The 57,671-nt window shown below is 70.5% G+C and carries 45 protein-coding genes and 1 pseudogene (1 of these 46 running past the window's edge); 18 read left to right on the forward strand and 28 right to left on the reverse strand.

The genetic code is table 11. The annotated features are described in order from the left end of the window. The first annotated feature begins 379 nt into the window (after positions 1-379). Positions 380-2,005 carry an alpha/beta hydrolase gene (locus ACPT94_RS23650; RefSeq protein WP_425246765.1) on the forward strand — a complete coding sequence of 542 codons (1,626 nt, stop codon included), beginning with the start codon at positions 380-382 and terminating at the stop codon, positions 2,003-2,005. Between the two features lie 68 nt (positions 2,006-2,073). Here the strand turns inward: ACPT94_RS23650 and hemQ are convergent, their stop codons facing one another. Next, positions 2,074-2,805: a hydrogen peroxide-dependent heme synthase gene (gene hemQ / locus ACPT94_RS23655; protein ID WP_360337803.1), complete on the reverse strand. Its 732-nt coding sequence runs from the start codon at positions 2,803-2,805 to the stop codon at positions 2,074-2,076. Positions 2,806-2,810: 5 nt separating this feature from the next. Continuing rightward, a complete protein-coding gene (gene hemG / locus ACPT94_RS23660) occupies positions 2,811-4,352 on the reverse strand; it encodes a protoporphyrinogen oxidase (protein ID WP_425246766.1) in 1,542 nt (513 codons plus the stop codon). 183 nt (positions 4,353-4,535) lie between these two features. Here hemG and ACPT94_RS23665 point away from each other — a divergent pair, with 183 nt between their 5' ends. Then, positions 4,536-5,504, forward strand: a complete 969-nt coding sequence (locus ACPT94_RS23665; protein WP_425246767.1) for a DUF4349 domain-containing protein — start codon at positions 4,536-4,538, stop codon at positions 5,502-5,504. 33 nt (positions 5,505-5,537) lie between these two features. Continuing rightward, a pseudogene (locus ACPT94_RS23670) lies at positions 5,538-6,970 on the forward strand (FAD-dependent oxidoreductase). Between the two features lie 103 nt (positions 6,971-7,073). Here ACPT94_RS23670 and ACPT94_RS23675 read toward each other — a convergent pair. After that, positions 7,074-7,346 carry a hypothetical protein gene (locus tag ACPT94_RS23675; RefSeq protein WP_360337812.1) on the reverse strand — a complete coding sequence of 91 codons (273 nt, stop codon included), beginning with the start codon at positions 7,344-7,346 and terminating at the stop codon, positions 7,074-7,076. A 135-nt stretch (positions 7,347-7,481) separates the two neighbouring features. Between ACPT94_RS23675 and ACPT94_RS23680 the strand changes: the two genes are divergently transcribed. From ACPT94_RS23680 to ACPT94_RS23690, 3 genes are all read left to right on the forward strand, one after another. Beyond that, on the forward strand, positions 7,482-8,291 hold the full coding sequence (locus tag ACPT94_RS23680; RefSeq protein WP_360337815.1) for a rhomboid family intramembrane serine protease: 810 nt from the start codon (positions 7,482-7,484) through the stop codon (positions 8,289-8,291). Between the two features lie 238 nt (positions 8,292-8,529). After that, a complete protein-coding gene (locus ACPT94_RS23685; RefSeq protein ID WP_360337818.1) occupies positions 8,530-9,852 on the forward strand; it encodes a chymotrypsin family serine protease in 1,323 nt (440 codons plus the stop codon). A 101-nt stretch (positions 9,853-9,953) separates the two neighbouring features. After that, positions 9,954-10,526 (forward strand): hypothetical protein, encoded by a 573-nt coding sequence (locus ACPT94_RS23690; RefSeq protein ID WP_360337821.1) that lies wholly within the window; start codon positions 9,954-9,956, stop codon positions 10,524-10,526. Positions 10,527-10,560: 34 nt separating this feature from the next. Here the strand turns inward: ACPT94_RS23690 and hemE are convergent, their stop codons facing one another. Continuing rightward, complete coding sequence (gene hemE, locus ACPT94_RS23695) at positions 10,561-11,637, reverse strand: uroporphyrinogen decarboxylase (RefSeq protein WP_360337824.1); 1,077 nt, start codon at positions 11,635-11,637, stop codon at positions 10,561-10,563. Between the two features lie 186 nt (positions 11,638-11,823). On the opposite strand from hemE, the gene ACPT94_RS23700 reads away from it, so the two are divergent. From ACPT94_RS23700 to ACPT94_RS23710, 3 genes are all read left to right on the forward strand, one after another. After that, the gene (locus tag ACPT94_RS23700; RefSeq protein ID WP_360337827.1) at positions 11,824-12,501 is read left to right on the forward strand and encodes a DUF3000 domain-containing protein; all 678 of its coding nucleotides are present in this window, start codon (positions 11,824-11,826) and stop codon (positions 12,499-12,501) included. A 272-nt stretch (positions 12,502-12,773) separates the two neighbouring features. Continuing rightward, positions 12,774-13,436, forward strand: coding sequence for a response regulator transcription factor (locus tag ACPT94_RS23705; RefSeq protein WP_189939059.1), 663 nt, complete (start codon positions 12,774-12,776; stop codon positions 13,434-13,436). Positions 13,437-13,602: 166 nt separating this feature from the next. Continuing rightward, positions 13,603-14,883 (forward strand): HRDC domain-containing protein, encoded by a 1,281-nt coding sequence (locus tag ACPT94_RS23710; protein WP_360337831.1) that lies wholly within the window; start codon positions 13,603-13,605, stop codon positions 14,881-14,883. A 29-nt stretch (positions 14,884-14,912) separates the two neighbouring features. On the opposite strand, the gene ACPT94_RS23715 is transcribed toward ACPT94_RS23710, so the two are convergent. Genes ACPT94_RS23715 through ACPT94_RS23725 form a run of 3 tightly spaced genes read right to left on the reverse strand, consistent with a single transcriptional unit; the run spans position 14,913 to position 18,003 of the window. After that, positions 14,913-15,743, reverse strand: coding sequence for a carbohydrate ABC transporter permease (locus ACPT94_RS23715; protein WP_360337834.1), 831 nt, complete (start codon positions 15,741-15,743; stop codon positions 14,913-14,915). Further along, complete coding sequence (locus tag ACPT94_RS23720; protein ID WP_360337837.1) at positions 15,740-16,690, reverse strand: carbohydrate ABC transporter permease; 951 nt, start codon at positions 16,688-16,690, stop codon at positions 15,740-15,742. The genes ACPT94_RS23715 and ACPT94_RS23720 overlap by 4 nt, the downstream gene beginning before the upstream one ends. Further along, positions 16,690-18,003: an extracellular solute-binding protein gene (locus tag ACPT94_RS23725; RefSeq protein WP_360337840.1), complete on the reverse strand. Its 1,314-nt coding sequence runs from the start codon at positions 18,001-18,003 to the stop codon at positions 16,690-16,692. Before ACPT94_RS23725 ends, ACPT94_RS23720 begins: the two co-directional genes overlap by 1 nt. Positions 18,004-18,404: 401 nt before the next feature. Here ACPT94_RS23725 and ACPT94_RS23730 point away from each other — a divergent pair, with 401 nt between their 5' ends. After that, entirely contained in the window at positions 18,405-19,625 is a 1,221-nt protein-coding gene (locus tag ACPT94_RS23730) for a thiolase family protein (RefSeq protein ID WP_360337843.1), read from the forward strand. Next, complete coding sequence (locus ACPT94_RS23735) at positions 19,622-21,751, forward strand: 3-hydroxyacyl-CoA dehydrogenase NAD-binding domain-containing protein (protein ID WP_360337846.1); 2,130 nt, start codon at positions 19,622-19,624, stop codon at positions 21,749-21,751. Before ACPT94_RS23730 ends, ACPT94_RS23735 begins: the two co-directional genes overlap by 4 nt. A gap of 54 nt (positions 21,752-21,805) precedes the next feature. Here the strand turns inward: ACPT94_RS23735 and ACPT94_RS23740 are convergent, their stop codons facing one another. The 3 genes from ACPT94_RS23740 to ACPT94_RS23750 all read right to left on the reverse strand — a co-directional run bounded on the left by ACPT94_RS23740 (position 21,806) and on the right by ACPT94_RS23750 (position 23,782). Next, positions 21,806-21,958 carry a hypothetical protein gene (locus tag ACPT94_RS23740; RefSeq protein ID WP_425246768.1) on the reverse strand — a complete coding sequence of 51 codons (153 nt, stop codon included), beginning with the start codon at positions 21,956-21,958 and terminating at the stop codon, positions 21,806-21,808. Positions 21,959-21,968: 10 nt separating this feature from the next. Continuing rightward, positions 21,969-22,664: a hyaluronoglucosaminidase gene (locus ACPT94_RS23745; protein ID WP_360337852.1), complete on the reverse strand. Its 696-nt coding sequence runs from the start codon at positions 22,662-22,664 to the stop codon at positions 21,969-21,971. Between the two features lie 92 nt (positions 22,665-22,756). Next, positions 22,757-23,782 (reverse strand): PLL family lectin, encoded by a 1,026-nt coding sequence (locus ACPT94_RS23750; RefSeq protein WP_360337855.1) that lies wholly within the window; start codon positions 23,780-23,782, stop codon positions 22,757-22,759. An 80-nt stretch (positions 23,783-23,862) separates the two neighbouring features. Between ACPT94_RS23750 and ACPT94_RS23755 the strand changes: the two genes are divergently transcribed. Next, complete coding sequence (locus ACPT94_RS23755) at positions 23,863-24,234, forward strand: PIN domain-containing protein (protein ID WP_189939087.1); 372 nt, start codon at positions 23,863-23,865, stop codon at positions 24,232-24,234. Between the two features lie 121 nt (positions 24,235-24,355). Here ACPT94_RS23755 and ACPT94_RS23760 read toward each other — a convergent pair whose 3' ends face one another. From ACPT94_RS23760 to ngcE, 9 genes are all read right to left on the reverse strand, one after another. Continuing rightward, positions 24,356-25,876, reverse strand: coding sequence for an amino acid permease (locus tag ACPT94_RS23760; protein ID WP_425246769.1), 1,521 nt, complete (start codon positions 25,874-25,876; stop codon positions 24,356-24,358). A 148-nt stretch (positions 25,877-26,024) separates the two neighbouring features. Next, positions 26,025-27,953 carry a 1-deoxy-D-xylulose-5-phosphate synthase gene (gene dxs / locus ACPT94_RS23765; protein WP_425246770.1) on the reverse strand — a complete coding sequence of 643 codons (1,929 nt, stop codon included), beginning with the start codon at positions 27,951-27,953 and terminating at the stop codon, positions 26,025-26,027. Between the two features lie 302 nt (positions 27,954-28,255). Beyond that, on the reverse strand, positions 28,256-29,614 hold the full coding sequence (locus ACPT94_RS23770; protein ID WP_425246771.1) for a sugar ABC transporter permease: 1,359 nt from the start codon (positions 29,612-29,614) through the stop codon (positions 28,256-28,258). After that, the gene (locus tag ACPT94_RS23775) at positions 29,611-30,402 is read right to left on the reverse strand and encodes an ATP-binding cassette domain-containing protein (protein ID WP_360337864.1); all 792 of its coding nucleotides are present in this window, start codon (positions 30,400-30,402) and stop codon (positions 29,611-29,613) included. Before ACPT94_RS23775 ends, ACPT94_RS23770 begins: the two co-directional genes overlap by 4 nt. A gap of 274 nt (positions 30,403-30,676) precedes the next feature. Continuing rightward, complete coding sequence (locus ACPT94_RS23780; protein WP_360337867.1) at positions 30,677-31,759, reverse strand: sugar ABC transporter substrate-binding protein; 1,083 nt, start codon at positions 31,757-31,759, stop codon at positions 30,677-30,679. Positions 31,760-31,893: 134 nt separating this feature from the next. After that, a complete protein-coding gene (locus ACPT94_RS23785; protein WP_360337870.1) occupies positions 31,894-33,093 on the reverse strand; it encodes an ROK family transcriptional regulator in 1,200 nt (399 codons plus the stop codon). A gap of 307 nt (positions 33,094-33,400) precedes the next feature. Next, positions 33,401-34,324 (reverse strand): carbohydrate ABC transporter permease, encoded by a 924-nt coding sequence (locus ACPT94_RS23790; protein ID WP_425246772.1) that lies wholly within the window; start codon positions 34,322-34,324, stop codon positions 33,401-33,403. A gap of 2 nt (positions 34,325-34,326) precedes the next feature. Continuing rightward, complete coding sequence (locus ACPT94_RS23795) at positions 34,327-35,253, reverse strand: carbohydrate ABC transporter permease (protein ID WP_425246773.1); 927 nt, start codon at positions 35,251-35,253, stop codon at positions 34,327-34,329. Positions 35,254-35,281: 28 nt separating this feature from the next. Next, positions 35,282-36,748, reverse strand: coding sequence for an N-acetylglucosamine/diacetylchitobiose ABC transporter substrate-binding protein (gene ngcE / locus ACPT94_RS23800; protein WP_360337879.1), 1,467 nt, complete (start codon positions 36,746-36,748; stop codon positions 35,282-35,284). Between the two features lie 350 nt (positions 36,749-37,098). On the opposite strand from ngcE, the gene ACPT94_RS23805 reads away from it, so the two are divergent. The 3 genes from ACPT94_RS23805 (at position 37,099) to ACPT94_RS23815 (ending at position 43,548) form a co-directional block, all read left to right on the forward strand. Further along, positions 37,099-40,908, forward strand: a complete 3,810-nt coding sequence (locus tag ACPT94_RS23805) for a GH92 family glycosyl hydrolase (protein ID WP_425246774.1) — start codon at positions 37,099-37,101, stop codon at positions 40,906-40,908. Positions 40,909-41,017: 109 nt separating this feature from the next. Beyond that, a complete protein-coding gene (locus ACPT94_RS23810) occupies positions 41,018-41,542 on the forward strand; it encodes a hypothetical protein (RefSeq protein ID WP_360337885.1) in 525 nt (174 codons plus the stop codon). Between the two features lie 14 nt (positions 41,543-41,556). Beyond that, complete coding sequence (locus ACPT94_RS23815; RefSeq protein ID WP_425246775.1) at positions 41,557-43,548, forward strand: alpha-glucuronidase; 1,992 nt, start codon at positions 41,557-41,559, stop codon at positions 43,546-43,548. Here ACPT94_RS23815 and ACPT94_RS23820 read toward each other — a convergent pair. The 6 genes from ACPT94_RS23820 to ACPT94_RS23845 are packed head-to-tail and all read right to left on the reverse strand — an operon-like array spanning position 43,542 to position 51,386. Further along, positions 43,542-45,575, reverse strand: coding sequence for a beta-galactosidase (locus ACPT94_RS23820; RefSeq protein ID WP_425246776.1), 2,034 nt, complete (start codon positions 45,573-45,575; stop codon positions 43,542-43,544). The genes ACPT94_RS23815 and ACPT94_RS23820 overlap by 7 nt on opposite strands. After that, positions 45,572-46,255: a hypothetical protein gene (locus ACPT94_RS23825; protein WP_425246777.1), complete on the reverse strand. Its 684-nt coding sequence runs from the start codon at positions 46,253-46,255 to the stop codon at positions 45,572-45,574. Before ACPT94_RS23825 ends, ACPT94_RS23820 begins: the two co-directional genes overlap by 4 nt. Before the next feature lie 34 nt (positions 46,256-46,289). Then, positions 46,290-47,801 carry a GH39 family glycosyl hydrolase gene (locus tag ACPT94_RS23830; protein WP_425246778.1) on the reverse strand — a complete coding sequence of 504 codons (1,512 nt, stop codon included), beginning with the start codon at positions 47,799-47,801 and terminating at the stop codon, positions 46,290-46,292. Next, positions 47,798-49,450, reverse strand: coding sequence for an ABC transporter substrate-binding protein (locus ACPT94_RS23835; RefSeq protein WP_360337900.1), 1,653 nt, complete (start codon positions 49,448-49,450; stop codon positions 47,798-47,800). Before ACPT94_RS23835 ends, ACPT94_RS23830 begins: the two co-directional genes overlap by 4 nt. Positions 49,451-49,494: 44 nt before the next feature. Further along, complete coding sequence (locus ACPT94_RS23840; protein WP_360337903.1) at positions 49,495-50,403, reverse strand: carbohydrate ABC transporter permease; 909 nt, start codon at positions 50,401-50,403, stop codon at positions 49,495-49,497. Beyond that, entirely contained in the window at positions 50,397-51,386 is a 990-nt protein-coding gene (locus ACPT94_RS23845; RefSeq protein WP_360337906.1) for an ABC transporter permease, read from the reverse strand. The genes ACPT94_RS23840 and ACPT94_RS23845 overlap by 7 nt, the downstream gene beginning before the upstream one ends. A 282-nt stretch (positions 51,387-51,668) precedes the next feature. Here ACPT94_RS23845 and ACPT94_RS23850 point away from each other — a divergent pair, with 282 nt between their 5' ends. Both ACPT94_RS23850 and ACPT94_RS23855 read left to right on the forward strand, forming a co-directional pair. Next, on the forward strand, positions 51,669-52,664 hold the full coding sequence (locus ACPT94_RS23850) for an acetylxylan esterase (protein ID WP_360337909.1): 996 nt from the start codon (positions 51,669-51,671) through the stop codon (positions 52,662-52,664). A gap of 115 nt (positions 52,665-52,779) precedes the next feature. Next, on the forward strand, positions 52,780-53,265 hold the full coding sequence (locus ACPT94_RS23855) for a hypothetical protein (RefSeq protein ID WP_360337912.1): 486 nt from the start codon (positions 52,780-52,782) through the stop codon (positions 53,263-53,265). On the opposite strand, the gene ACPT94_RS23860 is transcribed toward ACPT94_RS23855, so the two are convergent. The 3 genes from ACPT94_RS23860 to ACPT94_RS23870 form a co-directional block, all read right to left on the reverse strand. Next, on the reverse strand, positions 53,262-53,516 hold the full coding sequence (locus ACPT94_RS23860; protein WP_425246779.1) for a hypothetical protein: 255 nt from the start codon (positions 53,514-53,516) through the stop codon (positions 53,262-53,264). The genes ACPT94_RS23855 and ACPT94_RS23860 overlap by 4 nt on opposite strands. Positions 53,517-53,608: 92 nt before the next feature. Continuing rightward, positions 53,609-55,327: a TlrC/CarA/OleB/SrmB family ABC-F type ribosomal protection protein gene (locus ACPT94_RS23865; protein ID WP_360337918.1), complete on the reverse strand. Its 1,719-nt coding sequence runs from the start codon at positions 55,325-55,327 to the stop codon at positions 53,609-53,611. 402 nt (positions 55,328-55,729) lie between these two features. Beyond that, positions 55,730-56,806: a lytic polysaccharide monooxygenase auxiliary activity family 9 protein gene (locus tag ACPT94_RS23870; RefSeq protein ID WP_425246780.1), complete on the reverse strand. Its 1,077-nt coding sequence runs from the start codon at positions 56,804-56,806 to the stop codon at positions 55,730-55,732. Between the two features lie 520 nt (positions 56,807-57,326). Between ACPT94_RS23870 and ACPT94_RS23875 the strand changes: the two genes are divergently transcribed. Beyond that, positions 57,327-57,671: the 5' portion of a hypothetical protein gene (locus tag ACPT94_RS23875; protein ID WP_360337924.1), read on the forward strand. The gene runs 75 nt beyond the window's last position; the window shows 345 of its 420 coding nt (coding positions 1-345); the start codon lies at positions 57,327-57,329; its stop codon lies beyond the right edge, outside the window.

Genomic DNA, 57,671 nt, shown 5'->3' on the forward strand with positions numbered 1-57,671 from the left:
CGCCCGGGGGGGGGGGCGCGGGGGCCGCCCCCCCCCCCCCGGCGGCGGCGGCGCCCCCCCCCCCCCCCCCCGGCCGTACGCGCCCGGGTTCAGGGACAGGTCCGGGTTCCGGGGTGCGGGGCGCGTCCGGGTTCCGGGGCGCGGGACACATCCGGGTTCCGGGACAGGTCCGGGTTCCGGGGTGCGGGGCGCGTCCGGGTTCCGGAGCGCGCCCGGTTCCGGGACGCGGGGCGCGTCCGGTGGCGAGGGCGCGGGACGCGCGCCGATCCCGGAGGGCGCACACGGGGCATTGGCGCCGACACCCGCGGACGGTGCTTGCCTTCCCCAACAGGTGAACGAAACATCCCTTTTGTCGCCGCCGTGCATCGAAGGGACCCCGATGAGAGCCGCCGCCCTCTACCCGGTCGCCGGAGCCCTGCTCCTGACCACGCTCGCCGCCGCCCCGGCGGGCGGTGTTCCGAGCGCCGGGACCGGCGTCGGCTCCGGCTCGGACTCCGGCGTCGCGCTCGCCGCCGCCCGCGCCGCGGAACAGGGCGTCACCTTCGGGAAGTGCCCCGACACGCCGGTCCTGCCGGCCGGCGTGCAGTGCGGCACGGTCACCGTCCCGCTCGACTACGCCCGTCCGGACGGCAAGCAGATCCAACTGACCGTCAGCCGGATGCGGGCCACCCACCGCGACCCGCACAACAGCAAGCACCGGGTACCGCGGCAGGGCGCGCTGGTCTTCAACCCGGGCGGGCCGGGCGGCTCCGGCCTGGTCTTCCCACTGGCCGGGCAGCTGCCCGAGTGGAAGCGCGTCGCGGCCGCCTACGACCTGATCGGCTACGACCCACGCGGGGTCGGACGCTCGGCGCCGCTGTCCTGCCAGGACCCCCAGCAGTTCGTCAAGGCGCCCTCACTCGCGCCGACGCACCCCTCGGAGGCCTACAAACAGGAGCGCGTCACGCAGGCGAAGGCGTACGCGCGTGCCTGCGCGAAACGGGCGGGCGGCGCCCTTCGGCACTACACCTCCCTGAACAACGCCCGCGACCTGGACGTCCTGCGGGCCGCGCTCGGGGAGCAGAAGCTCACGTTCCTGGGCGCGTCGTACGGCACCTACTTCGGGGCCCTGTACGCGACGCTGTTCCCCTCGCACGTGCGGCGCATGGTGTTCGACGCGCCGGTGAACCCGGACCCCGCGCGGATCTGGTACCACAACAACCTCGCCCAGTCGGCGGCCTTCGAGAGTCGCTGGGCGGACTTCCGGGAGTGGGCCGCCCGGCACGACCGCGTGTACCGGCTGGGCGGCACCTCGGGGGCGGTGCTGCGCAGCTACGAACGGGCGCGGGCGAGGCTCGCCGCCGCACCGGCCGGCGGGAAGGTGGGGCCCGGGCAGTTGCAGAGCGCGTTTCTGCAGGCCGCGTACTACGACGACTACTGGCCGTCCCGTGCCGAGGCTCTGTCGGCGTATCTGAAGGGCGACCCGAAGCCGCTGATCGCACTGGCCGCGCCGGTCCGGGAGGCCGCGAAGGAGACGGAGAACGCGAACGCCGTCTACACGGCGGTGGAGTGCAACGACGGGCCCTGGCCGACGGACTTCCGGGTGTGGGACCTGGACAACACCCGGCTCGCGCGGGTGGCGCCGTTCGAGACCTGGGACAACGTGTGGATGAACCTGCCGTGCGCCTACTGGCCGGAGCCTCGGCAGAAGCCGCTGGACGTGCGGACCGGGCCGGGTGAGCTGCCGCCGACGCTGATCCTCGCCGCCGAGCGGGACGCGGCCGCCCCCTACGACGGCGCCCTAGAGATGCACCGGCGGCTGAGCGGCTCGGTGCTGGTGACCGAGCGGGACGCCGGCGCCCACGGCATCGCGGGCGGCAAGAACCGCTGCGTCAACGGCCATCTGGAGGCCTACCTGCTGGAGGGCCGGCTGCCGGTGCGGCGCGCGTCCTGCGCACCGCACCCCGAGCCGAAGCCGAGCGCTCCGCGCGAGTCGGCCCAGAAGCCACGGGCCGTCCACGGCTGATCACACCCACGCGGCGGAGCCGCAGGGTGCTCGTCCGGACCCCCGGCCCACCCCGCATGCCGCTCCGGTCACGCGAGCCCGGCGACCAACTCGGCCACCGACTTACGGCGCCCGGTGAAGAAGGGGACCTCCTCGCGGACGTGCATGCGGGCCTCGCTGGCGCGCAGGTGGCGCATGAGGTCGACGATGCGGTAGAGCTCGTCGGCCTCGAAGGCCAGGATCCACTCGTAGTCGCCCAGCGAGAACGAGGCGACCGTGTTGGCGCGGACGTCCGGGTAGCCGCGGGCCATCTTGCCGTGGTCGGCGAGCATACGGCGGCGGTCCTCGTCGGGCAGCAGGTACCAGTCGTAGGACCGCACGAACGGGTAGACGCTGACGTAGTCGCGCGGCGTCTCGTCGGCGAGGAACGCCGGGATGTGCGAGCGGTTGAACTCGGCGGGGCGGTGCAGCGCCATGTTCGACCAGACCGGCGTCAGGGCGCGGCCCAGCCTGGTGCGACGGAAGAGGTTGTACGCCTCCTGGAGCTGGTCGCTGGTCTCGGCGTGCCACCAGATCATGAGGTCGGCGTCGGCGCGCAGACCGGACACGTCGTACGTGCCGCGGATCGTCACGTCCTTGGCGGCCAGCTGGTCGAACAGCTCCTGGACCTCGTCGGCGTAGCCGGTGCGGTCCTCGGGCAGCACGTCCTTCAGCTTGAAGACGGACCACAGCGTGTAGCGGATGACCTCGTTGAGGTCCTTGGCCAGCTTGCCCTTGTTCGGGATCCTGCCGGGCTCGGTGGTGGGGGCGTCGTCACTCATGGTTCTCATTCTCCCGCTCCGCCGTGCAGACTTTGCACGGGGTGGGCGGTGAGCTCCTGCACAGCGCGCAGGTCACCGCCGATCTGGTCGACGGCCGCGTGGGCGCTCGCGATGCAGGCCGGGATGCCGACCCCGTCGTACGGGGCGCCGCACACGGCGAGGCCGGGCAGCTTGGCGACGTGCTCGCGGATGCGGGCCACACGCGCGTGGTGGCCGACCGGGTACTGGGGCAGGCCGTCCGTCCAGCGGGTGACGCGGGTGGCGAGGGGCGTGGCGGCCAGGCCGGTGGCCGCCTGGAGGTCGTGCCGGGAGACGTCGACGAGGTCGGCGTCCTCCCGCTGGAGGATCTCCGTCTCGCCGTACCGCCCGACAGACGTGCGCAGCACGATCACGTCCGGGTCCTCGTCGGCGATCCAGCCCCACTTCTGGGAGGCGAAGGTGGACGCCTTGATGGTGCGGCCGTCGACGGGCGGGACGAGGAAGCCGCTGCCGTCGGGCAGGGCGGCCTCGGAGCGGCGGTAGGCGAGGGTGACCAGGGCCATGGAGGCGTACTCGACGGTGCGCAGTTCGGCTGCGGCCTCGGAGGACTCGGCGGACAGCAGCCCGGCGGCGACGGGCGCGGGGACGGCGACGATCACGGCGTCGGCGTACAGCGCCCGCTCCCCCGCGACGACCCGCCAGACCGTGTGCGGCCGCGCCGCCGCGGGGACGCGGGCGGACGCGTCACCGGGCGCGCCCGTGCCCGCCTCGCTCCCTTCGCCGGCCGGTGCGGCCACCCTGCGCAGCTCCGTCACCGGCGCCCCGGTGACGATCTCGCCGCCCCGCGCGCGAACCGACTCCGCGACGGCGAGCGGGAGTCGGCCCACGCCGCCCTCGACGCCCATGAACACCGGGCCGGTCTGCTGGTTCGCGGCGGCCTTCGCCTGGATCTCGCGGACGGCCTCCGTCAACGACGTACGGGTCCGCGCGGCCTGATACAGCTGGGGGACGGCCGAGCGCATCGAGATGCGGTAGGCGTCCCCGGCGTAGACCCCGCCCAGCAGGGGCTCGACGAGACGGTCGACGACCTCGCGGCCCAGCCGGGCCGCCACGTACTCCCCCACCGCCACGTCCTCGCCGACCTCGGTGCGCGGCAGGTCGGCGTCGCGCTCGATGCGGGCGAGGCCCTCGTCGGACAGGACGCCGGAGAGGGCGGCCGCGGTGCCGGGGACGCCCATGACATGGCCCTTGGGCATGGGGCGCAGGGCGCCGCGGGTCCAGATCGAGGCCGTCGCGGTGGCCGGTGGCTGCAGGCGGTCGGCGAGGCCCACCTCGCGGGCGAGGGCGACGGCCTCGGGGCGGCGGGCCAGCATCGACTCGGCGCCCAGATCGACCCGCACGCCCGCGATCTCGCCGGGGAGCAGTTTGCCGCCGATCCGGTCCGAGGCCTCCAGCACGGTCACGCGTCTGCCGCCGTCCAGCAGCCGGTGGGCCGCCGCGAGGCCGGCGATCCCACCCCCGATGACGACGGCGTGCCCCGCTCCCGTGCGTGTCTCCGCTTCGCGCATGATCCCACTCTCTCAGACGCCACTGACACTCCCGACAGGGCCGTTCGGCCCGTCCGCACGGGCCGGTGTGCCCGCGCCGAGTCCCGACCGTGACCTCATCGGAACCGTGGGCGGCCAACGTCCCGCCGCGCCCCGGCGTCGAAGAGGCATCAGTCGTTCCAGGACCCTGGGGGGTACGCCCACATGCGCACACGACGTTCCGTACGACCACTCCACGCCCTGGCGGGACTTCTGCTCGCCGCCACGGTCGCGCTCGCCGGATGCAGCGGCGCGGACGACTCGGCGGGCACCACCTCCCAGGCGAACGACAAGGCGGCCGCCGCGGAGGGCGGCGTCGCGGAGGGCGGCGTCGCGGAGGGCGGCGTCGCGGAGGGCGGCGTCGCGGAGGGCGGCGTCGCGGAGGGCGGCAAGCAGGGCGCGGGCGGGACCGTCTCGAAGCCCAGCGCCGCCCCGAAGCTGCCCGTGAACCGCATCATCCGCACCGCGACCCTGACCGTGCAGGTCAAGGACGTGCCCAAGGCTCTCGACGAGGCCCGCGCCGCCACCGAGAACGCGGGCGGCTACGTCGGCGACGAGACCACCACCCGCGACGAGGAGGGCGCCGAGCACACCCGGGTCGTCCTGCGCGTCCCCGTCGAGAAGTACGACGACGTCCTCTCCGCTCTCCAGGGTGCGGGCAAGCTCCTGGAGCGCACGGCGAAGGCGCAGGACGTCACCGACCAGGTCGTCGACGTCGGGAGCCGCATCACCTCGCAGCGCGTCAGCGTCGCCCGGATCCGCGAACTGATGGACCGGGCGACCAAGCTCAGCGACGTGGTCACCCTGGAGGGAGAACTGAGCCGCCGCGAGGCCGACCTGGAGGCGCTGCTCGCCCAGCAGGCGTCCCTGAAGGACCGCACCAGCATGGCCACCATCACGCTGACCCTGTCCGAGAAGCCGGTGGCGAAGAAGGCGAAGGAGGACGACGACCCGGGCTTCCTGGACGCGCTCGCGGGCGGCTGGGACGCGTTGGTGACCACGCTGCGCTGGATCGCCGTCGTGTTCGGCGCGGTGCTGCCGTTCGCCGCGGTGGCCCTCGTGCTCCTGCTGGTGTGGCTGCGGCTGCTCCGGGGCCGGCGCCGGACGGCGCCCGGTGAGGCCGAGCGGGACTGAACCGCCGTCCGCCCGTAGCGTGTTCGCATGAGCATGAGCGAGAGCGCGCGCCAGGGGCCGTCCGGGCGGGAGCGGCTGGTCGTGATCGGCGGGGACGCCGCGGGCATGTCCGCGGCGTCCCAGGCCCGCCGGCTGAAGGGCCCCGACGAGCTGGAGATTGTGGCGTTCAGGGCCCCGACGAGCTGGAGATTGTGGCGTTCGAACGCGGCCACTTCACGTCCTACTCCGCGTGCGGCATCCCGTACTGGGTCGGCGGTGACGTCACCGAGCGGGACGATCTGATCGCCCGCACGCCCGAGGAGCACCGCGCGCGCGGAATCGACCTGCGCCTGCGCACCGAGGTCACGGAGATCGACGTGGCCGGGCAGCGGGTACGCGCGCGTGACGTCGATTCCGGGGCGGAGTCCTGGACGTCGTACGACAAGCTCGTCATCGCGACCGGGGCCCGCCCGGTCCGGCCGGACATGCCGGGGGTCGACGCCGAGGGTGTGCACGGGGTGCAGACACTGGACGACGGGCAGGAACTGCTGGACACGCTCACGCGCGCGCGTGGCAGGCGTGCCGTGGTGGTCGGGGCGGGCTACATCGGCGTGGAGATGGCCGAGGCGCTCATCAACCGCGGTTTTCTGGTGACGGTCGTCAACCGGGGCAGCGAACCGATGTCCACCCTCGACCCGGACATGGGCCGGCTGGTGCACGAGGCCATGGAGGCCCTCGGCATCACCATGGTCGACGACGCCGAGGTCACCAAGCTGCTCACCGACGACGACGGCCGCGTCCGGGCGGTCGTCACCCAGGACGCCGAGTACCCGGCGGACGTGGTGGTCCTCGGCATCGGCGTCCGCCCGGAAACCGGCCTCGCCCGGGCCGCCGGCCTCCCCCTCGGCGCCCACGGCGGCCTCCTCACCGACCTGGCGATGCGGGTGCGCGGTCACGAGAACATCTGGGCGGGCGGCGACTGCGTCGAGGTCCTCGACCTGGTCTCCGGTCAGGAACGCCACATCGCCCTCGGCACCCACGCCAACAAGCACGGCCAGGTCATCGGCACCAACGCCGCCGGCGGCTACGCCACCTTCCCCGGCGTCGTCGGCACGGCCGTCAGCAAGGTCTGCGACCTGGAGATCGCCCGCACGGGCCTCCGCGAGAAGGACGCCCGCAGGGTCGGTCTCCAGTACGAGACAGTCACCATCGAATCCACCAGCCGCGCCGGCTACTACCCCGGCGCCTCCCCCATGACGGTCAAAATGCTCGCCGAACGACGCACCGGCCGCCTGCTGGGCGTGCAGATCGTCGGCAGGGAGGGCGCGGGCAAGAGGGTGGACATCGCGGCGGTGGCCCTCACGGCCGGCATGACGGTGGAACAGATGACGGCCCTGGACCTGGGCTACGCCCCGCCGTTCAGTCCTGTGTGGGACCCGGTACTGGTGGCGGCGCGAAAGGCAGCGGCGAAGACACGGAACGCGTAGGGACGCGGCACGGCCGTTGCGTCGAGGGGCGCGGGGCTGTGTCGATCCGCGGCCGCGCCGCGTGACGCGACCGGCCGCAGCCGACCCGCGCCCCGCGACGCTCCTAAGCCGTCCCGGTGAGCCTCGGCAGAGCGGAGACCGCGGCCGCCGCGGGCGACTGCTCCGCCGGCTTCGCGTGCGCGGCGGCCGCGGGCCGAGAACGCAACCGGTGACTGACGGCCTCGTCCAGCGTCACCGGCCGCTGCATCTGCGAAGCGAGCCGCCCGGCCTCCTGGCCGAGCCGTGCCACGTCCTCCCAGGGCAGCCGGATGACAAGAGAGAGCTCCGCCTCGCCGTCGGGCGTGGCGTGCATCGGAGGAGTAACCCGGTCGTTCATTCGCCTGTTCCTCACGTCGTCCCCGCGGTCCGCCTTCCCCGGGCCGCGGGCGGTTGCCGAGACATACGCAGGGCCCGAGCGGCCCGTTCACCGCGGGCGCCGATTCGCCGAACGGATCGGGGGCAGTACTTTCTTGTGGTCATCCCCGTCCATGACGTGAACCCCGTGCGCCGTACCCCGGTGGTGACGTACGCGCTGATCGCCGCGAACGTCTTCGTGTTCCTCTTCATGCCCGGCCTGTCCGGTTCCGTGGCCGGCGACAGCACGCTGGCTCAGACGTGCCATCTGCACGCCTTCCTGGAGCACTACGCGGCCGTGCCGCGCGAGCTGATCCACGATCAGCTGCCCCGCCTGGTCCCCACCGGCGCCGTGCGGGACGGCGGCTGTGTGCTGGGCCCGCCGGGCTACGACAAGTCCCCGGCGCTGAGCGTGTTCACCGCGATGTTCCTGCACGGCGGCTGGCTGCATCTGCTGGGCAACATGCTGTTCCTGCTGATCTTCGGCAACAACATCGAGGACCGCATGGGCCACGTCCGCTTCGCGCTCTTCTACGTCGCCTGTGGCTACGCGGCGTCGTACGGCTTCGCCCTGCTGAACGCCGACTCGGCCGACCCGCTGATCGGTGCCTCCGGGGCGATCGCGGGTGTGCTGGGTGCCTATCTGGTGCTGTATCCGAAGGCCAGGGTGTGGGTCCTCGTCCCGTTCCTGATCTTCCTGCCGCTGAGGCTGCCGGCCTGGATGGTGCTGGGCGCGTGGTTCGTTCTCCAGGCGGTGTACTCGTCCGGCGAGGGCGTCTCCGACGCGGGCACGGTGGCGTACGCGGCGCACATCGTGGGCTTCCTCGCGGGCATGCTGCTCGCCTGGCCGCTCAAGGCGGGCACTCCCCCGCCGCCGGAACCGCGCGGCCTGCTGTTCGGCAGGCGGGCCCGGCCACGCTGGCAGTAGCGGGGGCACCGCGAGCACGCGCCCCGGCCACCGGGCGATGAGTTCCGGCCATCTGTCACTTCGTCAGGGCTGACGTCGGCAAAAGGTCCGTCAAGACGCCTCCGACAGGGCAACTTTGCTCAAACCATACTGTCGCTTTGCTGTTTCATGACTATGAAGCCTCCCTGTGTGGCAGCTTGTGACCGGCCGGATGCCCCGGCCTCCCATGCGCCACAGAGCCCTCACGCAAGGAGGACATGTGCACAGCAAGGCGAGACGTATCACCGTCGCGGCGACCACCGTGCTCACACTGGCCGCCACCACGTGGACCTCGACCGCCGCACCCACCGGCGAGACGCGGGCACAGCGACCCGACCACGCCGTCGCGTCCGCGAGTTGGTCCGGGAACCCGGCCGTGAAGCCGGGCGGGCCGGCGACCGGTGACAGGTCCCCCACCCGCAACGAACTCCTCTCCGACGCACGCCTCAGCGGCCAGGCCGAGGCTCAGGAAGTCGCCGACGCCATCGACATCGCCGTACGGGAGAAGAACCTCGCCGGCTTCACCGGACTCGAGGTGCGCCCGGACGAGGTGACCCTGCACTGGAAGGGTGAACTGCCGCTCGCCGTACGCTCGATCACCGACGACGCGTCCGTGGCCGTGAAGGTCGAGCCCGCTCGGTTCTCCCTCCGGGAACTGGACGCCGCGGCCCGCGAGTTCATCGACTCGCCGCCCGCATCCCTCGTGGGCAAGGTCCGACGGGTGGGCCCCACTCCCGACTTCACCGGGCTGGAGGTCGCGACGGAGGGCGGCGCGAGCGCCCGCTCCGTCGCCCCGGCGGTGACCGACGAGGGCATCCCCCTCAGCTACACGACCGATCCGGTCTCGAAGTCCGTGAGCCGCTGGAACGACACGGAACCCTTCTGGGGCGGCAACGCGATCGACCGACTGGTCGACCCCATCCTCCGCAACTACACGTACTGCACCACCGCCTTCCCCGTCCGCCGGAGCAACGGAACGGAGGGCATCCTCTCGGCGCAGCACTGCGGAACGAACAAGGAGTGGCGGACGCCCCAGGGCGACCTCCTGGTCGGAACGAGCAACTCCGGCAGCGCCGCGCTCGACGCGATGGTGCTCAGCGGCGCCAGTTACGGCACCGCGATCTACATCGGCGACCACAACTCCAACGAGGGCACCTACGTCGGCGCGGCCGCGAACCCCGCGGTGAATTCCTACGTCTTCGCCTCCGGCTCGTGGTCCGGGGCCTCGGTCCTGCGCGTCACCCACACCAACCAGTACGTCACCAACGAGGACGGCGTGGCCGTCGGCCCCGGCTTCTGGGCGCTCAACGAGGAGGGCGACGCGACGGTCGGGCAGGGCGACAGCGGCGGACCCGTCGCCGGCACGCACAGCAACCCGGAGCGGATCACCGCGCGCGGTCTGATATCCATGATCGCCCTCGGGAGCTACCAGGGCGACTGCACGGGCCTCACCAGCGACGGCCGGCTGTGCTCCACGCGTTCGTTCCACGTCAACATCGGCAGCATCGCCAGCGGTCTGGGCGTGACCGTCAAGACCGGCTGACCCCACGGGTCGTTCCGGGGCGCACCCTGGAAGGGGGGTGCGCCCCGGAACACAGAGACATGACGAGTACCGAGAACGGTTCGGAAGGGTGGCGCGGAATCATGAAGTGGTCCCGTCGGAGGAGTCTCCTGGTGCTGTCGGCAGGTCTGGGCTCTCTTCTCGTCGCCGGTGTCGCCACCGCCTGCGCCACCACGAGTCGGAGCGCCGAGCCGTCGGCTCACGCGCAGAAGTCGTCCGTCTCGCCTTCGGACGACTCCGGGAAGCAGAACCCGCCGGAGATCGACGAGATCGCGGCGTACGCCGAACAGCACTTCCCGCAGTCCTACACGGGAGTGTCCGCGGAGGGGACGACGACCGTCGTCCACCGCGTCCCCCGGTCGGGCGACGCGCTGGACGAGTCCGTGACGCGGCGCTTCTCCTCCGCGTCCGTACGTTTCGCCGACACCCGGCGGACCGCGAAGGAACTCGACGCCTTGACCCGACGGATCCTCGCCGACACCGCCACCCTCCGCTCCAAGGGTGTGCGCGTCGCCACCGTCGGGCCGGACGTCGTACGGGGCGTGGTGGTCGTCACCACCGACGACGTGGCGACGGCCCGGTCCCTCCTGACGGCGCGCTACGGCGACGCGGTCGTGGCGGAAGGCCCGGCGCCGGAGGTCACCTTCGCCCGGTAGCCCGCGGTCCGTGGCAACCGGGTGGCGCTCGTGATCAATACACCTGGCGAGCCGTCTGCGTGTGGACGTACTCCACGAGCCGGGTCAGCGCGTCCGGGTCGGTGGACGGCATGACGCCGTGGCCGAGGTTGAAGACGTGGCCCTCCAGACCGGCCGCCGCCTGGAGCACCTCGCGGGTCTTGGTCTCGACGGCCTCGGTGGAGGAGAACAGGACGGTCGGGTCGAGGTTGCCCTGGAGTGCCCTGCCGGGGCCGACGCGGCGGGCGGCCTCGTCGAGCGGGACGCGCCAGTCGACGCCGACGACGTCCGCGCCGGCCTCGCCCATGAGCCCCAGCAGCTCGCCGGTGCCGACGCCGAAGTGGATGCGCGGGACGCCGTACCCGGCGACGGCGTCGAAGACCTTCGCGGAGGCCGGCATCACCGAGCGGCGGTAGTCGGCCGGGGCGAGGGCTCCGGCCCATGAGTCGAAGAGCTGGACGGCGCTCGCGCCCGCCTCGATCTGCACCTTCAGGAACGCGGCCGTGATGTCCGCGAGCCGGTCCAGCAGCTCGGCCCACAGCTCGGGGTCGCCGTACATCATCGCCTTGGCGTTCTCGTACGTGCGCGACGGTCCGCCCTCGACGAGGTAGCTCGCGAGGGTGAAAGGCGCGCCCGCGAAACCGATGAGGGGGGTGGAGCCGAGCTCGCGGGTCAGCAGACCGATCGCCTCGGTGACGTAGGAGACGTCCTCGGGGGTGAGGTCACGCAGCTGGGCCAGGTCGGCGCGGGTGCGGATCGGGTGCTCGACGACCGGGCCGACGCCGGGCTTGATGTCGAGATCGATGCCGATGGCCTTGAGCGGGACGACGATGTCGCTGTAGTAGATCGCCGCGTCCACGTTGTGCCGGCGGACCGGCTGGAGGGTGATCTCGGTGACCAGCTCGGGCCGCTCGCAGGACTCGAGCATCGGGATGCCCTCGCGGACCTTGCGGTACTCCGGCAGCGAGCGCCCGGCCTGCCGCATGAACCACACGGGCGTGTGCGGCACGGGTTCCCGCCTGCATGCCTTCAGGAAGGGGCTGTCGTACGTCGCTGTCGGCTGCCGGCCCGCGGGGCCCTCGTTCACGCTCACGACGGCAAGTCTCGCACGGCGCCCGAGGCGGTGCGGCGGCCCCCTGCCGCCCCCCTGCCGCTCCCCGGCCGCCCCTCCGCCGGACCCTCGACCCGTGCGCGTGTTCGCCCAGCGCGCAGCCGCCCGGGTCCCGCGCGCGGGTGTCTTGCCCTGCGCGAAGCCCCCGTTCCCCTTAATCTTCCCCGCATGGCTGCGGCTCAGGGACGACTGTCGGACGGCACGGGCGGAATGGACGACGAGAAGGACACCGGGGAGGGGGACCAGCAGGGGAACAGTGCGGTGCCGCCGCCCTTCCGGGCTGCGGTCGACGCCCTGCGGGCGGCCCGGCTGCGGCCCCAGATCGAGGTGGAGCCCACCCCGGCCCCGCAGCGGCTCGCCCCGTTCGCGTACGCGCTGGAGGCGACGGTCGTGGACGGCGACCAGGATCTGGCCGACGGCCGGCTGGTGCTGCTGCACGACCCGGCCGGGCACGACGCGTGGCGCGGCACGTTCCGCCTGGTCACCCTCGTCCGCGCCGAGCTGGAGGCCGAGATGGCCGTCGACCCGCTGCTGCCCGAGGTGTGCTGGTCCTGGCTGACGGGTGCGCTCCAGGCGCGCGGTCTGACGTACGGGGAGCCGAGCGGGACCGTCACGCGTGCGAGCTCGCACTACTTCGGCGGGCTGGCGGAGCGTCCGGCGGCCTCGCAGATCGAGATCCGGGCCTCGTGGACGCCCCGGGAGGGGCTGGGCGGGGTGCCGGACACGGCGGCGCATCTGGCGTCCTGGTGCGATCTGCTGGCCCAGGTGGCGGGGCTGCCGCCGGCCGGTCCGGGGGACGCGTCGGTGGTGACGCTGCCGCAGCGACGCGGGCCGCAGCAGCGTTGACCGTTTTCCACCGGGCAACCCTTCCGACCTCATCGTTGACCATCTCTTTGTCGATACGGCCACTTTCGATCTCATGCAGCACCCACTCAAACCGACTCGATCTTCGGATGATCGATCGCGTGTCCGAATTGCACGAATTGTTACTCACTAGATCGTGATCATTCTCTAAAGGACCCCGGGCTCGGTGCCGAAGACGACTGTGACCTTGAAAGCACGGTTCGTCCCGGCTTGATCCCCACGAGCCGGCCCCGTCCCGCATCCCAGGAGGCCTGGTGTCCGTTCTCCTCGAGCAGCCCACAAGCCTGGTCGCCTACCGCCCGAACAAGCCCACCGCCATGGTGGTCGTGGCCGACCCACGCGTCCGCTCCACCGTCACCCGCCATCTGTGGGCGCTCGGTGTGCGCGATGTCATCGAAGCCTCGTCCATCGCGGAGGCTCGTCCCCGCATCGGCAACCCCCGCGACATCTGCGTCGCGGACGTCCACCTACCCGACGGCTCCGGCCTGACCCTTCTGTCGGAGACCCGAGCCGCGGGCTGGCCCAACGGGCTGGCCCTCTCCGCCGCCGACGACATCGGCGCCGTGCGCAACGCCCTCGCGGGCGGTGTCAAGGGCTACGTCGTCACCGGCACCCGCACCAACGTCGGGCTCCCCACCCGGCCCGGTGCCGCCCCCATCGGCGCGGCCGCCGCCCGCCTCCACCGCCGCCCCCCGGGTGCCCCGAGCCACCCGGGCGGCTACCGCGAGCTGTCCGGCCGCGAGGTGGAGGTGCTGCGACTGGTCGCCGAAGGCCAGTCCAACAAGGCGATCGGCGTCTCGATGGGCCTTTCCGCGCTGACCGTCAAGAGCCACCTCGCCCGCATCGCCCGCAAACTGGGCACCGGCGACCGCGCCGGCATGGTCGCGGTGGCTTTGCGGACCGGCATCATCCACTGACCCCACCGACTTTTCCCACCGACATATCCACGCACGCCCCTCCGGAGAGGCCACCGGGACCCCCGTCCCGGCCCCTCCCCCTTCCTGACCGGTTTACGACCCTGCGGCGCCCGTCGGCGGAACGTTCCGTCGGCGGGCGCCGTCCACACACGGATACCCTTGACAGGTGACCGACGCCCAAGAAACCGCAGCAGCCAGCTCACTGCGAACCACCGGAGGCGCCCCTCCGGACGACGGCGGATCTACTGCTTCCGGGGCGCCGACACCTCTACTGGAACCACGCGAGGGCATCCCCGACGTGGTCGCCGACGAGGCCTCGCTCGCCGCGGTGATCGCGGCCTTCGCCGCCGGCTCCGGCCCCGTCGCCGTCGACGCCGAGCGCGCCTCCGGCTACCGCTACGGCCAGCGCGCCTATCTGGTCCAGCTGCGCCGCGAGGGCGCCGGCACCGCGCTGGTCGACCCCGTCGCCTGCCCCGACCTGTCCGCGCTGGGCGAGGCGCTGTCCGGCGCCGAGTGGGTGCTGCACGCGGCCACCCAGGACCTGCCCTGCCTCCGCGAGATAGGCATGGTGCCGACGCGGCTGTTCGACACCGAGCTGGCCGGACGGCTGGCCGGATTCCCGCGGGTCGGCCTCGGCGCGATGGTCGAGGGCGTCCTCGGCTTCGTCCTGGAGAAGGGCCACTCCGCCGTCGACTGGTCCACCCGCCCGCTGCCCGAGCCGTGGCTGCGGTACGCGGCCCTCGACGTCGAGCTGCTCGTCGACCTGCGGGACGCGCTGGAGAAGGAGCTGGACCGGCAGGGCAAGCTGGAGTGGGCCCGCCAGGAGTTCGACGCGATCGCCTCGGCCCCGCCGCCGGAGCCCCGCAAGGACCCGTGGCGTCGTACGTCCGGCATGCACAAGGTGCGCCGGCGGCGGCAGCTCGGTGTCGTACGGGAGCTGTGGCAGACCCGCGACCGGATCGCCCAGCGGCGGGACGTGTCGCCGGGCAAGGTGCTGTCGGACGCGGCCATCGTGGAGGCCGCGCTCGCCCTTCCGGCCAACGTGCACGCGCTCGCCGCGTTGAACGGGTTCGGGCATCGGATGGGGCGGCGGCAACTGGAGCAGTGGCAGGCGGCCGTCGACCGGGTGAAGGCGTTGGCCGAGGCGCAGTTGCCGCAGCCGGGGCAGCCGGTCGCCGGACCTCCGCCGCCGCGTGCCTGGGCGGACAAGGACCCCGCGGCGGCCGCGCGGCTCAGTGCGGCGAGGTCGGCCGTCTCCGCGTTGGCCGAGCGGTTGAACATGCCTCAGGAGAACCTCGTCGCGCCGGACACCGTTCGGCGCGTCTGCTGGGAGCCGCCGCAGCCCGTCGACGAGGAGTCGATCGCCTCCGCGCTCACGGCGTACGGGGCGCGGCCCTGGCAGGTGGAGCAGGTGACGCCGGTGCTGGTCGCGGCGCTGTCCGCCTGAGGGCGCGGCCCCGCGCCCCGGCAGGGGCCTCATCGGGTCGCCCCTCTCATGAAACCGTTGTAGATGTACTTCTGCAGCGCCAGGAAGACGATCAGCGTCGGCAGGATCACCAGCACCGCTCCTGCCGAGATCGTCTCCCAGTGGGCGGCGTAGGGCCCCTTGAAGCGGAACAGTGATGTCGAGATCACGCCAAGATCTTGGGACGGCATGTAGAGGAAGGGGATGTAGAAGTCGTTGTAGACGGCGATCCCCTTCACGATCACGACCGTCGCGATCGCCGGTTTCAGCAGCGGGAAGATGATCTTCCGGTAGATGGTGAAGGCGTTGGCGCCGTCGAGGCGGGCCGCCTCGTCCAGGGAGACCGGGATCGAGCGGACGAACTGCAGGAAGATGTAGATCGACACGATGTCCGTGCCCGTGTAGAGGGCGATCGGGGCCCAGCGGGTGTCGAACAGGCCGAAGCCGTGGACGATCTGGAAGGTGGCCACCTGCGTGGTCACGCCGGGAACCAGGGCGGCGACCAGGAAGAGGGCGACCACCAGTTTCCGGAAGCGGAAGGTGAAGCGGTCGATCGCGTAGGCCGTCATCGAGCCGATGAGGACCGTACCGCCGACGGAGATCAGCAGGATGAAGGCGGTGTTGCCGAAGGCCGCCGGCATGCCGCCGTCCTGGAACGCGGTCACGTAGTTGTCGAAGTTGAGCGGGTCGCGCGGGAGCGTGAGGGCTCCGCCGTCGTTCGCCGTCTCGTTCTCGGTCTTCAGCGAGGTCAGGAAGACGACGCCGAGCGGGAGCAGGACGACCACCGCCGCGAGGACCAGCGACAGGTACACGAGGGCGCGGGCAACGGTTCGGCGTGTCATACGAGGTCCACCCTGTCGTCGGGGACGAGGCGTCGCTGCACCCAGGTCACCAGCAGGATGATCAGCAGCAGTACGACGGCCGCCGCGGAGGCGAGCCCCGTCTTGTTGAACTGGAAGGCCAGCTTCACGGTCTGGATGACGAAGGTCTCGGTGCCGGTCGCCCCGCCCGTCATGATGTACGGGATCTCGAAGGCGGAGAGGGAGCCGGAGACCGAGAGGATCACGGTCAGGGTCAGCACCGGCTTGATCCCGGGCAGGATGATGTGACGGAACTGGTGCCAGCGGTTCGCGCCGTCCAGCTCGGACGCCTCGTACAGCTCCCCGGGGATGGACTGGATCGCGCCCAGGAACAGGACGAAGTTCATGCCCAGGTAGCGCCAGACGGAGACGCCGGCGAGTGAGGTGTTCGCGGAGAACGGCGTGCCCAGCCAGGCGTGGTCCGTGTCGTACCCGAAGAGGCCGAGGACCGTGTCGAGGGTGCCGCCGTCCTGGAAGAAGTAGAGGAAGACGAAGCCGATCGCGACGCCGTTGACCAGGGACGGGAAGAACAGCACGCCCTTGAAGAAGTTCCGGAAGCGGAGGTTGAAGCTGAGGATCGTCGCGAAGTACAGCGCGGCGACGATCTGGACGACGGAGGCGGCGAGGTAGTAGCCGCTGACCCAGAACACCTGGAAGAGGTCTTCCCGCGTGAAGAGCTCCTCGTAGTTCTCCACGCCCGTGTAGTGCAGTTCGGGGCTCACTCCGTCCCAGTCGGTGAAGCTGTACGCGACCATGTTGGCGATCGGCGCGTAGGTGAAGGTGATCAGGAGGGCGAGGGGGGCGAGCAGGAAGAGCCAGGGGGTGACGGTCCGCCGGACGCGCGCCCGGCGCGGGGCCCGCCGGGGGGTGGCGGACTCCGGGGCCGGCGCCACGGCCCGGAGGTCCGCCTTCTCGGTGGTGTCCGTCATCAGGAGCCCACGTTCTTCTGGGTCTCGGTCCACTTCTTGCCGAGGTCGGCGAAGAAGTCGTCCAGACTGCCCTTCTTCGCTCCGCGCGCGAGGTCGACGAGGTCCTGGCGGTACTCGGGCTTGTTGATGCCGACCTCGGACTCGTTGTCGATCTGCTTGACCTTTGAGCCGGCCGAGTCGTCCAGCTCGATGAGCTTCACCCCCGCGTCCTCGTACGGCTTGAGCACCTGGGGCATCGAGGCGTCCTTGAGCGGGGAGATGGCCAGGTTGTCCTTGTCGTAGCCGGACTTGTCGGTGAACCAGTCGATCCAGGCGCGGGCCGCCTCCTTGTGCGGGGAGTGGATGTTGACGGCCTGGTGGTAGTCGGGGCCGATGGTCGAGCAGAACTTCCCGCCCGGCTGGGCCGGGAAGGGCATGAAACCGATGTCGTCCGGGTTCACGCCGGCCTTCCTCGCCGCGTCCTGGAACTGGACGATCGCCCAGGTGCCGAGCCACTGGGTGGCGATCTCGCCCTTCGCCAACTGCGGCTTGGACAGTTCCCAGTTGGTGGTCGTCGGGTCCTTCTCGGCGAGGCCCTGCTTGACGATGTCGTACAGCAGCGTGTCGCCGACGCGCAGGTCGGAGCCCTCCGCCCACGGGTCGCCCTCGGTGAGCTTCGTCGTCGCCTGCGGGTCGCAGTGGACCGAGCCGTTGACGAAGGTCCAGGAGGTGAGCGGCCACTGGGCGGCGAAGTTGGTGTAGTAGGGGGTCGCGTCCGTCTTCTCCTTGATGGCCTTCAGACCGGCGAGGAACTCGTCGGGGGTGGTGGGCCATCTTGTGACGCCGGCCTCCCGCCAGACCCGCTTGTTGTAGACGAAGCCGGGCATCACCCCGACCGGGCTCTGGCCGTAGACCTTGCCGTCGACGGTGGTGAAGTCGGTGAAGCGGTACTTCTTGGCGCGTTCGGCCTCGGTGCCGAGGGACGCGAAGAACTTCGGGTAGTCGTTCTTCTCGATCACTCCCGGGATCAGCAGGACGTCGCCGTAGTCCTCCGTGTTCATCCGGATCTTGATCTCGGCCTCGTAGTTGGTGAGGCCCTGGAACTCGACCTTCACCTTGGGGTAGGTCTTGTTGAACTCGGCGGCGTACTTTTTCATCGTGCCGTTCTGCACGAGGTCGGTGCGCACGGTGAGGACCGTGATGTTTCCGCTCACTTGCGAGGGGTCGTCGGGCGCCTCGGCCTCCGCGCCCTTCGAGGTGCCTGCTGTACCGGTGCAGCCGGGGAGCAGCAGGGCGGCTCCCGCGACCATGGCGAGGACTGTACGGCGGTTCATGTGCGTCAGCTCCGTTCTCGGGACGGACGAGCACGAGCGGGTTGGCTGATTCGGCACTCTGACAGCGCTTTCTCAACCGGTGAAGTCTCAAATCCGCCAAGGATGAAGAGAGTGCGCTCAGGACGGGATTTACCGGTTTAGGGAGTGCGTGTCTCCAGGGCGAAACCGCCCACCAGGGGGACGGATCCTGCGGCTCGGGCAGGACATGCTCCCGGCCGCGGCCGCGCCACCGGATCGTCGCGCGAGGCCGGGGGTGGGGGCGGTGCCGGGCGCCGTGACGGGACACATCGAGGGGTGTGACCTTCGCCGCTCGACCCGCCAGGACTGGGCAGCTACGTTACCCACTAGTAGCATGGTCGTAAGCGCGCGCTCAGCGCCCCGCACCCTGGAGGAGAGCCATCGTGCCTCGTACCGTCAGGGACGTCGTCTTCGTCGACGGCGTCCGTACCCCGTTCGGCAAGGCGGGCCCGAAGGGCATCTACCACGAGACCCGCGCCGACGACCTCGTCGTGAAGGCGATCCGGGAGCTGCTGCGCCGCAACCCCGGTCTCGACCCTGCGAAGATCGACGAGGTCGCCATCGCAGCGACCACGCAGATCGGTGACCAGGGCCTGACCATCGGCCGCACGGCCGGGATCCTGGCCGGTCTCCCCCAGTCGGTCCCCGGCTACTCCATCGACCGCATGTGCGCGGGCGCCCTGACCGCCGTCACCACGGTCGCCGGCTCCGTCGCCTTCGGCGCGTACGACATCGCCGTCGCGGGCGGTGTCGAGCACATGGGCCGTCACCCGATGGGCGAGGGCGTCGACCCGAACCCGCGGTTCGTCAGCGAGAAGCTGGTCGACGAGTCCGCCCTGTTCATGGGCATGACCGCGGAGAACCTGCACGACCGCTACCCGCAGATCACCAAGCTGCGCGCCGACGAGTACGCGGTGCGCTCCCAGGAGAAGGCCGCCAAGGCGTACGCCAACGGCAAGATCCAGGCCGACCTGGTGCCGATCTCGGTGCGCCGGACCAACCCGGAGGGCGGCGAGACCGGCTGGGGCCTCGTGACGGCCGACGAGCCGATGCGTCCGGGCACGACCCTGGAGAACCTCTCCGGTCTCAAGACGCCGTTCCGCGTCCACGGCCGGGTCACCGCCGGTAACGCGGCCGGTCTGAACGACGGCGCGACCGCCTCCCTCATCGCGTCCGAGGACTTCGCGCGCGAGAACGGCCTGCCGGTCAAGATGCGCCTCGTCAGCTACGCCTTCGCGGGCGTCGAGCCGGAGGTCATGGGCTACGGCCCGATCCCGGCCACGGAGAAGGCGCTCGCCCAGGCGGGCCTGTCGATCTCCGACATCGGCCTGTTCGAGATCAACGAGGCCTTCGCCGTCCAGGTCCTGGCCTTCCTGGACCACTACGGCATCGCGGACGACGACGAGCGCGTCAACCAGTACGGCGGCGCGATCGCGTTCGGTCACCCGCTCGCCTCCTCCGGCGTCCGTCTGATGACGCAGCTGGCCCGTCAGTTCGAGGAGCAGCCGCAGGTCCGCTACGGCCTGACCACCATGTGCGTCGGCTTCGGCATGGGCGCGACGGTCATCTGGGAGAACCCGCACTTCGACGGAGGCAACAAGTGAGCACCACCGCTGAACTCCTGAAGGGCGCGGCCGAGCTGTTCCCCGACGAGGTCGTGACGTCGGCGCACGTACGCCACCTCGACCTGCCGTTCGGCGCCGGGCGCTTCGCGCTCATCACGCTGGACAACGGCTTCGACCACACCAAGCCGACCACCTTCGGCCCGGCGTCGCTGGCGAACCTCAACACCGCGATCGACCAGGTCGAGAAGGAGGCCGCGGCCGGCGAGATCGTCGGTGTCGGCGTCACCGGCAAGCCGTTCATCTTCGCCGTCGGCGCGGACCTGAAGGGTGTCGAGCTCCTCAAGGAGTACGACCACGCGCTCGCCATCGGCAAGGGCGGCCACGAGGTCTTCAAGCGCCTGTCCGGCCTCGCGGTCCCGACCTTCGCGTACTACAACGGTGCCGCGATGGGCGGTGGCGTCGAGGTCGGTCTGCACTGCCAGTACCGGACCGTCAGCAAGGCGCTCCCGGCGTTCTCGCTCCCCGAGGTCTTCCTCGGCCTGGTCCCCGGCTGGGGCGGCTGCACGCTGCTGCCGAACCTGATCGGCGCCGACAAGGCCGTCTCGGTGATCATCGAGAACAGCCTCAACCAGAACAAGCAGCTCAAGGGCCAGCAGGTCTTCGACCTCGGTATCGCGGACGCGATCTTCGAGGGTGCGGACTTCCTGGAGCAGTCGCTGATCTGGACGGCCAACGTCCTCAAGGGCGACATCGAGGTCGAGCGTCCGGTGATCGACCGCGGCGAGGCCTGGGACCAGGCCGTCGCCAAGGGCCGCTTCATCGCGGACGGCAAGGTGCACGGCGCGGCCCCGGCCGCCTACCGCGCCCTCGACATCATCGCCACCGCCAAGAACGGCGACCTGCAGCAGGGCTACGACGCCGAGGACAAGGCGCTCGCCGACCTGATCATGGGCGGGGAACTGCGCGCCGGCATCTACGCGTTCAACCTGGTGCAGAAGCGCGGCAAGCGCCCCGCGGGCGCCCCGGACAAGTCGCTGGCCCGTCCGGTCACCAAGGTCGGTGTCGTCGGCGCCGGTCTGATGGCCTCCCAGCTCGCGCTGCTGTTCCTGCGCCGCCTGGAGGTGCCGGTCGTGCTGACCGACATCGACCAGGAGCGCGTCGACAAGGGTGTGGGCTACGTCCACGCCGAGATCGACAAGCTGCTCGGCAAGGGCCGTATCAACCAGGACAAGGCCAACCGCCTCAAGGCCCTGGTCACCGGTGTGCTGGACAAGGCCGAGGGCTTCTCCGACGCGGACTTCGTCATCGAGGCCGTGTTCGAGGAGATCGGCGTCAAGCAGCAGGTGTTCGCGGAGGTCGAGGCGGTCGCCCCGGCGCACGCGATCTTCGCCACCAACACCTCCTCGCTGTCCGTCACCGAGATGGCGTCGAAGCTGAAGAACCCCGAGCGGGTCGTCGGCTTCCACTTCTTCAACCCGGTGGCCGTGCTCCCGCTGCTGGAGATCGTCCGTGGCGAGAAGACGGACGACGCCTCGCTGGCCACCGCGTTCGCCGTCGCCAAGAAGCTGAAGAAGACGGCCGTGCTGACGAAGGACGCCCCGGCGTTCGTCGTGAACCGCATCCTGACCCGCTTCATGGGCGAGGTGCAGAACGTCATCGACGAGGGCACCCCGGTCGAGGTCGCGGAGAAGGGCGTCGAGCCGCTCGGCCTGCCGATGTCCCCGCTGGTCCTGCTCGAGCTGGTCGGCCCGGCCATCGGCCTGCACGTCTCGGAGACCCTCAACCGGGCCTTCCCGGACCGCTTCACGGTCTCCCCGAACCTCAAGGCGGTCGTCGAGGCGGGCAAGCGCGGCTTCTACGTCTACGACAGCGGCAAGCCCGAGCTGGACCCGGAGGTCGCCGCGCTGCTGAAGCAGGGCGACACCGTCCTGACCGAGGAGCAGGTGCGCGCTCGTGTCCTGGAGGCGGTGGCGCAGGAGATCGGGCTGATGCTCGACGAGGGCGTCGTCGCCGAGGCCCAGGACATCGACCTCTGCCTGATCACCGGTGCCGGCTGGCCCTTCCACCTGGGCGGCATCACGCCGTACCTGGACCGCGAGGGTGTGTCGGAGCGGGTGAACGGCAAGAAGTTCCTGGCTCCGGGCGTGGCGTCGGTTCCGGCGTGACGGCCCCACAGGGCAGGTGAAGAGGGCCTCCGCCGTCGTGGCGGAGGCCCTCTTTCACGTGCGGGTGTCGTCCTGCCCGGCCGCGGCGAGCCGGGCTTTCAGCTCGGCGTTCTCCGCCTCCAGCAGCGCTATGCGCTTGCGCGCGAAGTAGAGCTCCATGACGGCGTCGTGGAACTCGGAGACGAGTTGGTCAGGCGTCAGTTCCATCTCGTCCCTCCTACGCGCCGGCCAGCCGGGTGACGGTGCCGTCGCCGCCCTTCCAGTACAGGGCGCCGGCCCGCGCGTAGAGGGAACCGCCACCGGCCGCCTCGTCCGGCTCGGCGGCGACGTCGTCGAGCCGTGCCGCGCCGTCGACTCGCGCCGTGCCCTCGACGAGCAGTGCGGGGGCCTCGGACCGCTGGACCACGTGGAGCTGGCCGCCGGGAGTGTCCCCGCGGCCGATGCCGATGCCGGTGCGGCCCGTGCCCTTGACGACGAGGTCCTCCAGGCCGTCGTTGTTCCGCAGCACGATCAGGGCGCCCTTGGTCGGCCCGTCGGTCGCGGTCACGAAGATGCCCTGTGAGGCGGTGCCCTTCGTCCTCAGGTCGATGGAGAGCCCGGACGCGCCGTGGTCCGAGCCGTCGGCGTACCCCATGTGGGAGATCTTCAGCGTGCCGCGTGCCGCCTGCTCATGGCCGGTGATGTACATCGCGGAGGACTCGGGGTTCTGCGAAGTGACGTTCAGCGCCGCCATGTTGCCGGACGTGGCCGCATAGTTGATCTTGACGACGTACTCCGTCGGCGACGCCCCGTAGAACGCGGCCGGCGCGGTGTACTGGGTGTACTCGCCCTCCGCGGCCGCCTCCGTGCCGGTCGCGACGGTCACGGCGCCCGCGGTGAAGGCGCCGAGGAACACTCTTCGTCCCACTGCCATGCGTGTACTCGCTTTCTGCGTACCGGAGTCGGTGCCGTACGCAGGTCATGTGATCATCCTTCACCCGAAGAGCACAACGTCCCGCGGGCCGCTCAGACCTCCTGCCACGCCCGCAACGCCAGCCCCGGCTCGTCCTTGCGGCGGGTGACGAGGAGGCGGCCGGTCGACGGCGAGAGGGTGGCCGCGACGACGCGGTCCTCGTGGTCCTTCGTGAGCGCCACCCGGGCGTCGTCCGGGAGTTGGGGGCCTGACTCGGTCCACCAGGCGCCGGCTGTCTCGTCCTCGGTGGGGTAGGCGGCGAAGGCGACACGGCCGCTGGTGGAGCGCTGGGCGAGCAACGTGCAGTCGTGGCCGTCGAGTTCACAGCGCACGGCGGCGACCGCGCCGGGCCCGGCCGCGGGGAGCAGCGGAACGGGCTTTCCGCCGGGGCGCCAGGCGCACAGGTCGCCGGAGTCGTCGTCGGTGAAGAAGAGCGTGGTGTGCTCGGCGGAGGTGGCGAGGGCCCGCAGGGTGCCCGGGCGGACCGGCGCCTCCAGGGGCTCCCCCCGCACCGGGATGGCGCCCGGCTGCTCCTGACGCCAGTACAGGATCGCCCCGGACACGGCCGCGTAGGCCTCGACGCACCCGGACTCCCCCGTCACCGCGACCGGCGGCCCCTGGACGCCCTGCCCCTTGAGGTCGCGCCACGGGTCCCAGCCGCCCTTCTCCTTCTGGGCGACCATGCTGATCCCGGTGCCGACGTTGCGCACGAAGACATGCGCCCGCCCCTGGGCGTCCACGGCCACGGCGGGTGTGCCCGTGCGCACGCCCTTCTTGCTGGGGTGGCCATGACCGCACGGGGACCAGTCCAGGGCGGCGAGCCGGGGCCGGAAGTGGGTGGAGTGCACCAGCTCCGCCTCCCCCGCCGTGGTCGGCCGCCAGGAGGCCAGATGGGCATAGCCGTCGGCGCCCTGTCCGACCGCGACGCCCGGCTGCACCTTCTGGTCTCCGCCGACGCCGCGCGGCGGTTCCCAGGGGCCGCCAGGGGTGCGCTCCGCCCGGCACAGGACGGTGTCGTCCGACGTCAGGTAGACACTGAGCCGCCCGTCGCGGCCTCGTATGAGCCATTCGCCGTTCACCCGCCCACTGTATGACGGTCCCCCTCAGGCCACTTCGCTCGGGGCACGCCCGGTGCCCTGTCCGTGCGACCCTGGGCCCCATGGACCACAACACCCCCCTGCTGGTGATCGTCGACGCCGCGAACGTCGTCGGGTCGGTGCCCGACGGCTGGTGGCGCGACCGGCGGGGCGCCGCGCGACGGCTGCGCGACCGGCTGGCCGCCGACGGGCTCCCGGGACACTCCGGGCCCGTGGACATCGTCCTCGTCGTCGAGGGCGCCGCCCGCGGCGTGGAGCCGGTGCCCGGCGTACGGGTGGAGTCGGCGCCCGGCAGCGGCGACGACCACATCGTCGGCCTGGTCGCCCGGGCCGCCGACCGCCCCCGCCTGGTCGTCACGGCCGACCGCGAGCTGCGCCGCCGGGTGACGGAGCTGGGCGCCGAGGTCACGGGGCCGCGGACGGTACGGGGTTGAGGGCAGCGCTCCGGGACGGGGAGAGCAACTCGCCGGGAAACCCGCCGGACATGTGCCTCCGGCCCCGCGTCCCCGCGGGAGCAGGACGTGCGGGGCCGGAGAGGGCGGGAAAGGGTGTCGGTCAGTCCTCGCCGGGTTGGCCCTTGGTCACCTGATCGACCGTGGTCTCGTGGTGGCGGCCCAGCCGGCTGTGGGAGCGGCCGTAGAGGAAGTAGACGAGGAAGCCGATCGCCATCCAGACGGCGAAGCGGAGCCAGGTCTCGGCGGGGAGGTTGAGCATCAGCCAGAGGGAGGCGGCCACCGACAGGATCGGGATGACCGGCACCCAGGGGGTGCGGAAGGCCCGGTGCAGGTCGGGGCGGGTGCGGCGGAGGATGATCACGCCGATGGCGACGACCACGAACGCGAAGAGGGTGCCGATGTTCACCAGTTCGGCGAGCTCGCTCAGGGGCGTGAAACCGGCGAGGATCGCGATGAGCACGCCGAGCAGGATGGTCGGCCGGTGCGGGGTCCTGAACCGCGGGTGGACGTGGGAGAAGAAGCGCGGCAGCAGTCCGTCGCGGCTCATCGCGAAGAAGACGCGGGTCTGACCGAGCAGCAGGATCATGCAGACCGTGGTGAGGCCGACGGCGGCGCCGAAGCTGATGAAGCCCGCGAACCAGGGGTGCCCGGTGGCCTTGAACGCGTCGGCGAGCGGCGCGGTGATGGACAGCTTGCTGTAGTGCTCCATGCCGGTCACGACGATCGACACGGCCACGTAGAGGGTCGTGCAGATGAGGAGGGAGCCGAGGATGCCGCGTGGCATGTCGCGTTGCGGGTTCCTGGTCTCCTCGGCGGCCGTGGCGACGACGTCGAAGCCGATGAAGGCGAAGAAGACGACGGACGCGGCGGTGAAGATGCCCATCACGCCGAAGTTGGAGGGCGCCCACCCGAACATCAGCTGGATCAGCGGGGCCTGGAGACCCCCGCCGGCTTCCACGGGCTGCTCCTTGGGGATGAACGGCTCGTAGTTGTGGCCGTCGACGAGGAAGGCGCCCGCGATGATCACGGTGAGGACGACCGTCACCTTGACGGCGACGACGAGCGAGGTGACGCGCGCGGAGAGCTTGGTGCCGATGACGAGGATGGCGGTGAGCACCAGGACGAGCGCGGCGGCGAGGATGTCGAAGCCGAAGCCCTCGGCCCCGTCCCGGGTGCCGAGCGCCGCCGGCAGGTGCCACCCCGCGTTGTCGAGCAGCGAGGCGACGTACCCGGACCAGCCGACGGCGACCACCGCCGTGCCCAGCGCGAACTCCAGGACCAGGTCCCAGCCGATGATCCAGGCGGGGAACTCACCGAGGGAGGCGTACGAGAAGGTGTAGGCGGAGCCCGCCACCGGGACGGTGGAGGCGAACTCGGCGTAGCAGAGCGCGGCGAGCGCGCAGACGACACCGGACACCACGAAGGCCAGTGCGACGGCGGGACCGGCGTTGTTCTTGGCCACCGTGCCGGTGAGGACGAAGATGCCGGTGCCGATGATGACACCGACACCGAAGACGGTCAGATCCAGCGCGGACAAGGTTTTCTTGAGCGCGTGCTCGGGCTCCTCGGTATCGAGGATGGACTGTTCGACTTTCTTCGTCCGGAAGAGAGTGCTGCTCACGGGCTTACCTCCCACGCTGCGTCGTCCTCGACCTGCTCGGCATGATCGAGAGGGGGCGTAGTGCGTATGCCCCGGCGTGGGCTCGTCTCACGCGAAAGGGCCGGTTGCGCCTCTTCACACGGTGGCACAACCGGCCCGGTCGGGCATGTCAGTCGCGGGCGGGCTCCACGGAGTCGACCTCCGCCGCCGTGCCGGCGAACCGTCCGTCCAGCTTGGACACCAGGCCGGTGACCTGACGGGCGATGTCGGGGGCGGTGAGGCCGATCTCGGCCATGACCTCGGCGCGCGAGGCGTGGTCGAGGAAGCGCGGCGGGATGCCGAAGTCGCGCAGCGGGACGTCGACGCCTGCGTCGCGCAGGGCCTGGGCGACGGCGGAGCCGACACCACCCACGCGGGAGTTGTCCTCGACGGTGACGACGACACGGTGCCGCTCGGCGAGCGGGGCCATGGCCTCGTCGACGGGCTTGACCCAGCGCGGGTCGACGACGGTGGTGGAGATGCCCTGCTGGTCGAGCAGGCTCGCGATCTCCAGGCACATCGGCGCCAGGGCGCCCACCGAGACGAGCAGCACGTCGGGCCGGTCGGTCCCCGGCTCGCGCAGCACGTCCATGCCGCCGACGCGTCCCACGGCGGGTACGGCGGGGCCGACGGCACCCTTGGAGAAGCGGACCACGGTCGGCGCGTCGTCGACCTGGACGGCCTCGCGCAGCTGGGCCCGCACCTGGTCGGCGTCCCGCGGAGCGGCCAGCCGCAGCCCCGGCACGACCTGGAGGATCGACATGTCCCACATGCCGTTGTGGGAGGCGCCGTCGGTGCCGGTGACGCCGGCCCGGTCCAGGACGAAGGTCACCCCGCACTTGTGGAGGGCCACGTCCATCAGGACCTGGTCGAAGGCGCGGTTGAGGAAGGTGGCGTAGACGGCGAAGACGGGGTGCACGCCCGCGTGCGCGAGGCCCGCCGCGGAGACGGCGCCGTGCTGCTCGGCGATGCCGACGTCGTAGACCCGCTCGGGGAAGGCCTTGGCGAACTTGTCGAGCCCGACGGGCTGGAGCATGGCGGCGGTGATGGCGACGATGTCCTCGCGCTCCTCGCCGAGCTTGACCATCTCGTCGCCGAAGACGGAGGTCCAGTCGGCGCCGGAGCTGGAGATCGGCAGACCCGTGTCCGGGTGGATCTTGCCGACGGCGTGGAAGCGGTCGGCCTCGTCCTGGAGGGCGGGCTGGTAGCCGCGGCCCTTCTCGGTGAGGCAGTGCACGATGACGGGCCCGCCGAACCGCTTGGCGCGCGCCAGCGCCGACTCCAGGGCCTCGATGTCGTGACCGTCGATCGGCCCGACGTACTTCAGCCCGAGGTCCTCGAACATCCCCTGCGGCGCGATGAAGTCCTTGAGGCCCTTCTTGGCCCCGTGCAGCGTCTCGTACAGCGGCTTTCCGACGACCGGCGTGCGGTCGAGGATCTCCTTGGTCCGGGCCAGGAAGCGCTCGTAGCCGTCGGTCGTCCGCAGCGTCGCCAGGTGGTTGGCGAGACCGCCGATGGTCGGGGCGTACGACCGCTCGTTGTCGTTGACGACGATGACGAGCGGGCGGTCCTTGGCCTCGGCGATGTTGTTCAGCGCCTCCCAGGCCATCCCGCCGGTCAGCGCGCCGTCACCGATCACGGCGACGACATGGCTGTCGCGGCGCAGAAGCTGGTTGGCCTTGGCGATGCCGTCGGCCCAGCCGAGCACCGTGGAGGCGTGGCTGTTCTCGATGACGTCGTGCTCGGACTCGGCCTGCGAGGGGTAGCCGGACAGGCCGCCCTTCATCTTCAGCCGGGAGAAGTCCTGCCGTCCGGTGAGCAGCTTGTGCACATAGGACTGGTGGCCCGTGTCCCACAGCACCTTGTCCTTCGGCGACTCGAAGACCCGGTGCAGGGCGATGGTGAGCTCGACCACCCCGAGGTTGGGGCCGAGATGGCCGCCGGTCTTGGAAACGGCGTCGACCAGGAAGCTCCGGATCTCCCCTGCCAGCTGGTCCAGCTCCTCCAGGCTGAGCCGGTCCAGATCACGCGGTCCCCTGATGCGGGTCAGCAGCGGCACCCGTGCCTCCTTGCAGTAGAGCTGATCGAGCTGTTTCCGGGCGCATCGAGTCTAATGTTCCGCCCGGACGCCGAGCGCCGGGCCCGTACGTGATCCGTCACGCAACGGCGGTACCCGGAATGGCCCTCCCTATGACACGCCTGTGCCCGGCACCGAAGACGGTGCCGGGCTACCAGGCAGGGAGTTGTCGGGCAGGGAAGGGGACTGCAACCGGCCTGAAGGGGCGCGGGGAACTGCGCGACCAGCCACAACGGACCGGCACCCGCAAACGCACCGCACCCCTACGGCGCTTCCGCGAACCGCTAACCCCGCCCTGCGGCCTTCTGGCTCCTGCGGGAGACGGAGTCGATGACCACCGCGCCGAGCAGAACACCACCGGTGATCATGTACTGGATCGAGGTGTTCATGTTCAGCAGGTCCAGACCCGTCTGGATCGACTGGATGACCAGCATGCCCAGCAGCGCCGACCACACCGTGCCCCGACCGCCGAAGAGGCTGGTGCCACCGATGACGGCCGCGGCGATCGCGAGCATCAGCGTGTTGCCGCCACCGGCGCTGAGCGTCGCGCTCGCGGTCTGACCGGCGAAGAACATACCGCCGATCGCCGCGAAGCCGCCGGAGATGGCGAACACGGTGATGCGGATCAGCGGCACGTTGATACCGGCACGGCGGGCCGCCTCGATGCCGCCGCCCACCGCGAACACCTTGCGGCCGTACGTCGTGCGACGGAGCACGAAGTCGACGATCACCAGGGCCGCCAGGAAGATCACCAGCGCGTTGGAGACACCGGCCGCGTCGTTGAGCACGGCCGCGGCGACGAAGGACGCGACGGCGAGCGCACCGACGCGCAGCAGGATCTCGCTGGTCGGCCGGAACGGCACACCGGCGGCCTTGCGGCGGCGCTGCTCGTTGAAGTTGCCGACGAGGGTCAGCACGACACCGAGGCCGGCCAGCAGGTACGCGCCGATGATGGCCTGGTCCATGAAGAAGGAGCTCTGGCCGAGCAGGTGGACCGGGCCGGATTCGGACGGGATGTTGATCGTGCCGCTGTCGCCCAGCAGCCACAGCATCAGACCGTTCCAGCCGAGGAAGCCGGCCAGGGTGACGACGAACGCCGGTACGCCGATCTTGGCGAAGAACCAGCCGTGCAGGGCGCCGATGGCGATGCCGGTGAGGATCGCGAGGACCAGCGACAACCAGGGGTTCATGCCCTTGTTCACCACGAACACGGCGAACAGGGTGGAGGCCAGACCGCTGACCGAGCCGACCGACAGGTCGATCTCGCCGAGCAGCAGGACGAACACCAGGCCGATGGCGAGCATGCCGGTGGCCGACAGGTAGTAGCTGATGTTCGAGAGGTTGTCGGCGCTCAGGAAGCGGTCGTTCTGCAGCTGGAAGATCGTCCAGATGACGATCAGTCCGATGACCACCGGCAGCGAGCCCAGCTCGCCGCCCTTCACCTTGCGCTTGAACTCGGTGACGTAGCCCTTGAGGCCCTGTTCACGGACCAGCAGGCGCGGGTCGACGACGGCGACCGGCGCGGCCGTGGGGTCGTCGGCGGGAGCGACGGTGGGCTGCGCCTCGACCACGCCCCCGGTCTTCTCGACCTTGGTGGCCGTGGGGGCCTTGTCGGTCTTCTCGGTCTTCGACGTGTCGCTCACTTTGCCGCCTCCGCGGTGCGCCGCTCCGCGCGACGGGTCACGGCGTTGTCCGTGGCGCCCGTGATCGCGGCGATGATCTCTTCGTGGCTGGTGTCCTTCACGGGGAAGGAGCCGTTGTTCTTGCCCAGGCGCAGGACGGCGACGGTGTCCGCGACCGCCTTGACGTCGGCCATGTTGTGGCTGATCAGGATGACGGCGAGGTCACGCTCGCGCAGCCGCTCGACCAGGTCGAGGACCTGCGCGGTCTGCTCGACGCCGAGGGCGGCGGTGGGCTCGTCGAGGATGACGAGCTTGGGGTCGCCGATCAGGGCGCGGGCGATGGCGACGACCTGGCGCTGACCGCCGGAGAGGCTCGCGATCGGGATGCGCACGCTCGGGATCCGGATGGAGAGCGTGGACAGCAGCTCGCGGGCGTTCTTCTCCATCGTCACCTCGTCGATGACGCCCCGGTGCAGCAGCTCGCGGCCGAGGTAGAGGTTGCCGACCACGTCGAGGTTGTCGCAGAGCGCGAGGTCCTGGTAGACCGTCGCGACGCCGAGTCCCTGGGCGTCGTGCGGCTTGGTGATGCTGACCGGCTTGCCCTGCCACTCGATGACGCCCTCATCGATGGGGTGGACGCCGGCGATCGTCTTGACCAGAGTCGACTTACCTGCGCCGTTGTCGCCCACGAGGGCGACCACTTCTCCGGCGTGGACCTCCAGATCGACGTCGGTGAGTGCCTGGACCGCACCGAATCGCTTGGAGACTCCGCGCAACGCCAGCACGGGCGTAGCGGACACGTGAACCATCTCCTTCGCCGCCTGACCGGCGGGGATGCCGCGCTTGGGGGTGTGCGCGGAGGGATGTGCGGACCGCGGCGGGAGGCCGGGCGCCGCACGAGGTTTACAAGATGAACATGGGCGAATCCGCTGCACTTGGCAACGGTTCCGTCCGACGCCCGCCCCGGCAGCGGGGTGTGAAGGTGGGGCAGGCGTCGGCGGGGTTTCGCGGGACCGCTCGGCGGTCTGGGTCCGAGTCCCTCACCGGGACCCGGACCGGGGTGCGCGGGGTCGCGCGCCGGGGTTACTGAAGACCGGCGGCCTTGCAGGCGGCGGCGTATTCGGCGGTGCAGATGTCCGCGACCGTGTACAGACCGTCCTTGACGACCGTGTCCTTGATGTTGGCCTTGGTGACCGACACCGGGGTCAGCAGCTTGGCGGGCACCTTGTCGCCGGAGCCGCTGGTCACCTCGGTGGCGGCCAGGGACTTGATGTCCTTGCCCTGGAGCAGGTTGACCGCGAGCTCGGCGGCGGTGTCGGCCTCGGGCTTGTAGGCCTTGTAGACCGTGGCGGACTGGGTGCCGGCGACGATCCGCTGGATGGCGGCGAGCTCGGCGTCCTGACCGGTCAGCGGGATGTTGCTGATCTTCGCGCCCTTGAGGGTGTTGGCGATGCCACCGGCCATGCCGTCGTTGGCGGCGTAGACGCCCGCGATGTTCTTGGCGCCCAGCTGGGTGATGGCCGCGGACATCTTCTGGGCGGCGACGGTGTCCTTCCACAGGCCGGACTGCTCGTAGGCGATGTCGACCTTGCCGTCGAGGACCTTGTGGGCGCCTTCCTTGAACTGGCCGGCGTTCGGGTCGGCGTCGTCACCGTTGATCATGACGACCTTGGCCTTGGGGGTCGCCTTGGCGCCGAGGGCGTCGAGCAGGGCCTGGCCCTGGAGCTCGCCGACCTTGACGTTGTCGAAGGAGACGTAGGCCGAGACGGGGCCCTGCGCGAGGCGGTCGTACGCGACGACCTTGACGCCCTTGTCCACCGCGGACTTGATGGAGGACTTGATCGCGGCGGAGTCCTGGGCGGAGACCACGATGACCTTCACACCCTTGGTCACCATGCTGCTCATCTGCTGGGCCTGCTTGGCTGGGTCGGCCGCGGCGTTCGCGTACTGGACGTCGCAGTCGGAGCACAGCTCCTTGACCTTGGCCTCGAAGTACGGCTTGTCGAACTTCTCGTAGCGCGCGGTGACGGTGTCGGGGAGCAGCAGGCCGATGGACTTGCTGTCCGAGCTGCTGCCGGAGTCGTCCTTGTCGTCGCCCGCCTTGCCGCACGCGGCAATCGACAGGGCCATGGAGACGGCGGTGGCGCCGATCACGACTCTACGCATCGTTGCGTTCATTTGGGGGTGCCTCCCTGACAGGGCCGCAACACTGCGACCGAGGTGGCTCGAAGTCAACTCGGCCGCAAGTTCGACGTCAAGAAGTAAATACTTAACGAGATGGCAACGGGTTCATGCGTTCTCTAAGTGAAGGCGGGCGCCGCGGCATGCAGCGTGCTGTCCAAAAGGGTCGAATCACCCATCTCACTGAGCGCGAGAGCGAGTGCTCCGAGCACCTCCGCACGGCCCCCAAGTGCCCCCGGGAGAACGGAGAGTTGGCGTGCGGCGCTGGGGATCGCGTAGCGGCCGACGGACTCCCGCACCGGCCCGAGCAGCAGCTCACCGGCCTCCGCGAGATCACCGCCGAGGACGACCCGGCTCGGGTTCAGCAGGTTGCAGAGATTGGCGACTCCACTGCCGATGTGGCGGCCGACGTCGGCGATCACCCGACGGCAGCCCGGGTCTCCCTCCCTGGCCAGCCGCACGACGCCCTCCATCGTCAGGTCCGTGCCGTGACTGGGCTGCAGGAGCGGGAGCACATAGCGCGCGGCCGCGAAGGTCTCCAGGCAGCCCCGGTTGCCGCAGCGGCAGACAGGGCCGGATTCATCGAGTGTAATATGTCCGATTTCCCCCGCGGTTCCGCCCGGCCCCCGGTAGATCTTCCCGTCGATCACCAGACCGGCGCCGACACCGCTCGCGACCTTGATGTAAGCAAGATCACGGACACCCTTGCCGCTGCCCCAGACCAGCTCGCCGAGGGCACCCAGGTTGGCGTCGTTGTCCACGTGCACGGGCACGCCGAGGCGGCCCCGCAACTCCTCGGCGGGCCTGGTGCCGATCCAGCCGGGCAGGATGGCCGAGGAACCGAGCGTGCCGGACTCCAGATCGATGGGCCCGGGCACGCCGAGGCCCACTCCGGCGATCTTCGCGCGGTCGACCCCCGTGGCCTCGAGCAGACGGTTGACCAGCTGTTCCGCCCGGTCGAAGCCCTGGGTCGAGGAGGCGTCCACGTCCAGCGGCTCGGACTCCTCCGCAAGCACCTGGTGGGCGAGGTTGCCGACGGCGACCCGGAGGTGGGTGTGGCCGAAATCGACCCCGATGACGATGCCGGCGTCACCGCTCAGGGAGACGCTGCGAGCCCTGCGGCCACCGGCCGAGGTGGGCGTGACCTCGACTGTTCCGCCGTCCTTGAGCTCGCGCACGATGTTGGAGACGGTGGCCGCGGACAGACCGGTCGTCCGGGCGATCTCCGCCTGCGTGAGGGATCCGGCCAGGCGCACGGCACGTACGACTCGCTCCAGGTTGGCTCGGTGCAGCGACGACTGCGACCCCGGAGTCTCCACGACGACCTCCTGCGCGCGGGACCGCTTCAATGAGGCCCCGTCTATGTCCAACTAGTGAACTCTAAGCTGAGCTGTTCGGGTTGCCTCCCGTCAAGAGGTTGAACAGTTTCCGCGGTGTCGAACACATGGGCGCACAGCGACTCCGCCGGGGGTTGCGGGGTGTACGGGGGTGGGTGCGGGGCGTTGCGGAAGTCCGGCCAGGGTGAGGGTGCTCAAAGCATACAAAGCGGACCTAATAACATGAAAAGCGGCGCACACCGACCCCGCCGCTCCGGGAGTCCGCGTACGCCGCCTGAAGGCGGGAGGTTTACTTCACCGCCCCCGCTGTCAACCCCCGCACCACCTGCCGCTGGAAGACGACGTACGCGGCCAGGACCGGCAGCATCGCCATCACCAGGCCCGCGAAGAGGCCCGACCAGTCGCCCTTGTAGCCCTGGCTGACGGCCAGCTGGACCAGCCCCTGGGTGAGGACGCGCTTGTCGGGGTCGGTGTTGAGCACCGTCGGGAGCATGTACTGGTTCCACTGGCCCAGGAAGTTGAAGATGCCGACGCTGATCAGGCCGGGTCTCGCCATCGGCAGCATGATCTGGAAGAACGTCCGGCTGTGGGAGGCGCCGTCGACGAACGCCGCCTCCGCCACCGACGTGGGCAGCGTGCGGAAGAACGCCGTGAGGAAGAACACCGTGAACGGCAGCGAGTACGCGATGTAGACGAGGATCAGGCCGTGGATCGTGTTCAGCAGCCCCATGTTGTTCACGACGTAGAACAGCGGGACCAGCGCCAGCATGATCGGGAAGCTCATGCCGCCGACGAAGAGGTAGTAGATGAAGCGGTTGCCCGGGAAGTCGAACCGGGCGAGGACGTACGCCGCCATCGAGCCCAGGACCAGCGTGCCGACGAGTGAACCCCCCACCACCAGCACGGTGTTGAGGAAGTAGTCGCTCATGTTGGCCTCGGTCCAGGCCCGCGACCAGTTGTCGAAGTGCAGTTTGTCCGGCAGGGACCACGGCGAGCCGAAGATGGAGCTGTCGTCCTTGAAGGAGGTCATGACCGCCCACAGCAGCGGCAGCACCACCATGACCGCCCAGATGACGAGGACGCCGTGCGAGAAGACGTTGAGGACCTTGCCCTCCGTCTTCCGCGCCGGCTGCCGCCGGGGCGGTACGTCGGCCTTCGTGACGGGCACGCCGGGCTCGGCCGGCAGGGGCGCGGGGGGCTGGGTCGTCTTCATGATCAGTACTCCAGCCGCTCGCGCCGTCCCAGCCGCATCACGGCCGCGGCGAAGGCCAGCGTCACGACGAGCAGGGCGACGCCGATGGTGGTGGCGTAGGCGGCCTGACCGTCCCGGAACGCCTTCTGGTACACGTACAGGACCATCACGGTGGTCGAGTAGTCGGGGCCGCCGGGCCCGGTCGTCATGATCTGCACCACCGCGAACGACTCCGCGCCGAGCGCGAGGATGCCCATGTAGACCCAGCCGGACTGCACGGTGTCCCACAGCAGCGGCAGGGTGACGCGGAAGAAGGTGGTGGCGCGGTTCGCGCCGTCGAGCAGCGCCGCCTCGTACAGGTCCGCCGGGATCGACGCCATGCCGGCGGAGAACAGGACCACGAAGAAACCGGCCGTGGACCAGACGAGCACCGCCATCACGCACCACAGCGCGAGGTCCGGATCGCCCAGCCACAACGGCTGGACACCGTCCAGACCGACCCCCCGCAGCAGCGAGTTGATCGCGCCGCTGTCCGGGTTGTAGGCCAAGGCGAACAACAACGCGACGATGGCGATCGACAGCACCTGCGGGAAGAAATACACGATCTTGTAGAAGGAGGATCCCCGGACCCCGGAAATCGCCGGACCGCCCTTCCTTCTGCGCCCGCCGACATTGATCATGAAGGCGAAGAAGAGCGCCAGACCGATCGTCACCAGCGGCAGCACGACCGCGAACATCAAGCTGTGCTGCAAGGACTTCCAGAAGATCTCGTCGTCCAGCATCCTCCGGTAATTGTCCAGACCGACCATCTTGAATTCGGGGCTCAGACCGGTCCAGTCCGTGAACGAGTAGTAGATGGACTGGATGAACGGCCAGACCACGAAGAGCGCGTACAGTCCCAGGGGCAGCGCCAGAAACCCCACGATGAACCGGTACTTGCCGTGCTGCATCGCCACTCCGGTGCCGTGAGAATGCCGGTTACTGGTGCTTGTAGTGCTTGATCGACGTGTCCTTCGCGGTTTCGTCGGCGAAACCCTGGATCTTCTTGACGGCCTCGGCCGGGGTGAGACGGCCGGCCATCATCTCGCCGAGCCCGGACACCCCGATCTTCTCCTTCTGCAACTGCACGTACCAGTCCTGCAGTCGGGGATTCACCACGTTCTGGCCGGCCTTCTCCAGCGCGGCGACACCCGACTTGAGGCCGGGGGTGAGGGTGATCCCGTCGGTACCGCCGTTGTACGCGGTCAGCGACTTCACCTTGGAGGTGAAGTTCTTCGACGACGCCTCACTCAGCATGATGCGCAGCTGCTCCATGCCGCCCGCCGCGTTCCTCGCCTTGGCCGGCACGACGAACGGCTCGCCGCCGGAGGCCCAGATGGTGCCGAACGGCATCTTGTCGGAGCTGTCGATGCCGGTGGGCGCGGAGACCGCGAGGTCGAAGTCGGCCGGGATGACGTTCGCCGACTCGTTCTCCACCCAGGAGCCGTTGGGGATGAACAGGGCCTTGCCCTTGGCCCACGCGGTCTGCGACTGGATGTGGTCCAGGCCCGGGGTGCCCTTGAGGACGTAGCCCTTCTTGTAGAGCTCGTAGTAGGCCTCGAAACACGTCTTGACCGCCGGGTGCTCCCAGGCCCTGGGCTCCAGGTTGTCGATGGCGTCGAGGACTTCGCGGCCGCCGACCTTGGCGATCATCGGGTACAGCGAGAAGGGGATGTAATACGGGTACTTGCCCGCATATGTCCAGCCCGCGATGCCCTTCTTCTTGGCCTTCTCGCACACCGCGAGCATCTCGTCCCAGGTCTCGGGATACCTGGCGTCGAGCGAGTCCAGGGCCTTCTGCGAGTACCAGACGCCGTACACGGTGTAGGCGTAGTACAGGATCCAGACGGGGTCGCCGTCGAACTGGCCCATCTCCACGATGCCGGGGCGCAGGGTGTCGCGGACCTTCTTGCCGGGGTCGTCGTAGGAGGCGGCGTCGAGCAGCGGGGTGAGGTCGGCGAGCTGGTTCTTGCCGACCAGGACGCCCATGTCCATCTGCTCGGCGCCGGAGTTGTCGATGAGGTCGGGCGGGGTGCCCTGGTTGAAACGGGGCTGGAGCGTGGACTGGATCTTCTGGGTGGCCGAGAACTTCACCTTGGCCCCGGGGAAGTTCTTCTCGTAGATCTTCACGGCGTCCTCGGCGTACTCCTTGCCGAAACCGCCGTCGAACAGCACGAATTCCATCGGCGCGGTGCTGTTGACGCCGAGCGGGTTCTTCTCGGTTTTCTGGCCGGCCTTGGCCTTGCCCTCGTCGCCGCCTCCCCCGCTGCTGGCACAGGCGGAGAGGAAACTCATCGTGGGGACGGAGATCAGACCGAGTGCCACGGACCGCTTGATCAGATCACGGCGGCCGACACCTTCGACACCGCGGTTTTCGGACGCGCCGGAAGCAGAAGTGGATCCCATGCTCAAGTCCTCGCCTTCTTCAGGACTCAGGCGGTGAACCGGATCCTCCCCGGCACCGCGGTAGGTCAAGCAGGGTCGCGCGGATCGCGTGAATCGCCGACAGGTATAGTCCATTTCTTGCCGACGGAGCAAGATCGAATGCAAGGTTGCCCATGGGTCTTTTCCGAGTTGAGACCTCGCGGAAATACGGGCGGCGGGTGGAAGCCCTGCCGGAAAAACGCACGACACAGGGCTCGCGTGGCGCAAACCGCAACCTTGACATCAGTTGTCACTTGGCCACCTACTGATTCCTGCGCGATCAGCGGGACCGCAGGGGACAACGTTGTCCGGGGCGGGGAGGGTGCTCACGCATGCAGCGGTTCGGATGGGTTCGGGCGGTCGTTCTCACGGCCGCCCTCGTCATGGCGGCCGGCACACCGGGATCGGCTGTCGCGCTGCCGCCCCGAGTCCCGGTCCCCGAGCGGGAGTTCGCGTCGTCCTTCGAGACCGGCCAGCGGGCCCCCGACTGGCAGAGCACCGTCGAGACGGCACCGGACGGCGGCAAGCGTGCCTCGGGCGTGGACGGCGGCTACGGCGGCGGGCTCCCCGGTGATGTCACCGACCGTGTGACGGACGTCCGGGCGAGCTCCGAGAACGCGGCCGGCGGCGAGGTGAAGGAGAACCTCGTCGACGGCGAGGCCGGTACCAAGTGGCTGACCTTCGCGGCGACCGGCTGGGTCGAGTTCGACCTCCCCGAACCGGCGGCCGTCACCACCTACGCGCTCACCTCGGCCAACGACTTCGCCGAACGCGACCCGGCGGACTGGACCCTCGCCGGCTCGGCGGACGGCACCACCTGGACGACCCTCGACACCCGCACCGGTGAGTCCTTCACCGAGCGGTTCCAGACGAAGACGTACCCCCTCGCGGCCCCGGCCGCGTACCGGCACCTCCGGCTGGAGGTCACCGAGAACCACGGCGCCGGGATCCTCCAGCTCGCCGACGTGCGCTTCGGCACGGGAGGCGGCGGTGGTCCCGTGCCGCCGGACATGCTGACCGTCGTCGACCGCGGCCCGAGCGGCTCCCCCACCGCCAAGGCTCGGGCCGGCTTCACCGGCCTGCGGGCGCTGCGCTACGCCGGGCGCCACACCGCGTCCGGGCGCGGGTACTCGTACAACAAGGTCTTCGACGTGAACGTGCGGGTCGGTTCGCGGACGCGACTCGCGTACCGGATCTTCCCGGCGATGGCGGAGGGGGACCGGGACTACGCGGCGACGAACGTGTCGGTGGACCTGGCCTTCACGGACGGCACGTATCTGAGCGGGCTCGGGGCGACCGACCAGTACGGGTTCCCGCTGTCACCGCGGGGGCAGGGCGCGGCGAAGGTGCTCTACGTCAACCAGTGGAACGACGTGGTGGCGGGGATCGGGTCGGTGGCGGCGGGGAAGACGGTCGACCGGATCCTGGTGGCGTACGACTCCCCCGGCGGGCCCGCGCGGTTCCGGGGCTGGGTGGACGACATCACGCTGCGGGCGGCCGCGCCCGAGGCGCCCGAGGCCCATCTCTCGGACTACGCGGTGACCACCCGCGGCACGAACTCCAGCGGGAGCTTCTCGCGCGGCAACACGTTCCCGGCGACCGCCGTGCCGCACGGTTTCAACTTCTGGACGCCGGTGACCAACGCCTCCACACTCGGCTGGCTGTACGACTACGCGCGCGCGAACGACGCCGGCAACCTGCCCACGATCCAGGCGTTCGGCGCGAGCCACGAACCGAGTCCGTGGATGGGCGACCGGCAGACGTTCCAGGTGATGCCGTCCGCCGCGGCGGGCGTCCCCGACACCGGGCGGGCGGCGCGGGCGCTGCCGTTCCGCCACGCGAACGAGACCGCGCGCCCGTACTACTACGGAGTGCGTTTCGAAAACGGCCTCACCGCCGAGATGGCGCCGACCGACCACGCGGCCGCGCTGCGCTTCACCTACCCGGGACCGGACGCGAGCCTCGTCTTCGACAACGTCACCGACCAGGCCGGGCTGACGCTCAACCGGGAGAAAGGCGTCGTCACCGGCTACTCCGACGTGAAGTCCGGGCTGTCGGCCGGCGCGACCCGGCTCTTCGTGTACGGCGAGTTCGACGCGCCGGTGACGGACGGGGCGTCGGACGGGGTCAAGGGCTGGCTGCGCTTCGACGCGGGCGCCGACCGGACGGTCACCCTGCGCCTGGCGACCTCCCTCATCGGCGTCGACCAGGCCCGCGACAACCTCCGTCAGGAGATCCCGGCGGGCACGGGGTTCGAGACGGTGAAGTCGCGGGCCCAGCGGCAGTGGGACGAGCTGCTCGGCAAGGTGGAGGTCGAGGGCGCGACACCGGACCAGCTCACCACGCTGTACTCCAGCCTGTACCGGCTGTACCTCTACCCCAACTCCGGCTTCGAAAAGGTGGGTTCGGCGTACAAGTACGCGTCTCCCTTCTCGCCGATGCCGGGACCGGGCACTCCGACGCACACCGGCGCGAAGATCGTCGACGGCAAGGTGTACGTCAACAACGGCTTCTGGGACACCTACCGGACGACCTGGCCGGCGTACTCTCTGCTGACGCCCACTCAGGCGGGCGTGCTCGCCGACGGGTTCGTGCAGCAGTACAAGGACGGCGGCTGGACCTCGCGCTGGTCGTCGCCGGGGTACGCCGACCTGATGACCGGCACCTCCTCGGACGTCGCCTTCGCGGACGCGTACGTCAAGGGCGTCGGCCTCGACGCGAAGGCGGCGTACGAGGCGGCGGTGAAGAACGCGACGGTCGTGCCGCCGACGTCGGGCGTGGGCCGCAAGGGCATGGCGACCTCCCCCTTCCTGGGCTACACGAGCACCTCCACCCACGAGGGCCTGTCCTGGGCGCTGGAGGGCTACCTCAACGACTTCGGCATCGCCCGGATGGGCCAGGCCCTGTACGGGAGGACGGGCGAGCGGCGCTACCAGGAGGAGGCGGACTACTTCCTCAACCGGGCGCGGGGTTACGTCCACCTCTTCGACGCGAAGGCGGGCTTCTTCCAGGGCCGGGACGACAAGGGCGACTGGCGGGTCCCGTCCGCCGCCTACGACCCGCGCGTGTGGGGCCACGACTACACCGAGACCAACGGCTGGGGTTACGCCTTCTCCACCCCGCAGGACAGCCGGGGCCTGGCCAACCTGTACGGCGGCCGCGACGGCCTGGCGAAGAAGCTCGACGCCTACTTCGCGACCCCGGAGACCGCCTCCCCCGAGTTCGTGGGCTCCTACGGCGGGGTCATCCACGAGATGACGGAGGCGCGGGACGTTCGGATGGGCATGTACGGGCACTCCAACCAGGTGGCCCACCACGCGATCTACCTGTACGACGCGGCCGGGCAGCCCTGGAAGGCGCAGGCCAGGGCCCGCGAGGTGCTCTCCCGCCTCTACACCGGCAGCGCGATCGGTCAGGGCTACCACGGCGACGAGGACAACGGCGAGCAGTCGGCCTGGTACCTGTTCTCCGCGCTCGGCTTCTATCCGCTGGTGATGGGCAGCGGCGAGTACGCCGTCGGCTCCCCGCTGTTCACCAAGGCGACCGTCCACCTGGAGCACGGCGCGGACCTGGTGATCAGGGCGCCGAAGAACAGCACGCGGAACGTGTACGTACAGGGATTGAGGGTCGACGGCCGTCCCTGGACGTCGACTTCGCTCCCGCACTCGCTGCTCGCGAAGGGCGCGGTCCTGGACTTCGACATGGGGCCGAAGCCGTCGGCGTGGGGCAGCGGGAAGGACGCGGGGCCCGTGTCGATCACCCGGGACGACAAGGTGCCGAGCCCTCGGAAGGACGTTCTGAGGGGCGAGGGCGCGTTGTTCGACGACACCTCGGCGACCGGGGCGACCGTGTCGGGCCCGGTCGGCCTGCCGGTCACCTCGGCCACGAAGGCGGTGCAGTACACCCTGACCTCCGCCGAGCACACGCGGGCACCGGCGAGTTGGGTCCTGCAGGGCTCGTCCGACGGCCGGACCTGGACCGACCTCGACCGGCGCTCGGGCGAGGCCTTCCGGTGGGACCGGCAGACCCGGGCGTTCACGGTGGCGCGCCCGGGGACGTACGGGCAGTACCGCCTGGTGTTCGACGGCGAAGCGGGTGGATCCGGCGAAGTCGCCCTCACGGAGGCCGAGTTGTTGTCATGATCGTGTAACCGAGAGCGATCTCCCGGTGACTCGCCCTGCACACGTGTTCCACAATGATCGGGCGCCCGGGGACATCGGGCGGTCAGGCAGCAAGAGGGGGAGAACAAGCATGGGCGTCACCAGAAGGTTCACGGGTCTGCTCGCGGGTGCGGCACTGGGTGCGGGAGCCCTGTTCGCCACGGCGGCACCGGCGCAGGCGTACAGCCCGAACCCGACGTTCAGCTCGTACTACTACGACACCGACAACTGCCCGTGCAGCGGCGGCAACCTCACCGACCCGTTCGACAACACCTACTTCGCGAACGACCCGGGCGGCTACGCCGTCAAGATGGAGCTCGTCAGCTCCGGTGCGTTCGTGGGCAAGGTGGAGTTCCACCCGAACGACGAGAAGCTGTGGGTGTACGACACCGCCAACGACGGCGACACCTACTACGTCAAGGTGGGGTACGCGTCCGGGGGGACGTACCACGACCTGGGCACCTTCAGCGCGCCCGGCACCTCCGCGGTCCTCGACCACTCGGTCCAGGACTTCGACCTCCCCGAGGGCGCGACCGTGGACATCTCCGTCTACGACGACGCGGGCCTCACCGACCTCATCGGCGCCGCGCGCGGAACCGGCGCGGCCATCGCCTAGCCATCGGAGGGCTCATGCCACTTCCCGTGCCCACCCTGCCCGAGGGAGTCGATCCCGCCTGGCTGCCGCCGGAAGCGTTCCGGCCGCTGGGCGAGCGGCGGACGTCGATCCGCGGCTCGGGGCCGCTCGTGGAGACGGTGCACGGTGAGGTGGCGGCGGCCTGCCGGCAGTTCGGCGGAGAGGTCGTACGAGGCGACAACACAGGCGCCTCGTACGACCTCGTGCTGTGTCAGGGCGGGGACGACGACCTCGGGGACGAGGGGTACACCTACGAGCGGGCCGGGGCGACCACCACGGTCACGGCGTCCGGTCGGCGCGGGCTGCTGTACGGCCTGTTCCATGTCGTGCGGCTCGGTGCGGACGCCTTCCGGGGGACGTGTCCGCGCGAGGTGCACCGGCCGGCCGTCGCCCTGCGGATGCTGGACCACTGGGACAACGTGGCCGTGCATCCGGTCATGGGGCAGGTGGAGCGCGGGTACGCGGGCGGTTCGCTGTTCTGGCGGGACGGGCGGGCGCGCGGGGAGTGGGAGCGCGTACGGGCGTACGGGCGGCTGCTCGCGGCCTGCGGGATCAACGCCGTCTGCGTCAACAACGTCAACGTGCACGAGACCGAGGCGCGTCTGCTGACCGACCGGATCGGCGAGGTCGCCGGGATCGCGGAGGTGTTGCGGCCGTACGGGATCCGGACGCATCTGTCGGTCACCTTCGCGGCGCCGGTCGTCCTCGGCGGGCTGCCCACGGCGGATCCGCTGGACGAGGCGGTGCGGGCCTGGTGGGCCGAGGCGGCCGCGCGGGTGTACGCGGCGATCCCCGACTTCGGCGGGTTCGTGGTGAAGGCCGACTCGGAGGGGCAGCCGGGGCCCTTCAGCTACGGCCGCTCGCACGCGGACGGCGCGAACATGCTCGCCGCCGCGCTCGCCCCGCACGGCGGCACGGTCCACTGGCGGGCGTTCGTCTACGACCACCGCCAGGACTGGCGGGACCGCACGACGGACCGGGCGCGGGCCGCGTACGACCATTTCGCGCCGCTGGACGGGGAGTTCGCGGACAACGCGGTGCTCCAGGTGAAGCACGGGCCGATGGACTTCCAGGTGCGGGAGCCGGTGTCACCCGTGCTCGGGGCGATGCCGCGGACCCGGCTCGCGGTGGAGGTGCAGGCGACGCAGGAGTACACCGGGCAGCAGCGGCACGTGTGCTGGCTCGGGCCGATGTGGAGCGAGGTGCTGCGGTTCCGTCCGGAGGGCGAAGGGGGTCCGGCTGTCGGCGAGTCGGCGCGGGGCGGGCTCGTCGCCGTGTCCAACGTGGGCGACGACCCGTTCTGGACCGGGCATCCGCTGGCCCAGGCGAACCTGTACACCTTCGGGCGGCTCGCCTGGCAGCCGGACGCCGACCCGCACCGGGTCCTCGACGAGTGGATCGCCCTCGGTTTCCCGTCCGCCCCGGAACGGCTCGCCACCGGCCTGCGCACACTGCTGCACGGCTCCTGGGGGACGTACGAGAAGTACACGGCGCCGCTCGGCGTGGGCTTCATGGTGCAGCCGGGGCACCACTACGGGCCGAGCGTGGACGGGTACGAGTACAGCCCCTGGGGGACCTACCACTTCGCGGACCGGGACGGCGTCGGCGTCGACCGGAGCGCGGCCACCGGTACCGGTTACACGGCGCAGTACGCCAAGCCGTGGTCCGACGTGTACGAGTCGCCGGCCACCTGCCCCGACGAGCTGCTGCTGTTCTTCCACCATGTGCCGTACGGGCATGTGCTGCACAGTGGGAAGACCGTGATCCAGCACATCTACGACACGCACTTCGAGGGTGTGGCGGAGGCGGAGCAGGCCCGGCGGGTGTGGGCCTCGCTCGGGGATCTGGTCGACCCGGCGCGTCACGCGCGGGCGGCGGAGCGGTACGAGGAGCAGGTGCGCTGCGCCCGCGAGTGGCGCGACCAGGTCAACAGTTACTTCCTGCGGAAGTCCGGGGTGCCGGACGAGCGGGGCCGGACCGTCTACTGAAGGCGCAGCACCGCCGTGCCGAGCGGGTCGAGGGTCAGGGGCTCACCCTGCTCGATCCGCTTGCCGGTGAGCAGGTCGACGGCGGTGGTGTGGGCGGTGAGACGGCAGGCCGCGCCGGTGTGGTTCAGGAGGAAGAGCAGGCGGCTGCCGTCGGTGGTGATCCGGGTCGCGGTCTCGACGCCCCGGTGGTCCGCGTACGGGCCGACGAGCCCGTGCCGGGCGAGGACACGCCGTACGACCAGGTCGACGCCGGGCTGGTCGAGGGCCGTGGCCACGTACCAGGCCTCCCCCGCGCCGAAGGGGTGCCGGGTGACGGCCGGGGTGCCCGCGTAGAAGTCCGCGCCGTACGTGCCGACCGGGTCGGCTCCGCGCGGCTGCACGATCTCGAAGACCAGTCGGGCCTCGACCCGTGTCCCGTCCAGCACCACGGGCTGGACGAAGTCCGCTGGGCGGGCGTCCCACTCGTCGACGCGGATGCCCATGAGGGGGGCGAGGGGGCCGGGGACGTCGCTGAGGAAGGCGCGGTCGTGCTCGTCGGAGCGGGCGGTGAGGAAGGTCGCGAGGACGGTGCCGCCGCGCCGGGCCACCGCTTCCAGGCGTCCGGCCAGGTCGCCCTTGACCAGGTGCAGGACGGGGGCGAGGACGACGTCGTACGGGGTGAGGTCGGCGGTGACGGCGACGACGTCCACGTCGGCGCCGGCCTCTCGGGCGGCCCGGTAGTAGGCGTGCACGACGTCCGGGTAGCGGACCAGGCGGGAGGGGCCGTCGGAGATCTCCAGGGCCCACCAGCTGTCCCAGTCGAAGAGCAGGGCGGTGCGCGCGGGGGTACGGGCGCCCAGGGTTGTCCCGCCGAGAAGGCTCAACTCCTCGCCCAGCGCGGCGACTTCGTGGAAGACGCGGGTGTCGTCGCGGCCGGCGTGCCCGATGACCGCTCCGTGGTACTTCTCGCAGGCGCCGCGCGAGGCACGCATCTGGAAGTAGAGGGCGGCGTCGGCGCCGTGGGCGATGGCCTGCCAGGTGGCCAGGCGCAGTTCGCCGGGGCGGCGCAGCGGGTTGACGTCGCGGCAGGCGGTGGTGGACGGGGTCTGTTCCATCAGCCAGAAGGGGGCGCCGTCCTTCAGGCCGCGCATCAGGTCGTGGGCGAGGGCGGGGCGCGTGGGCGGGGCGTCGAGGGGCGGGTAGTTGTCCCAGGAGGCGAAGTCGAGGTGGGGCGCCCAGCGGTGGTAGTCGAGGGGGCGGTAGGCGCCCATGAGGTTGGTGGTGACGGGCGTGTCCGGGTCGTGGACGCGGATGGCCTCCTTCTCGGCGGTGAAGCAGCCGAGCAGGGCGTCCGTCATGAACCGCTGGTAGTCGAGGGTGATGCCCTGGAAGGCGGTGTGGTCGGGGCCCCGCCAGTGCTCGGTGAGCGCGCTCGGGGGTTCGATCTGGTCCCAGTCGGTGTAGCGGTGCGACCAGAAGGTGGTCCACCACGCGTCGTTGAGGGCGTCGAGGGTGCCGTGCCGTTCGCGCAGCCAGCCGCGGAAGGCCTCGGCGCACAGGTCGCAGTAACAGGCGCCGCCGTACTCGTTGTTGATGTGCCAGGCGAGCAGCGCGGGGTGGTGTGCGTGGCGTTCGGCGAGGCGGGCGGCCATCTGTGTGGCCAGACGTCGGTAGGCGGGTGAGCTGGGGCAGAAGTTGTGGCGCTGGCCGTAGCGGTGCCGGCGGCCCTCGAAGTCGGTGCGGTTGACCTCGGGGTACTTCTTCGCCAGCCACGGCGGGAGGGCGGCGGTGCCGGTGGCGAGGCAAACCTGGCGGCCCTCGGCCGCGGCTCGGTCCAGGACGCGGTCCAGGACGGTGAAGTCGTACACGTCTTCGGCGGGTTGGGTGAGCGACCAGGTGAAGACGCCGACGGTGAGGGTGTCGACGCCGGCCTGTCCGAACAGGCGGTGGTCCTCGTCCCACACCTCCTGCGGCCACTGCTCGGGGTTGTGGTCACCCCCGTAGGGGATCTTGTCGGTGCGGGGGAGACGGCCGTCGTGTCCGGTCATGCGGTGAAGTCCTCCTGGGTCTCGGCGATCACCGGGCGGCCGGCGTGCAGCAGGGAGAGCAGCAGCGGTGCGGCGAGCAGTGCGGGCAGGGCCTCGGTCAGCAGGGCGGTCATGGCGCCGGCCAGGACGAGCAGGGAGGCGGCGGCGAGGGTGGCACGGCCGTGCCGGAGCAGGAAGTACGTGGCGAGGCGGGCGGTGTCGCGGGCGCGGAAGGCGAAGAGCGAGGTGAGGAGCAGGGCGTGGGCGCCCCAGAGGAGGCAGGCCACGCCGATCGCGCCGAGCAGCACCGCCCACCAGGCGGGGAGCCCGGTGGCGGAGAAGTGGGTGAGGGTGAAGGCGATCACGGTCAGCCAGGCCAGCAGGGGCGTCCACAGCTTCAGCGCGGGGAGGGCGTTGAGGCGCAGACCGCGCCGGTAGGCGCGGGCCGGGTGGAGGTCGGTGAGGTCGCGGCTGCGGTGGTGCAGGGCGTAGACGGCGGCGGAGGCGGCCGGGCCGAGCGGTAGCAGGCAGACGGCGGCGAGAGGCAGGTTGGCGGGGTCGGGGCCGAGCAGGAGCAGGCCGGCGAGGCCGGGCGCGGCGGTGGCCAGGAGCAGGGCCTCGACGGTGAGGACGGTGTGCAGGAGGGCGGCGGCACGGGAGAGGCTTCCGGTGCCGAAGTCCGCGGTGCGTACGGTGCTCATGAGGCCTCCCTGCCGCTGCCCGTGCGTACGGTGCTCACGGCGCCTCCCTGCCGAGCAGTCGGCGTTCGTCCCACCAGGGCGGGGTCTCGTCGGTGAGCGGGGTGAGCTCGACGAGGGTGATCTCGTGGCGGGCCAGGGTGAGGCGCAGATCGGCGCGGCCGTCGGCCAGGGGCAGCCGGCGGTGGGCGCGGGCGGGCTCGGCGGCCTCGTGCAGGACGTCCAGCTGACCGGGGCGCGGGGAGCGTGGGCTGCCCATGCGCCGCCAGACGGTGTACGCGTTGCCGTGCTCCTCGTCGACGGTGGACCGCCGCAGGAAGGCCTCGCCCCGGGCCGCCACCGGAATCGACAGGTGCACGTCGTGCCGGTCCGGGCCGGGCGTCCCGCCGGTCGGGTCGACGGGCGCCCAGGCCAGGACGGTCACCCGGCCGTCCGGGTGGCGGGTGACGAGGTGGTCGTCGCCGCGCGCGAGCAGCTCGGGGCCCATCCGGGCCATGAAGGCGTACAGGTGGTACGTCGGCTTGCGCACCTGCCGGTGGGTGAGCAGGCCGAAGCCGCCGTGGAAGAGGGCGGTGGGGACGCCGGTCTCCTCGAACATGTCGCTGAAGGTCCAGTAGGAGAAGGAGTCGGCGAGGTCCCCTCCGGCGGCGAGCACCGGGGCCAGGTAGGCGGCGTGGAAGGCCGTGTCGTGGACGGGGTTGTCGGGCCGGTAGGAGGAGTTGAACTCCGTGATGTGCACGGGGAGTCCGGCGTACCGCGTGTCCTTGAGCCGTCGTCGTGGGGTGGCGAACTGCTCCAGCAGGCCGCTCGCCGGGCCGAGCGTCTGGTGGACCCCGAAGGGCACGTGCTGAGCCGGTCCGGAGGTGTAGGCGTGCCGGGAGACGAAGTCGAGGGGGACGTCGCGGCCCTCGGTGAACTCGGCGAACCGGACCAGCCAGTCGTCGGCGCCGGGCGAGACGGCCGGGCCGCCGACCTGGAGGTCCGCGTCCACCTCCTTCACGGCGTGCGCGGTCACCTCGTACAGCTCGTGATACGCCTTCTCGTCCGCGCGCTCCCAGAAGTCGGCGAGGTTGGGCTCGTTCCACACCTCGATCGGCCAGGTGCGGACCTCGTCGAGGCCGTAGCGGTCGACGAGATGGCGCAGCGTGGCCCGAACCAGGTCGGCCCAGTCCTTGTGCGAGCGGGGCGGGGTGACGTTGCCGCGCCACCAGAACACCGTCTGCTCTCCGGAGGCCAGCTCGGCGGGCATGAAGCCCAGTTCGAGGAAGGGGCGGATGCCGAGGGCGAGGTAGGAGTCGACGACCTGGTCGACGTAGGTGAAGGAGTGGTGGACACGGCGGGCGCCCTCGTGGTCGTACGGGCGGTACACGCCCATGCCGTCGCTGAGCAGGCCATGGCCGCGGATGTGCCGGAAGCCGATCTCGCGCTGCACGAGCGACAGGGAGTCCAGGTAGTCGCGGCGCAGGGCGAGTTCGATCCGGCCGGTGCCGACGCAGGTCCGCCAGGCGTCGGAGAGCCGGCCGGCCGGCTCCGCGGGGACCCGGATCACCCGTGCTCCTTCTTGAAGCGCTGGTACGCCTTGTTGTGCAGGTCGATGAACCGGTCCATGTTCTTCGCCTTCAACTCGGCCACGTAGTCGTCCCATTCGCCCAGCGGACGCTTGCCGAGGACGAACTGCAGGGTGTTCTGGAAGACGTGGTCCCGCAGCGGGGTCTCCCACAGGGTCGCCTGCTCCTGCTCCACCGACTGCAGGGGGTGGGCGGGGTCGACGGGGAGCTGCTCGCGCTGGGCCATCGCGTCCTGGAACTTCTTCTCGTCCGGGCTGAAGGAGGAGGAGACCAGGGCCCAGCTGCCGCCGTAGGAGAAGACGCCGTTGTAGAAGCCGAAGTCCTTCTGGAGGTCCTTCGGGGCGTCCGGGTCGGACCCCATGAGGGTGATGCCGTCCTTGACCTCGTACCGGCCGCCGGACTCGGTGTACGTGACGTCCCGCACGCCCCATTTGGCGAACCGCTGGCCCTCGTCCGAGTACCACAGCCAGTCCACGAACTGCATCAGGGCGACGAAGCTGTCGCTCTTGAGGGCCTTGCTGGAGATCATCAGCCCGTTCTCCAGGCGGGCGCCGCCCAGCACCACCGGTCCGGCCGGTCCGAGCGGGACCGGCACCATCTCGATCGAGGAGCCCTTCACCTGGCGCTCGAGGTTGTAGCGGTAGTTCTGCACCAGCTCCTGCGGGTTGGCGCTGATCGCGAAGGACTTCTCCGCCAGCAGCTTCTTCACCGCGTCGTCGTCGGTCTGGGTGAAGCTCTCGGGGTCCATGAGCTTCTCGGCGACCAGCTTGTGCAGGAACTCGATGACCTGGCGGTAGGCGTCGGTGGCCCCGGTGAAGACGTACTCGCCCTTCTGCTGGTTCCAGGTGGTGTTCAGGTACGACCAGCCGGCCCGGACGCCGTACGCCTGGCCGAGGTACCCCAGCAGCGCGCCGGCGGAGTTGGGCGGGTTGTTCCAGCGGTCGGAGAACGGGTAGCGGTCGGGGTACTCCGCCTTGATCGCCTTGAAGACGGTGTACACCTCGTCCCAGGTGGTCGGCAGGCTCAGGCCGAGGCGGCCGAGGACGTCCGTGCGCAGCGCCAGCGAGTAACCCTGCTTGACCTTCTCGTGCAGGCCGGGCAGCAGGTAGTACTTGCCGTCCGACTGGCGCAGGGAGTCGATCTCGGGCTGGAGGCCCCACTTCTTGACCTTGTCCTGGAAGTTCGGCATGAGGTGGACGTAGTCGCTGACCGCGAGGACGGAGCCGGAGGAGACGAACGGGGTCTCCTGACCGGGGTAGGTCTTGGGGATCAGCAGCGGGGCGTCGCCCGCGCCGATGAGCAGGCTGCGCTTCTTGTCGTAGTCGCTGGACGGGACCGTGGTGGTCTTGAGGGTGACGCCGGTGCGCCTGGTCAGCTCCTTCCAGAACAACCAGTCGCCCTTCAGTGGGTAGTTGGGCATGTTGTTGTGCAGGAGGGAGAAGGACAGGGCCTTGCTCGCCTTGAACTGCTGGCCGACGCGGTACTCCTTCATCGCGCCGTTCTGCTTCTTCGACAGGTCCTTGCTGTCGCCGCCGTCGTCGCCGCTGCCACAGCCGGTGAGGGTGGCGAGGCCGACGAAGCCGGCGGCGGCGAGTATCTGACGCCGCGACAGGTTTCCTTGGTTGCGCACGGACACTCCTTTGTTCCGTAAGCCGTTGGATCCTCGGGCAGCGCTCAGCCCTTCACCGCGCCGAGCATCACGCCGGACACGAAGTAGCGCTGGACGAACGGGTACACGCACAGGATCGGCAGCGAGGTGAGCACGATCGTGACCGCCTGGATGTTCGCGGCGACCTGGCTGCCCTGCTCGGTGGTGGCGCCCGCGTTGGTGGCGCCGGTGGCGCCCGCGATGAGGTTGCGCAGGTAGACGGTGACCGGCATCAGATCGGCCCGGTCCATGTAGAGGAACGCCTGGAACCAGGAGTTCCAGAAGGACACCGAGTAGAAGAGCACCATCGTGGCGATGACCGCCTTGGACAGCGGCAGCACGATCCGCAGCAGGATGCCGTACGTGCTCAGTCCGTCGATCTCGGCGGCCTCCTCCAGCTCGGTCGGCAGGCTCTCGAAGAAGGCCTTCATCACCAGCAGGTTGAAGACGCTGATCGCGTTCGGCAGGGCGATCGCCCAGACGGAGTTCTTCAGTCCGAGGCTGGTGATCAGCACGTAGTTGGGGATGAGGCCGCCGGAGAAGAACATGGTGAACACGGCGATCCCGACGAGGGCGTTGCGCCCCTTGAGGTGCTTCTTCGACAGGACGTACGCGTAGCAGGTCGTCAGGACCATGGCCACCGCGGTCGATACGACGGTGTAGAGCACGGTGTTGCCGTAGCCGCGCCAGAACGTGTCGTCGGTGAACACGATCCGGTAGGTCGTGAGGTTGAACCCCTTGGGCCACAGCGTCACTTCACCGGCGCGGACCTGCCGTTCCCCGCTGAAGGAGCGGGCGACGATGTTGACGAAGGGGTAGAGGGTCAGGACGACCACGCCGGTGAGGATCACGCCGTTGATCCCCTGGAAGACGCGATAACCACGGGTCGGCTGGTTGACGGAGGTCCGCGGGCGCGTGTTCAGGATGCTCACCACAGGCTCGTCCCCACCGTGCGGCGCGACAGCTGATTCGCGGAGGTGATCAGCACCAGCCCGACGATCGCCTCGAACAGGCCGATCGCGGCGGCGTAGCTGAAGCTGTTGGACTCGACGCCGGTGCGGTACAGGTACGTGGAGACCACGTCGGCGGTCGGATAGGTCAGCGGGTTGTACAGCAGCAGGATCTTCTCGAAGCCGACCGCCAGGAACGTGCCGATGTTGAGGATCAGCAGCGTGATCATGGTCGGGCGGATACCGGGCAGGGTGACGTGCCAGATCTGCTTCCAGCGGTTGGCGCCGTCGATGCGCGCGGCCTCGTAGAGGTCCTCGTCGATCGTGGTGAGCGCGGCCAGGTAGAGGATCGTGCCCCAGCCGGCGGTCTGCCAGATCTCCGAGCCGACATAGATCGTGCGGAACCACTCGGGTTCCTGGATGAACCGGACCGGGTCATGGCCGAACCAGCCCAGCGCATGGTTGACCGGCCCGTCCGTGGCGAGCATCTGCATGGTGATGCCCGCGACGATCACGATCGACAGGAAGTGCGGCAGGTACGACACCGACTGCACGAACCGCTTCAGCGCGGTGCGGCGCACCTCGTTGAGCAGCAGCGCCAGCACGATCGGGACCGGGAAACAGAAGACGAGCGTCAGCGCGCCGAGCCACAGGGTGTTACGGAAGACCTGCCAGAAAGTCGGGTCGGACAGGAACATCTCCACATACCGCAGCCCGACCCACTGCTCGCCGAGGATCGATCCGCCCGGCTCGAAGCGGCGGAAGGCGATCACGTTGCCGATCATCGGCAGATAGCGGAAGACCAGGAAGAACAGCAGCGGCAGCACGGCCAGCGAGTACAGCTGCCAGTCGCGGCGCAGCGCCCTGCGCCAGCCGCGGCGCGCGGGCGGGCGCACCGGGCCGTGCCGGGTCTTCGGCGGCGGTTCCTGGGTGCCGGGTGGTGGGGCCGACGTGGTGGAGGTGCTCATGCTCGGGCCTCCCGGGGCGTCCTGTGAAAACGCTCGATCTCAAGGCGCCCAGCCTGGCGCACCTCGAAACTTTCGTGCCCTTACCGGTAACTCTGCGGAAACGTAAGGGCACACGGAAAGCGCTGTCAATGGGTGCTGCACGGTGGACTGATGGGACGAGACACGGCGTTGGATTCCTCGACGGGCGGGGTAGAACCGGTGGGTCCAGTGCTACCGTCCTCCGCAAATTTCTGGAGCACGTGCGCAACGATCGATCGCCCCCGACCCTGCGAGGTGCCGCCCGTGCCCGCGTTCGACCTGCCGCTGCCCGAGCTGGAACGCCACCGTCCCGACCCGGACGAGCCCGCCGACTTCGACGCGTTCTGGCGCGACACCCTGAAGGAGGCCGGCCGGCACGACTCACTGGTCTCGGTCCGCCCCGTCGACACCGGCCTGCGCCTGACGGAGACCTGGGACGTGACCTTCCGCGGCTTCGCGGGCGACCCGGTGCGGGCCTGGTTCAGCCTCCCTCATGCCCGACTTCGCGACCGCCCCCTGCCCGCAGTGGTCGAATTCGCCGGCTACGGCCGCGGCCGAGGCCTCCCCCACGAACGGCTGACCTGGGTGAACGCCGGTTACGCACACCTGCTGATGGACAACCGCGGCCAGGGCGACCAGTACGGCAACGGCGGCGCCACCCCCGACCCGCACGCCACCGCCCCCGGCGGCCCCGGCCCGGCCGTCCGCGGTCTCCTCTCCCCGCACGACTACCACTACCGCCGTCTGATCACGGACGCCGTGCGCGCGGTGACCGCGGTCCGCGCACTGCCGGGCGTGGACGCGGCACGGATCACCGCCGCCGGCAACAGCCAGGGCGGCGCCCTGGCCCTCGCCGTCGCGGGCCTGGTCCCCGACCTGGCCGCGGCCCTGATCACCGCCCCGCTGCTGTGCGGCATCCGCCGCGCCCTGGACCTCACCGACGCGGGCCCCTACGGCGAGATCGCCACCTACCTCTCCGTCCACCGCGGCACCGAACAGCCCGCGTACCGCACCCTCTCCTACGTCGAGGGCATCTCCTTCGCCCGCCGCGCCCAGGCCCCGGCCCACTTCGGCACCGGCTTACGGGACACGGTCTGCCCGCCCAGCGGGGCGTACGCGGCGTTCAACCGGTACGGGGAGCTGAGGGGCGGGGGCGCACGGAAGGAGATGCACGCGTATCCGTACAACGGGCACGAGGGGGGTGAGGGGGAACAGGTGCGGCGGCAGCTGGAGTGGCTGCGGGAGGTGCTGGAGGACTGACACCCACCGGACGGATGCCACGACCGGCGCGACACCGGTGAACGGTGCGTCAGCCGACTCGACAGCCGGCGTACGCGGCCGGTTTGCCGCCAGGCGGGCGTGACAGCATGCCACCATGCCTTTCCCGCACCCCGACGGCGACTACGCGATCACCGCGATGTACTCCGTCCCCGACGACGCCTGGTACCTGGAACTGGACCTCGTTGCCGGGCAACGGAACCTCGTGACCGCGATCGTCCCCGACGAGGACCCGGCACGGGAGCCGACGGTGTGTTTCAACCCGCATGGGCCACACGTGGACGTCCCGTACGAGGTGATGCGCTGGTTCATGGACCAGGTCGAGGAGGAGATCCGCACGTCCCGCGCCTGGATGCGGCTGCGGCCGGATCTTGTCGAGGTCATTCACGGATTGCGCCAGGAGTACCTGGGGGTCATCGATGACGACGACTTCGCGCGTGTCCTGGCGGAGGTCCGCGACGCAGTCCCCGAGGCAGACCTCCCCGCCGTTCTCGCGGCCGCCTTCGGGCGGAAGCCCGACGGCTCCGCCGTGGACCATCGGCAAGCGCCCCCGCCCTCGGACGGCCAGGAAGACGGAACCTAGCTGTTGTTCTTGCTTTCCAGCCATTCCACGTAGTTCTTGGACGCGCTGCTGCCCTGCCTGCCGGGTGAGATCTTCACGATCGCGTGGTCCTTCTCCGGGTTGCCGCTGAGATAGGCCTCGGTCAGGACGTAGGGCAGGCCGTCCACACGGAACCGAATGCTGCCGTCGGGATACGCGCTGACGCGGACCCTTCGCCCGTCGGGAAGGGTGACCGTGTCGGTGAAGTGCGCCTTCAGAGGCTGATCAGCCATACAGACCTCCAGGTCGTACAGGCTTGACGGAAAGCGGCCAGAGTATCGCGAGCCACCTGGCCGCCGGCTTGGGAGGCGTGCCGCCGGGCGGATCACCTCACCGCGGCAATGGCCCCCTCCCTCATTTCCAGCCGAGTCCCGGTGAACCGCGCCCGCATGCGGCGGTCGTGGGTGACCAGCACCAGGGCACCCGCGTAGTCGGCGAGGGCCGCCTCCAGTTCCTCGACGAGCGCGGGTGAGAGGTGGTTGGTGGGCTCGTCCAGCAGGAGCAGGTCCACGGGTTCGACGACCAGCCGCGCCAGTTCGATGCGCCGTCGCTGCCCGTACGACAACTCCCCCACCCGGCGCCGCAGTTCCTCCGGCTCGAACAGGCCGAACGACAGGAGCCGGTCGGCGTGCTCGTCCCGGTCGCCGGGGCGGCCGTGGGCGAAGGCCTCCAGTACGGTCAGTCCCGGTGACCAGGGCGTCTCCTCCTGCCGGAGGTGCCCCACCCGGCCGGAGACGCTCACCGTGCCCGCGTCCGGCCGCAGTTCACCGGCGAGGACCCGCAACAGGGTGCTCTTGCCGGCCCCGTTGGGGCCGGTGATCAGCAGCCTCTCCCCCGGGCCGACTCGCAGCTCCGGCACATGGAGCCGGCCGTCCACGACGAGGTCGTCCAGCCGCGCGGCCGGCACCCCGTCCGGTGTGCCCGCGGTGGCGATACGGGCCGTGAAGGTCAGCGGGTCCGGCGGCGGGGCCACCGGGTCCGCGGTGAGCCGCTCGACCCGTTCCTTGGCGTTGCGGATCCGGCTCATCGCACCGTGCGCCCGCCCCCGCATACGGAAGCCGCCGTGCCCGAAGCAGGCCTTCGCCATCTTGCGCGGGATCGCGTCCAGGCGCACGACGTTGGACTCGGCCAGCCGACGGCTGCGGTCGAGTTCGGCGCGCCACTCGTCGTACCGCTGCTGCCGTCGCCGGCGTTCGGCGGCCTTGGCGGCGAGGTAGCCGGCGTACCCGTTGCCGTGGCGGGTGACACGGCCTGCGTCGACCTCCAGGACCGTGGTGGTGAGGCGTTCCAGGAACACACGGTCGTGGGTGACCGCGACGACGGTGCCGCGGTGGGCCCGCAGGTGCTCCTCCAGCCAGTGGACGGCGCGGTCGTCCAGGTCGTTGGTCGGCTCGTCGAGCAGCAGCAGCTCCGGCCGGGAGGCCAGTGTCGCGGCCAGCGCCAGCCGTGAGCGTTCACCGCCGGAGAGAGTGCCCAGCCGGCGGTCCCGGGCCAGGCCCGGCAGCCCGAGGCCGTGCAGGGCCGCCTCGACGCGGGCGTCGGCGCCGTAGCCGTCGCGGGCCTCGTACTGTTCGGTCAGCCGCGCGTACGAGGTGAGCGCCGCCTCCAGCTCCGCGCCCTCGGGCACCTCGGCGAGCGCGGCCTCGGCCCGCCGCAGCTCCGCCTCGAGCGCTCGCAGCTCCGCCATCGCCAGGTCGACGGCGTCCTGGACGGTGGCCTCGGCGGGCAGGCCGAGCGTCTGGGCGAGATACCCGGTGCCGCCGGGCGCGGCCACGATCACCTCACCCGCGTCGGGCCGCTCCGCACCGGCGAGGAGACGGAGCAGCGTGGACTTCCCGGCCCCGTTGTCGCCGACCACGCCGGCCTTCTCGCCGGGGGCGAGGCTGAGGGAGATCTGTTCGAGAACGGTGCGGTCGTCGTAGCGCTTGGTGACGCCGTGCAGGGAGAGCTGGGAGGAGCGGGAGGAGGGTGACGCCGACGGTGGTGTGGACGGCGACAGCGGGAGTGAGGGGGAAGGTGAGAGCGACGGATGTGGCGCACGCATGCGCAAGCCCCTGTTCTCGGCACATGCCGATGGAACGGATTCGAGGAGGAATCGACGCCACGACGGCGGAGCTTCGGGCTCGGCGCATTCGACGCACGGACTCACTGGACGCAATCGCCGCAGTGCCCACCGCACGCGCTCCATGCCGGAGCCGCGCTCTACACGGTCGTGGAAGGGGCTGTCACAGAGTTCCCATGCGAGCAAACGTACGTGAGTGCCCGAGGGACGGGCCACGCGTTTTCGGTCGATCAAGGGGCTGGTCCCAGCCATCACGTCGGTCGTTCGGCGGCAGGCCAACTGGCTCGACCGTGCGGGCGACGGGGGACCCCGCGACCGTCCGGCTCGCGGACCCGGTGGGCACACGGCTCGCCGCCCACCGGGTCCGCCCAGAGCGGTCGCGGCTCAACCGACCCTGCAGGGAAGGCTCGTGGTGCTGTCACCGCCGGAACCGGAGACGACATACCCGAACGTCGTGCTCTGGCCCGGACTCAACGAGCCGTTCCAGTTGGCGTTGTGGACCATCACCGCCTGCCCGTTGTACGTGGCGTTGCCGCTCCACAGGCTCTCGACCTTCTGGCCGGCGGGCAGCGTCCAGTCGACCATCCAGCCGAGCATCGGGACGTCACCGGAGTTGGTGACGGTCACCTCGGACTGGTAGCCGCCGTTCCAGCTGTTGGTCGTCCTGCGGGTGGCCGTGCAGGTGCCGGGGACGGGCTCGTTCGGGTTGCCCGGCTCGTGGATGCCCGTCACCTCGCCGTTGCCGCCGTCGAAGACGACGTCGGAGCAGGAGTAGAAGGTCTCCTGGCTGTCGGAACGCTGCCAGACCATGTAGATGATGTGGCGCCCGGACTTGTTGGCGGGGAGCTTGCCGGTCCAGGAGTAGTTGGCCTCGACGGTGCCGGGGCTGCCGTGGAGCGGCGGGTGGTCGACGCTGAGGAAGGGCTGGTCCTCCATGTCGTTCCAGGTGAGGGTCCGGGTCGGGTCGAAGCCGTCCTTCGTGACGTAGACGTAGAACCAACCGGGGTGCGCCGCCCAGGCGTTGTAGGAGAAGTCGACCGTCGCGCCCGAGGTGAGGTGGGTGAGCGGCCAGTCGTTGCGCGGCGCGTTGAAGCCCGTGAAGTTGGTGTTCCCGCCGCTGCACAGCTGCCCGTCGGGCACGAAGCCCCGGGTGCGGCCGGCGCCGTCCGAGCGCAGTACCGAGAACCAGTTGTAGAACGGCGTGGTCCCGCTGACCTGCTGGGCGTTCTTGCAGGCCGGGTTGATGGGCTTGATCTCACCGGTGTCGGTCAGACCGTCCTGCCAGCACAGGAAGGTGCGGCTGCCGGGCTTCATGGGCGTGCCGTGGGCCTCGGCCTTCCCACCGGTCGTGACGATCAGGCCGACGGCGGGGACGGCGGCCAGGAGGGAGACGAGGACGAGGAAGAGGGCTCGGGTGCGTAACCCTGCCCTGGGCTTTGTCGTGATCATGACAGATCGCATGGCGGAGTCCGTCCTTTCCTGTACGGACCGTGCGGGCATGGGGTTGCGAGTGGTGCGGGGTACGAGCGATTGCGGGTGGTACGGAGAGGGGTGCCGGGTGGCATGGAGAGCGGTGCCTGGTGATACGAGGGGAGCACGCCGATGGCGCTGAGGTGGGGGGTGCAGGCGGTGGGCCGCACTGCGGGTGGCGCGACGGGGGGTGCGGGACGTGAAGCGGGAGCGGCCCCCGGGCGGGTTCCGGTCCACCTGAAGTGGGAGCGCTCCCACCCCACCTGAGGCGGAAGGTAGCGCCGCGGGGCGTACTTGTAAACGGCCGCGCACAGAACTGTTGTGAACGGGTGACGGGTGACTGGTGAGGGCCGGGTCGGGCGGGCACCTCCCTGGGCGGGCCCTCCCCGGGCGGGCACCTCGCTGGGCGGCCTCACTCGGTCTTCGGCCTCCGCGTACGGATACGGATAACCGGTGGCTGCCCAGTACGTGCCTCTGTACCTTGCCCCCATGACCGACAACCGAAGGGGCGATGCCGCGTAGGCGCCCATCCGCCCTGCGAGGCGAGCTCCCTGTCCGCGGCGCGAGGCGGCGACGTCACCCCTCCATCGACCGCCTGTCAGGATCCTGCACGGCCGACATACGCCGGCTCGAACGTGCCCGCTTCTGGCCGGAGGCCACGGCGGAGGCGTTCCTGCAGTGGAAGAACCTTGCCCACGGCCCGCTCAGGCTGATCGCGGACCCGGTGACGGCGCAGCGATGCGGCCTCCCCGAATGTTGCGACAGGGGCTACTTCCGCGATCACCTCGAAGCCGTACTGCACGCCCTGCCCAAGAAGAGCGCACGCGAGCTGCGCGCCCTTGTGTCGGCTCTGGAC

The sequence above is a fragment of the Streptomyces aurantiaciflavus genome, from assembly GCF_049808595.1.
In the GTDB taxonomy this organism is placed as follows: Bacteria; Actinomycetota; Actinomycetes; order Streptomycetales; family Streptomycetaceae; genus Streptomyces.

Bases quoted from the DNA above. Each gene is read 5' to 3' on its own strand.
- ACPT94_RS23650 (WP_425246765.1), top strand. From the start codon at position 380: ATGAGAGCCGCCGCCCTCTACCCGGTCGCCGGAGCCCTGCTCCTGACC.
- hemQ (WP_360337803.1), bottom strand. From the start codon at position 2,805: ATGAGTGACGACGCCCCCACCACCGAGCCCGGCAGGATCCCGAACAAG.
- hemG (WP_425246766.1), bottom strand. From the start codon at position 4,352: ATGCGCGAAGCGGAGACACGCACGGGAGCGGGGCACGCCGTCGTCATC.
- ACPT94_RS23665 (WP_425246767.1), top strand. From the start codon at position 4,536: ATGCGCACACGACGTTCCGTACGACCACTCCACGCCCTGGCGGGACTT.
- ACPT94_RS23675 (WP_360337812.1), bottom strand. From the start codon at position 7,346: ATGAACGACCGGGTTACTCCTCCGATGCACGCCACGCCCGACGGCGAG.
- ACPT94_RS23690 (WP_360337821.1), top strand. From the start codon at position 9,954: ATGAAGTGGTCCCGTCGGAGGAGTCTCCTGGTGCTGTCGGCAGGTCTG.
- ACPT94_RS23700 (WP_360337827.1), top strand. From the start codon at position 11,824: ATGGCTGCGGCTCAGGGACGACTGTCGGACGGCACGGGCGGAATGGAC.
- ACPT94_RS23715 (WP_360337834.1), bottom strand. From the start codon at position 15,743: ATGACACGCCGAACCGTTGCCCGCGCCCTCGTGTACCTGTCGCTGGTC.
- ACPT94_RS23720 (WP_360337837.1), bottom strand. From the start codon at position 16,690: ATGACGGACACCACCGAGAAGGCGGACCTCCGGGCCGTGGCGCCGGCC.
- ACPT94_RS23725 (WP_360337840.1), bottom strand. From the start codon at position 18,003: ATGAACCGCCGTACAGTCCTCGCCATGGTCGCGGGAGCCGCCCTGCTG.
- ACPT94_RS23740 (WP_425246768.1), bottom strand. From the start codon at position 21,958: ATGGAACTGACGCCTGACCAACTCGTCTCCGAGTTCCACGACGCCGTC.
- ACPT94_RS23745 (WP_360337852.1), bottom strand. From the start codon at position 22,664: ATGGCAGTGGGACGAAGAGTGTTCCTCGGCGCCTTCACCGCGGGCGCC.
- ACPT94_RS23755 (WP_189939087.1), top strand. From the start codon at position 23,863: ATGGACCACAACACCCCCCTGCTGGTGATCGTCGACGCCGCGAACGTC.
- ACPT94_RS23775 (WP_360337864.1), bottom strand. From the start codon at position 30,402: ATGGTTCACGTGTCCGCTACGCCCGTGCTGGCGTTGCGCGGAGTCTCC.
- ACPT94_RS23780 (WP_360337867.1), bottom strand. From the start codon at position 31,759: ATGCGTAGAGTCGTGATCGGCGCCACCGCCGTCTCCATGGCCCTGTCG.
- ACPT94_RS23790 (WP_425246772.1), bottom strand. From the start codon at position 34,324: ATGAAGACGACCCAGCCCCCCGCGCCCCTGCCGGCCGAGCCCGGCGTG.
- ACPT94_RS23795 (WP_425246773.1), bottom strand. From the start codon at position 35,253: ATGCAGCACGGCAAGTACCGGTTCATCGTGGGGTTTCTGGCGCTGCCC.
- ngcE (WP_360337879.1), bottom strand. From the start codon at position 36,748: ATGGGATCCACTTCTGCTTCCGGCGCGTCCGAAAACCGCGGTGTCGAA.
- ACPT94_RS23805 (WP_425246774.1), top strand. From the start codon at position 37,099: ATGCAGCGGTTCGGATGGGTTCGGGCGGTCGTTCTCACGGCCGCCCTC.
- ACPT94_RS23810 (WP_360337885.1), top strand. From the start codon at position 41,018: ATGGGCGTCACCAGAAGGTTCACGGGTCTGCTCGCGGGTGCGGCACTG.
- ACPT94_RS23815 (WP_425246775.1), top strand. From the start codon at position 41,557: ATGCCACTTCCCGTGCCCACCCTGCCCGAGGGAGTCGATCCCGCCTGG.
- ACPT94_RS23820 (WP_425246776.1), bottom strand. From the start codon at position 45,575: ATGACCGGACACGACGGCCGTCTCCCCCGCACCGACAAGATCCCCTAC.
- ACPT94_RS23825 (WP_425246777.1), bottom strand. From the start codon at position 46,255: ATGAGCACCGTACGCACCGCGGACTTCGGCACCGGAAGCCTCTCCCGT.
- ACPT94_RS23845 (WP_360337906.1), bottom strand. From the start codon at position 51,386: ATGAGCACCTCCACCACGTCGGCCCCACCACCCGGCACCCAGGAACCG.
- ACPT94_RS23855 (WP_360337912.1), top strand. From the start codon at position 52,780: ATGCCTTTCCCGCACCCCGACGGCGACTACGCGATCACCGCGATGTAC.
- ACPT94_RS23860 (WP_425246779.1), bottom strand. From the start codon at position 53,516: ATGGCTGATCAGCCTCTGAAGGCGCACTTCACCGACACGGTCACCCTT.
- ACPT94_RS23865 (WP_360337918.1), bottom strand. From the start codon at position 55,327: ATGCGTGCGCCACATCCGTCGCTCTCACCTTCCCCCTCACTCCCGCTG.
- ACPT94_RS23870 (WP_425246780.1), bottom strand. From the start codon at position 56,806: ATGCGATCTGTCATGATCACGACAAAGCCCAGGGCAGGGTTACGCACC.